The following is a 57671-nucleotide window of genomic DNA, read 5'->3' as shown; positions in this document are numbered from 1 at the left end:
GACGGCTATGCCTTGACCCGTTTCGGTTGGGTGCAGAGCTACGGTTCGCGTTGCGTAAAACCTGCAGTGATCTACGGCGACCTGAGTCGGCCCAAGGCCATGACTGTGGCCTGGATCGGTTATGCGCAGACCCTTACCCGCAAAGTGATGAAGGGTATGCTGACCGGCCCGGTGACCATGCTGATGTGGTCCTTCCCGCGCGACGACATTTCCCCTGAGCAGCAGGCGCGTCAGCTGGCCCTGGCCATTCGTGACGAGGTGGTTGACCTGGAAACAGCGGGTATCAGGATCATCCAGATCGACGAAGCCGCCTTCCGCGAAGGCCTGCCGCTGCGCCAGGCGCAGTGGCAGGGGTACCTGAACTGGGCCACTGAGGCGTTCCGTCTGTGCGCCTCGGGTGTGCGTGACGAAACGCAGATCCACACCCACATGTGCTACAGCGAGTTCAACGACGTGATCGAGTCCATCGCCGCCATGGATGCCGACGTGATCACCATTGAAACCTCGCGTTCGGACATGCAGCTGCTGGAGGCCTTCGAGCGCTTCGACTACCCCAACGACATCGGCCCCGGCGTGTATGACATCCACTCGCCACGGGTGCCGGACAGCAGGGAGATGGTCAACTTGTTGCGCAAGGCCGCGCAGCGTATTCCGCTCGAGCGGCTGTGGGTCAATCCGGACTGCGGCCTGAAAACCCGTGCCTGGCCGGAGACCGAAGCGGCGTTGATCAATATGGTGGCGGCGGCTCGTCAGCTGCGTAGCGAACTGGCCTGATCAGCCATTGTGTAGGTTGGTGCCGAGCGCAGCGAAGTCCAACTGGGAACTCCAGGTTCTGCTCGACACTTGCCCGTTTTTTGGGCTTCGTCGCAGGCTCCTCACCCAACCTACTCACTGCAATGGCGACCGCTCGTCTCCCTTCATCAAATTGTCACGCTTGTGTGGCAGTGCGCTCGTAAAAACATCATCACACTCGCGTCTTAATGGGGGGCTGCGTTCTGCTGTCCCATGGCTGGGTGATGCCATGCGTAGTTTGATTGTTCTCGTCGCACTGCTGTGCGGCCTGCCGGCTTTTGCCGCACAACCTTGCAGTGTTCAGGTGCCAACGCTGACCGCCGAGGTCGCAGACGTGCGCCTGGCTTACCAGAGTATCGGGCGTGACACGGACCCGGCGTTGCTGCTGGTGATGGGCCTGGGTGGGCAATTGATTCATTGGCCGGATGAGGTCGTCGAGCGTCTGTGTCAGCAGGGGTTTCGGGTGATTCGCTTCGATAACCGCGATGTCGGCTTGAGCAATTGGGTCGCTACGGCACCGGAAATCAACCTGACCTATGAAGCGCTGCGCTATCGCCTGGGGCTGTCGGTGGCAGCGCCTTATGGCCTGCGCGACATGGCCCGTGATGCTCTGGGGCTGCTGGATAGCCTGAAGATCGAACGCGCCCATGTGTTGGGCGCTAGCATGGGCGGGATGATCGCTCAGCACATGGCCGACCTTGCGCCTGAGCGGGTTCAGAGCCTGACGTTGGTGATGACCAGTTCCGGTGCCCAGGGCCTGCCGGCCCCGAGCAGCGAACTGCTGACCTTGCTGGCTCGGCGCGACGCCCCCAATCGCACGGTGGCGCTGGAACAGCAGGCTGACCTGCTGGCGGCGCTGGGTAGCCCGGCGGTCAGTGATGACCGCCAGTTATTGTTACAGCAGGCGCAGGTCGCCTATGACCGCGCTTTCAACCCAGAGGGGGTGCAACGCCAGTTGCTGGCCATCCTCGCCGAACCGAGCCGGGTCGAACTGCTCAACCGCTTGCAGGTGCCGACGCTGGTGGTGCACGGTACGGCTGATCCGCTGCTGCCGGTGATGCACGGTGTGCATGTGGCCGCGCATATCAAAGGCAGTGAGCTGCGCCTGATTCCGGGACTGGCCCATCGCTTTCAGGATGCCTTCAAGGAGCCATTGCTGGCAGCGGTGCTGCCGCACCTGCAGGCCCATCGTGTGGATGGGCAGTGGGCACGGTTATGACAGGCGAGCCATTCGCCGTTTGTGTCTTCCACTGACGAGTGGTTCCGCCCTTACGGCGGCTCACTTTTGGCAAACGCCCGGATGGCGGCCCCGCCAAAAGTAAGCAAAGGTTCTTTCCCCTTGCATCCGGCCCGACTTCGTCGGGTTCCCTCACTCCATCATTGCTCTAGGGGGCGGCGTACAAGGGCCGTCCCTGGCCTTTTATCGCGGTGGCGCCAGCCCTCTCGCCGCATCCATGCGGCTCGCACCCTTCCACAACGATTCTGCTTGGCCTTCTGATGGGGCCTTCGGCGTCGCCTGTAAGACCTGGCGCTTGTCTTAACGAGTACCGAGGAAGTCGCGCTTGCCGATATTGACGCCGTTGTGGCGCAGGATGGCGTAGGCGGTGGTGTAGTGGAAGTAGAAGTTCGGCATGACGTGATCGAGCAGGAAGGCCTGACCCTGGAAGTGGGTTTCTTTGTCGCGGCGCTTGAGGGTTACGGTGCGTGTTGCGCTGCCGTCGATCTGTGCGGCGCTCAGGCCTTGCAGAAAACTCAGGGTCTTGGCGATGCGCGTTTGCAGTTCGGCGAAGCTGGTTTCGTCGTCGGCATGGCTGGGTGCTTCCACTTCAGCCAGCAGCGCAGCGCCAGCCTTGGCGCCGTCGCAGGCGATTTGCACCTGGCGGCTGAGCGGGAACATATCGGGGGCCAGGCGGGCGTTGAGAAATACGCTCTGCTCGATGTTTTTCTCTGCGGCGTGGGCGGCGGCGAGGCCGAGGATGGTCGACAGGTTGTTCAGCTGGCGGGTAAAGACGGGGATGGATGCTTGGTACATGGACAGGGACATGGGTATCTCCAGAAGCGCCGAAGCGGGAGTGCCTCGGGCGCGATTGTATAGAAGGGCGGAGCACCGCCGCAGGCAGCGACGGTGACGTGGGCTAACAAGCTTAGAAGCTCTTGATGATCTTGCCGCCGAGCAACGGGCAGTCGATCGTGAGCAATTTTTAGCCGATGGTGATGGGCGGCAGCTGAGTCAATTCAACAGTCTGTGCCTTGCGCGGGGCGAGGATTTCCGCTTCGCCATCGACCACCAGCTCATCGTTCTGGTTGAACACGCGAGTGGCTACACGCACGCGGAATTTTGGCAGTTTCTCAAGGATTTCCAGGCGCACGGTGAGGGTGTCGCCGAGCTTCACCGGTGCGGTGAAACGCATGCTCTGGCCGATATAGATGGTGCCGGGGCCAGGCAGTTCGCAGGCTACGGCGGCGCTGATCAAGGCACCGCTGAACATACCGTGGGCGATACGCTCCTTGAACATGGTGGTGGCAGCGTAGTCCGCATCCAGATGCACCGGATTGTGATCGCCGGAGACCTCGGCAAACAGCTGGATATCGCGTTCGCTGACGGTCTTGCTGTAGCTGGCGGTCTGGCCGACTTCGAGGGCGTCGTAGGGCGTGTTGCTGCTCTGGGTCATGGGTGACTCTCTTGGCTCTGTTGGTGGTACTGGCGCGGTTGGCTGAGGGCCTGCTGCAACCAGTCGATGATCTGGGCGGTGACTTCGTCACGATTGCTCTCGTTGAGCAACTCGTGACGCGCGTCGGGATAGAGTTTGACTTGAACGTGCTGGTTGCCGGCGGCCCTCAGGGCGTTGCCCAGATCCTGCTGACGGCGGCCGTCGCTGACCGGGTCACAGGCCCCGCCTATCACCAGCAGCGGCAGGCTGTTGTCGATCTGCGCAAGATTTTCCAGTGGGGTGATCTGTTGCAGGCCGCCGAGCAGGTCGATCCACAGCTGATTGCTGCAGCGGAAGCCGCACAGTGGGTCATGGATGTACTTGTCGACTTCCAGAGGGTCACGGCTCAGCCAGTCGAAGGCGGTGCGGTTAGGTTTGAAGGCCTTGTTGAACGAACCGAATGAGGCGAATTCCAGCAGAGCACTGCGTCCCTCTGGCCCTTGTCGCCAGCGCTCGAAGCGTGCCAGCCACTGGCCCGCGCGGTACAGCGCCACGGGCTGGTAATTGGAACCGGACAGAATCGCACCCTGCAAACTGCAGCTGTGTTGCATCAGATAGGCCTGAGCGATGTAGCTGCCCATGCTGTGGCCGAGCAGGAAAATCGGCGTTTGTGGGTGGGTTTGCCGCATATGATGATTGAGGCGTGCGAGATCGTTGACGACCAGCTCCCAGCCTTTGCTGTCGGCATAGTGGCCGAGCAGGCCATGCTCGGCGGTTTTGCCATGCCCGCGCTGGTCATGTGCGTAAACCTCGAAGCCCTGCGCCACCAGCGCTTCGGCCAGGCGGGCATAGCGTCCGCTGTGTTCGGCCATGCCGTGGGCCACCATCAACAATGCTTTTGGCGGCTGTTCTGCGCACCAGCGATTGACGTAGAGAGGCGCTGCATCGGTACTGTTGAGCCAGAACGCGTGGTGGGGCATGGCGAATTCCTTGAGCCTGCAGAAGCTTCGCATTGTGCACCCCGTGCAGCGCGGCGCAAAGTCCATCCAGGTGTAACGGCTGTCCATGAACCTATGGCCGTTATCCGCTGGCGGCGTTTCTGTACCGGGTTGGCAGGATAGTTGTGCAGCGAGCGGCAAGATTCAGTGCGTCAATGACGCTGCTCGGCTATTTGCCTGTATGGCGTTAACTGTTAAGTTCCAGCCAACTCCGCAGCGCGGATCAGACCATCTCAGGGCAAGAGGACAAAAATAATGCAGCCTGATTTCTGGAGCGACAAGCGCCCGGCCGGCGTACCCAATGACATCGACCTGGGGGCTTACAAGTCGGTGATCGAGGTGTTTGAGCGCTCGTGCAAGAAATTCGCCGACCGGCCCGCCTTCAGCAACCTGGGCGTGACCCTGACTTATGCTGAGCTGGATCGGCTTTCGGCGGCCTTTGCCGCTTACCTGCAGAAACATACTGACTTGCAGCCAGGTGACCGCATCGCCGTGCAGATGCCCAACGTGCTGCAGTACCCGATTGCCGTGTTCGGCGCGATGCGCGCCGGGCTGATTGTGGTCAACACCAATCCGCTGTACACCGCCCGCGAGATGCGCCATCAGTTCAAGGATGCCGGTGTGCGTGCGCTGGTGTACCTGAACATGTTCGGCAAGCTGGTGCAGGATGTGCTGCCGGACACCGAGATCGATTACCTGATCGAAGCCAAGATGGGTGACCTGCTGCCGAGCCTCAAGGGTTGGCTGGTCAACACCGTGGTGAAGAAGGTCAAGAAGATGGTTCCGGATTACCACCTGCCGCAGGCGGTGGCGTTCAAGGATGCACTCAAGCAGGGCCAGGGCCATGCGCTCAAACCGGTCAAGGTCGGTCATGCCGATGTTGCCGTGCTGCAATACACCGGCGGCACCACCGGGGTGGCCAAGGGCGCGATGCTGACCCACGGCAACCTGGTGGCCAACATGCTGCAGGTCGATGCCTGCCTGTCGCAGTTGGGCAGCGATGGCACCCCGCTGATGAAGCAGGGCCAGGAAATCATGATCGCGCCGCTGCCGCTGTACCATATCTATGCCTTCACCGCGAACTGCATGTGCATGATGGTCAACGGCAACCATAACGTGCTGATCACCAACCCGCGCGACATTCCAGGCTTCGTTAAGGAGCTGGGCAAGTGGCAGTTCTCTGCACTGCTGGGTCTCAACACGCTGTTTGTCGCGTTGATGGATAACCCTGAATTCAAGAACCTGGATTTCTCCAAACTCAAGGTCACCAATTCCGGGGGCACCGCCCTGGTCAAGGCCACGGCCGAGCGCTGGCAGGCAATGACCGGTTGCACCGTGGTCGAAGGCTACGGTCTGACCGAAACCAGCCCGGTGGCCAGCACCAATCCTTATGGCGACAAAGCGCGCTTGGGCACGGTGGGCATTCCGGTGCCGGGCACGGCGTTCAAGGTGATTGATGATGACGGTATCGAGCAGCCGTTGGGCGAGCGTGGCGAGCTGTGCATCAAGGGCTCGCAGGTGATGAAGGGCTACTGGAATCGTGACGAAGCCACGGCCGAAGTGCTGGACGCCGAGGGCTGGTTCAAGACCGGTGATGTGGCGGTGATCGATCCGGATGGTTTCGTACGTATCGTCGACCGCAAGAAGGACATGATCATCGTCTCGGGCTTTAACGTGTACCCCAACGAGATCGAAGATGTGGTCATGGCCCACCCGAAAGTCGCCAGTTGCGCGGCCATCGGCGTGCCGGATGAGAAGTCTGGGGAAACGGTCAAGTTGTTCGTGGTGGCCCGCGACAGCAGCCTCAATGCTGAGGAGCTGAAGGCCTACTGCAAGGAAAACTTCACCGGCTACAAGGTGCCCAAGCAGATTGTCTTCCGTGACTCGCTGCCGATGACCCCGGTTGGCAAGATTCTCCGCCGTGAGTTGCGCGACATCGCTTGATCGCTTCAACGCAGTGACTGTTTCAGCGCATACCGCAGTGACAACGGCGGGTGCGCTGAAATCCCTTCTATCACTGCGCAACGGCTATAGTCCGCCGGTTTCAGCGAAATTATAGAAATGACTGATTGTTGATTGTTGGTCACTTTTGTGACTGCTGCGGCGCTTATTGGTGCTAGTCGCTGTTTGGCAAAGCTGCTACTCTCGGGCGGCTTTTTTGTGATCCGCCATCCATAGTGACCTGTCTTTCTGGGCTGTCGCTGTGCGACGTCAGAAGTTGCTTGCGGCAATTTTTGGCTGTTCAAGTCGCAAGAAATCACGCGAACCTACAATAAACAACCGTCTACGCGCGGTGAAGATCAAGCTGTTGCTGAGGAGTGGGCTTCCATGACCGAAAACTTTTGGAAGGATAAGTATCCCGTTGGGATTGCTGCCGAAATCAATCCTGACCAGTACCCGAACATTCAAGCGGTACTGAAAGAGTCCTGCCAACGCTTCGCCGACAAGCCTGCTTTCAGCAACATGGGTAAAACCATTACCTACGGTGAGCTGTACGAGTTGTCCGGCAACTTTGCCGCTTACTTGCAGCAGAACACCAATCTGCAGCCCGGCGACCGGATCGCCGTGCAACTGCCCAACGTGTTGCAGTACCCGGTTGTGGTTTTCGGTGCCCTGCGTGCCGGACTGGTGGTGGTCAACACCAACCCGCTGTACACCGCGCGGGAAATGGAACACCAATTCAACGATTCCGGTGCCAAGGCTCTGGTCAGTCTGGCCAACATGGCCCATCTGGCTGAGCAGGTACTGCCGAAAACCGGGATCAAGACGGTCATCATCACCGAAGTCGGTGACATGCTGCCGCCGCTCAAGCGCCTGCTGGTCAACAGCGTGGTCAAGCGTGTGAAAAAGATGGTGCCGGCTTATAACCTGCCGCAAGCCGTTAAATTCACTGCGGCCATGGCCAAAGGCCGTGGCCAGGCACCCAAGGATGCAGCGCCGAGCAATGGCGATATCGCCGTGCTGCAATACACCGGTGGCACCACCGGCGTGGCCAAGGGCGCGATGCTCACCCACCGCAACCTGATCGCCAACATGCTCCAGGTCAAGGCGCTGATGGGCTCGGAAATGAGCGAAGGCAGTGAAGTGTTGATCGCGCCATTGCCGCTGTATCACATCTACGCCTTCACCTTCCATTGCATGGCGATGATGCTGATTGGCGGGCACAACGTGCTGATCACCAACCCGCGTGATCTGCCAGCCATGACCAAGGACCTGGCCAAGTACAAATTCACCGGTTTTGTCGGTCTCAACACCCTGTTTGTTGCCCTGTGCAACAACGAGGACTTCCGCAAGCTGGACTTCTCGACCCTCAAGGCCACCTTCTCTGGTGGTATGGCGCTACAACTGGCGACTGCCGAGCGTTGGAAGCAGGTGACTGGTTGCTCGATCTGCGAAGGCTTCGGCATGACCGAAACCAGCCCAGTGGCCTCGGTTAACCCGTTCAGCAATATCCAGATCGGCACCATCGGTATTCCGGTTCCATCGACCGTGTGCAAGGTGATCGACGATGAAGGCGTCGAGCAGCCGCTGGGTTCGATTGGTGAGTTGTGCGTCAAAGGTCCGCAGGTGATGAAGGGCTACTGGCAGCGCCAGGAAGCCACCGACGAAATCCTCGACGCCGAAGGCTGGTTGAAGACCGGCGATATCGCGGTGATCCAGGAAGACGGTTACATGCGTATCGTCGACCGCAAGAAGGACATGATTCTGGTGTCAGGCTTCAACGTCTACCCGAACGAGCTGGAAGACGTGCTGGCCACCCTGCCAGGCGTACTGCAGTGCGCGGCCATCGGTGTGCCGGATGAGAAATCGGGTGAGGCGATCAAGATCTTTGTGGTGGTCAAACCGGGTGAAACCCTGACCAAAGAGCAGGTCATGGAGCACATGCGGGCCAACGTCACTGGCTACAAAGTGCCGAAAGCTGTGGAGTTCCGCGACGTGCTGCCGACCACCAACGTTGGCAAAATCCTGCGCCGCGAACTGCGTGACGAAGAGCTGAAGAAACTGGGCAAGAAGTAAACGCCCGGTTAAACAAAACCCCGCTTAGGCGGGGTTTTTTGTATTCGTCTGTAAAGCGGCTGTTGAAAACGTAGCGAGCGATGGCTAGGCAAGGCGGAAGTAGCCGAAAAGCGAAGCGTACGTCTGTACATGAACATTGGATTCGCTGCGCTCACCTCTTCGGGTCGTGCTAAAGCACGTTCAGCCTTTGGCTGTGAGGCTGCTTTACTCGCATCGCTCGTCCTTCGGATCAGCCTTCGGCTGGTACTCCGGTTGGTCGTTGCAACGCAGAATAGCCGAGCGCAGTAGTTTTCAGCGGTCGGTTAGCCGGTGCGCCAGGTGATCTCTTCCACCCCATCGGCGCTGATGCGCATCCAGCGGTCGGCCTGCTCGTCGCTTTCTTCTTCCTGCCAGCCGCCGGGTGCACAGCGCACTTCGACATTCAGCGCGGCGAAGGCGGCCTGAGCGCAAGCCAGGTCGTCGGCCCAGGGCGTGGCATCGCTTTCCAGGAACAGGCTGTGCCATTTGCCGACGGCCTTGGGCAGCCAGGTGACGGGAACTTCACCGGCCATGCACTTGAAGGTCTGGCCTTTCTGCTGCCAGGGTGTGCAGCTGCCCAGCGCTTGGCTCAGCCACTCGCCGATGGCGGTGTGGTCGGCGTCTTTCAGGTAAATCTCGATATCCGGTTGGCGCATGGTCATAGTCTCTCGATCCAGTCGTAGCGGATGGCGACAGTCACGTCGCAGGGTTCGGCGATCACCGCTGCGCGGCGTTCGGCACTGGCGCGCCAGCCGTGTGGGGTCATGGCCAGCAGGTCGGCGCGGGCTTCGCTGCTTTGCAGGTGCAGATTAAAGGTCAGGGTTTCGCTGTGGGCCAGGCGCATGCCGTCGGGGATCAGCTCCAGGTGCTTCTGATCATCGTAGTCACGCACTTCGTCATATAGCTTCTGGCGCAATTCCATCAGGTGTTCGCTGGTTGGGCCCATGCGCAGCAGGCCGCCACCGGGGGGCAGCAGGCGCTTGGCTTCCAGCCAATCGAGCGGGCTGAAGACGCTGGCCAGCAGTTGGCAGCTGGCGTCCGCCAACGGTACACGGGCCATGCTTGCCACCAGCCAGGTCAGCTGCGGCGCACGTTTGCAGGCGCGCTTGACCGCCTCGCGGGAGATGTCCAGGGCGTAGCCGTCGGCTTGCGGCAGGGCATCGGCGATCTGCGCGGTGTAGTAACCCTCGCCGCAACCGATATCCAGCCAGCGCGCCGGGTTATAACCGGCCGCCAGTTCGGCCAGGCGCTTGGCCAGCGGTGCGTAATGACCGCCGTCGAGAAAGCGCCGCCGCGCTTCGACCATGGCGAGGTTGTCGCCCGGGTCGCGGCTGTTCTTGTGTTGTACTGGCAACAGGTTCAGGTAACCCTGGCGTGCGCGGTCAAAGCGGTGGTTGGCCTGGCAGGCGACGCCGTTGTCGAGCGTCTGCAGGGGGGCCTGGCAGATGGGGCAGATCAGGCTCATGCGAGCAGATTGACCAGGGTCTGGTAGTAAATTTCGGTCAGCACATCCAGATCGCTGGCCAGTACGCGCTCGTCGACCTGGTGGATGGTGGCGTTGACCGGGCCGAGTTCGACCACCTGGGTGCCGAGGGTCGCGATAAAACGCCCGTCCGAGGTACCGCCGCTAGTAGATGGTTTGGTATCGCGGCCGGTGATGGCCTTGATGCTGGCCGCTACGGCGTCGAGCAGCGCACCCGGCTCAGTGAGGAAGGGCAGGCCGGAGAGGGCCCAGTCCAGTTCAAAATCCAGGCCGTGTTTGTTGAGAATGGCCTGAGTACGCTGCTGCAGGCCTTCAACCGTCGATTCAGTCGAGAAGCGGAAGTTGAAGATGGCCTTCAGCTCACCCGGAATCACGTTGGTCGCGCCGGTGCCTGCGTTGAGGTTGGAAATCTGGAAGCTGGTCGGCGGGAAGAAGGCGTTGCCGTCATCCCAATGCTCGGCGGCCAATTCGGCCAGGGCCGGCGCGGCCAGATGAATCGGGTTGCGCGCCAGGTGCGGGTAGGCCACGTGGCCCTGCTTGCCGCGTACGGTCAGGGTGCAGCCGAGCGAGCCGCGGCGGCCGTTTTTCACCACGTCGCCAACCAGGGAGGTGCTCGATGGTTCGCCGACGATGCACCAATCCAGGCGCTCGTTACGTTCGCGCAGGCGTTCAACCACCGCCTTGGTGCCGTGGTGCGCCGGGCCTTCTTCGTCGCTGGTGATCAGAAAGGCGATACGGCCTTTGTGATCCGGGTATTCGGCGACAAAGCGTTCAACGGCGATGATCATCGACGCCAGGCTGCCTTTCATGTCTGCCGCGCCACGGCCGCAGAGCATGCCGTTCTCATCGATCAGCGCATCGAACGGCTGGTGCTGCCACTTCTGCACTGGGCCGGTGGGGACCACATCGGTGTGTCCGGCAAAGCACAAGACCGGGCCGTTGTCGTTGCCGTGGCTGGCCCAGAAGTTGTCCACGTCCTCGATCCGCATCGGTTCGATGGTGAAACCGCAGGCGGCAAGGCGGCGCGTCATCTGTTCCTGGCAGCCCTCATCAAGCGGCGTGACGGACGGACGACGAATCAGCTCACAGGCAAGCTCCAGCGTCGGGGAAAGGGGCGTGGCGTGGGTGGTCATTGCGGCTCCGGGGCGGCTTCAGGCACAAAGGCCGCCATCTTAATGCAAAACGGCGGCCCGAGGCCGCCGTTTCGACAGGTTGACGCGCAGTGTTGATTGGCTCGCCATCCTGAGTGAACAGATCGTTCGTCAGGCGTCAGCGATTTGCACCACCTCGTCTTGCGCCGGCTTCGGCAGGGACGACAGCAGGGCCATGATCAGGGCTGCCAGGTACGGTAGCGACTGCACCACCAGCATGGCCACCCAGAACTTCACGTCGGCGCTGGGAAGGCCCTGGACGATGCCGATGCCGATGGCCGCGCCCCACAGCAGCAACATGATAAATACCTCTTCGCGGGCCTCAGCCAGGGCCACCATGATGCCGTGGTTGCTGGCCATTTTCGGTGTGCGGAAGAACGGGATGGTTTTGGTGAAGGTCCCGTAGAGCACGGCTTTGGCTATCGTGTGCGACAGCGCCAGGCCCGCCAGCGCCGCCTGGAAGGAACGCACCAGATCAACGCCCATGGCCTTGCGGTAGAGGAACAGAATCTTGCCCAGCTTGAAGAAGAACAGCGCCAACGGCGGGATGGCGAAGATCATCAGCGGCGGGTCAACCCGCTGCGGCACGATGATCATCGCCGCCGACCAGAGCAGGGCGCCGGCGGTGAAGAAGATATTCAGGCCATCGGCGATCCACGGTAGCCAACCCGCGACGAAGTGATAGCGCTGGCCACTCTTCAGCTCGGAACCTTTGCCGAGGAACAGGCTGCGTGCATGGCCTTTCATGATCTGGATCGCGCCATAGGCCCAGCGGAAGCGCTGTTTCTTGTAGTCGATAAAGGTATCGGGCATCAGGCCACGGCCAAAGCTTTCGTGGGCATAGGCGGCGCTGTAACCCTTCTCGAACACGCGCAGCCCCAGCTCGGCATCTTCACAAATGGTCCAGTCGGCCCATTTCAGCTCGTCCATCACGCTGCGGCGGATCATGGTCATAGTGCCGTGCTGGATGATCGCATCACGGTCGTTGCGGGTCACCATGCCGATATGGAAGAACCCTTTGTACTCGGCATAGCAGAGTTTCTTGAAGGCGCTTTCATTGCCGTCACGGTAGTCCTGCGGGGACTGCACCACGGCAATTTTCGGGTCGCTGAAATGCGGCACCATGTACTTCAGCCAGTTGCGGTCGACGCAGTAGTCGGAGTCGATCACCGCCACCACTTCGGCATCCGGACAGGTGTGCGGCAGGATGTAGTTCAGGGCGCCCCCCTTGAAGCCATGCAATGGCGCCACGTGGAAAAAGCGAAACCGCGGGCCGAGTTGCTCGCAATAGGCTTGCACCGGTTCCCAAACGGCCGGGTCTTTGGTGTTGTTGTCGATGATGATGACTTCGTAGTCCGGGTAATCCAGTGCGGCCAGGGCATCGAGGGTCTGTTTGACCATCTCAGGCGGCTCGTTGTAGCAAGGCACATGGATCGACACCTTGGGCCGATAGGCTGTATCGCTGTCCACGGGTTGAAAGCGGCGACGGCGCGTGCGCGTCCAGGCCGTTTCGGCCAGTTCATGCGCTTCGGTGAGCAGCACGATAAATACGCCGAAGGCGCCGAAGCCCAGCAGCAGGCCGACCAGGGTGCTGAACCAGGTGCTGTACTGCTGGCTGTAGTCGTAGCCGATCCACACCAGAGCAGAGCCGCCGGCGAAGGCGACAAAGGTCAGGAACGTGCGGCCACGCTGGCGCAATGCGCTGCCGTCAATCAGCATGATGGCCAGGCTCAGCAGGGCCAGGACGACGGAGGCAATGGCCAGCAAGCGCCACTGTGGGATGGCTACCACCGGGCCTTCGAAGGCAAATTTGGGTTGGCGGTCAAGGTTGTACACGCCCCAGTAGGCCCCTACAGAACCTTCTTCGCTGGCTTTCCAGGGTTGATCAAAAGCTTCGATGACGAAGTAGTTGTAACCCTTGGCGTTCAATGTGTTGACCAGGGTGCGCAGGTAAATTGCCTGGTCAGCCTGGGATGCATCAGCGCCGCCGCGCATGCGGCCGTTACTGGGCCAGCCGACTTCGGAGAGCAGCAGGGGCTTCTTCGGGAAGAGCTTTTTCAGATCTTTGGCGCGCTCAAGGACGAACTCGGTCGAGTCTTCCATGGGCACGAATTCCCAGTAGGGCAGCACGTGTGCGGCAATCAGGTCGACATGCTGAGCCAGTTCCGGATGATCCTGCCAGATGTGCCACTGTTCGGAGGTGGTCACTGGGACTTTTACGGCGCTGCGCACACGGTCAATGTAGGCAATCAGGTTCTTGGGCGTCACTTCGGTACGGAATAGCGCTTCGTTGCCGACGACGACACGCACGACGCTGCGCGACGTGTTGGCAATTTCGATGGCTTTGGCGATTTCCCGCTCGTTGCGTTCCAAGTCCGGGCTGATCCAGATACCCAGGGTTACCCGCAGGCCAAACTCTTCGGCCAGATAGGGAATCCTGCTCAGGGCGCCATCGACCGAATAGGTGCGAATGTTGTCCGTCTGGGTGGTCAGCAGTTCCAGGTCGGCGCGCATCTCTGCTTCGCTCGGATAGGTATCCTGCTGAGGGTTTTGCCCCGCACGGAAAGGGGAAAAGGAGAAGCCGGAAATCTGTTCCGGCCAGTCAGGGGCAGTTACCGGGCGGTTATAAAGTGCCCAGATACCGGTGAACAAGGCGGCAATCGCCAGGAACACGACCAGGTTCAATCCAAACTTACGCGAAGGCATAGTGAGCGGGTCCAGCGAAGAGGCAGTAGAAAAGCGACAGGCGTCGGGTGGCGCATGCTACGCCGCCGTCACAGGGCTGTATAGCCCGGCCGGCGGGCATAATGATGGGATTGCGACGCTGTGAAGAGGTTCATTGTCGGGCTGTTTGGCCACTGCTGTTCATCGGTTGCTGCAAGCTCATGCGACAGAGTGCTTGGGTGCCGCCTGCCGGCTCCCTATAATGCGCGCCGCCTGTGCTGTTGAGAGATACGAATGCCTGTGGATGAACAACGCTTTGCCGGAATAGCCCGCTTGTATGGCCACGAGGGTGCCGAGCGCCTGGCGGCTGCGCATGTGGCAGTAGTAGGCATTGGCGGTGTGGGTTCCTGGGCGGCCGAGGCTCTGGCTCGCTCCGGGGTGGGCGAGATTTCTCTGTTTGATCTCGATGATGTGTGCATCAGTAATAGCAATCGTCAGGCACACGCGCTGGACAGCACGGTTGGCCAGCCCAAGGTTGATGTGATGGCTGCGCGTATCCGGTCGATCAATCCGGCCTGCGTGGTGCACGCAGTGGCGGATTTTGTCACCCGTGAAACCATGGCCGAGTACATCACCGAGCAACTTGATGCGGTGATCGACTGCATTGACAGCGTCAACGCCAAGGCCGCACTGATTTCCTGGTGCAAGCGGCGCAAGATCCAGGTCATCACCACCGGTGGTGCCGGCGGTCAGATTGACCCGACACAAATTCAGGTCGGCGACCTGAACAAAACCTGGAATGACCCGCTGGCTTCCAAGGTGCGCTCGACCTTGCGTCGCGATTACGGGTTTTCCCGTACGCCGGGGCGCAATTACAGCGTACCGTGCGTGTTTTCCAGCGAACAGCTGCGCTATCCCAAGCCGGATGGCACGGTCTGTCAGTACAAGGCATTTGTTGGTGATGGCGTGCGCTTGGATTGTGCCGGTGGTTTTGGCGCTGTAATGATGGTCACAGCAACCTTCGGTATGGTGGCAGCGGCACGCATCGTTGATAAGCTGGTCGCCGGTACACGGCGACCCTCTGAGCGCAGCTCGGTGGTCGATGCTCGGGGTTAGGTATCAACGCTGACCGATTCCGGTCTATATACAGCAGGGATAAGCTGGTAATGCTCTATTGAGGTGTGTTGTGTTGTCCCTGTCGCGTCTTGTCCTGCTGGTTTTTCCGCGATGTCTGTTGGCCTGTGCGCTCTTGTTGTCAGCGTTAAGCGTGACTGCAGATCCTCTGGTACGTATTGGCACGGGTGATTGGGCGCCTTACGTCGATCAGCAGCGCAGTGATGGCGGGGCCTTGTCGCGCCTGATACGCGGTATTTTCGAAGCTGCCGGTTATCAGGTCGAATTGGTCTACTACCCCTGGGATCGTAATTTGCTGATGCTCGAGCAAGGCAATCTTGATGCGGTGATGCCCTATATCTGCAATAAGAATCGCCAGCGATTCAGTCAGTGCAGCGATGCTGTTGCCCATGGCGAGGTGGTGCTGTTCCAGCGAGCTGACCAGCAACTTAATTGGCAGCGTTTTGAGGACCTGGAAAAATTTCGCATAGCCACCACCCTGGGCTACTCCTATGGCTCGAAGTTTGATGCAGCGCTTGATGCCGGGCGCTTACAGGTGCAGCAGAGTGGCAAGGAAGACACGGGATTCCGGCTGCTCAGCCTGGGGCGAGTGGACTTTCATCCGCAGGATCGGGCCGTCGGCTATGCCATGCTGCAGCGCCTTTTCTCGGCCGAGGAACGGGCCTTGATCAAGCACAATCCCCGTATTTTGCATGCTGAGCCGCTGCACGTATTGTTCCGTAAGGACGATGCACGGGCACAACGTCTGCTTGAGGTGTTCAATGCAGGACTGCGCCGCTTGGTGGCCAATGGTGAATTGGCATCCTTACAACGCGCACTGAATGCAGGGAATGCTGATCAGTGGCAGTTCACCCTAGAGTCTTCAGTGCAATGAGCTGTTGCATGCGTGCGAGTACGGCTTGTAGGCCGTTACTGCGTGAGGGGGAAAGGTGGCGGGCCAGGCCGAGCTGAGTAAACCAGTCGGCTGGATCCAGTTGCCTCAGTTCGCTTGGCGGCAGACCGTTGACTCTGGCCAATAGCAGCGCGAGCAGGCCACGCAACAGGCGTGCATCGCTGCTGGCGCGAAATTGCCAATGGGCCCCCTGCGTGTCGACCAGCAACCACACCTGGCTTTCACAGCCGCTGACCCGATTGGCTTCGCAGCGTTCTGCTTCGGTCAGGGGCAGCAATCGTTCGCCCCATTGCATCAGCAGGCGCGCACGCTGTTCCCAGCCTGGACAATTGGTGAAGGCGTGTAGGGCGGCTTGAGCGTTCTCCGGTAAGGTCATTGCAACAGTTCCAGGGTCTGATCCAGTGCACTGAAAAAGCGCTGCAAGTCGCCCGCATCGTTATACAAACCCAGCGATACACGAATCGCCCCGCTCAAGCCGAGGCCCTGCAGCAGCGGCATGGCGCAGTGATGGCCGGCGCGCACGGCGATGCCCTGTTCGGTCAGCAGGTGGGCAAGGTCGGCCGGGTGTACGCCCTCGACCACAAAGCTGGCCAGGGCGACAGTCGGCGTGCCGAGCAGGCGCAGGCCTTGGCGCTGCTGCAGCCCCGTGATCAGCTCGCCATGCAGCGCCGCTTCGTGGGCGCTGACGGCGCTAGCGTCGAGGCTGCTCAGGTAATCCAGGCTGGCACCCAGGGCGATCACCGACGCAATCGGTGGCGTACCAGCCTCAAAGCCTAATGGCGCAGGGCGGAAACGGGCGTTGTGGTAGTCGGTGTCCTGCAGCATTTCGCCACCAAACTGCCAGTGCGACAGCTGTTCCAGCGCTTGCGGGCGGCCATAGAGCAGGCCGACACCGTCCGGGCCGTAAAGCTTGTGGCTGGAGCAGACATAGAAATCGCAGCCGAGTGCCTGAACATCCTGACGGCCATGCACCACGCCTTGGCTGCCATCGACCACGGTCAGCGCACCTTGCGCCTGCGCCAAGGTCATGAGCGGCCTTAGCGGTTGCCAGCTACCCAGCACGTTGGACAGTTGACTGATCGCCAGCAGGCGGGTGCGCGGCCCGATCAGTTGCGCGGCTTGGGCTAGATCAATCAAGCCATGCGGGTCCAGCGGCAGCACCACCAGTTTTAGCTGACGACGCTGCGCCAGTTGTTGCCACGGCAGCAGGTTGGCGTGGTGTTCCAGCGCGCTGATGACGATTTCGTCACCCGCAATGAAACGATGCTCCAGGCCATAGGCCAGAAGATTGAACGCTTCGGTGGCGCTGCGGGTGAAGAGGATCTGCTGTGCGTCGGCGGCGTTGAGCCAGCGCGCGACTTTCTCCCGCGTGGCTTCAAAGGCACGGGTGGCACGTTCGCCCGGCACATGCTGGGCGCGGTGCACGTTCGCGGCGCCGCCGGCGTAATAGCCGAGCAGGGCATCGAGCATGGTCTGGGGCTTTTGCGCGGTGGCGGCGCTGTCCAGATAGGTCTGGCCTTCGGCCGCAAGGGCCAGAATACCGGGGAAGTCAGCGCGCCATGGGGAATCAAGAGCCATAAGCTTCAAGCGGCAAGCTGCAAGTCTGGGCTGCGGCTATCGCTTGCAGCGTGTGGCTTGCAGCTTGCTGCGGCCTCTTAGTTGTGCGCGTGCAGGGCTTCGTTCAACTCAATGGCCGACTTGTGGGTTTTGCACTCCACCGCGCCGGTTTGCGAGTTGCGACGGAACAGCAGGTCTGGCTGACCCGCCAAGTCGCGGGCCTTGAGCACCTTGACCAGTTGATTGTCGGCATCGAGCAGCGCGACCTTGGTACCGGCGGTGATGTACAGGCCGGATTCCACGGTGTTGCGGTCGCCTAATGGAATGCCGATGCCAGCGTTAGCGCCGATCAGGCAGCCTTCGCCCACGGAAATGACGATATTGCCGCCGCCGGACAGGGTGCCCATGGTCGAACAGCCGCCGCCCAGGTCTGAACCTTTACCAACAAACACGCCTGCCGACACACGGCCTTCGATCATGCCGGGGCCGGCGGTACCGGCGTTGAAGTTAACGAACCCTTCGTGCATCACGGTGGTGCCTTCGCCCACGTAGGCACCCAGACGAATACGCGCGCTGTCAGCGATACGCACGCCGCTCGGCACCACGTAGTCGGTCATTTTCGGGAACTTGTCGACCGAGAACACTTCCAGCAGTTCGCCTTTGAGGCGCGCTTCCAGTTGGCGCTCAGCCAGCTCGGCCAAATCGACTGCACCCTGGCTGGTCCAGGCCACGTTCGGCAGCAGCGGGAAAATACCGGTGAGGTTGAGGCCATGCGGCTTCACCAAACGGTGCGACAGCAGGTGCAGTTTCAGGTACGCCTCAGGGGTGCTGGTCAGTGCGGCGTCTTCGGCCAGCAGGGTGACCACCAGCGGCTTTTGGCTTTCGGCCAGGCGGGTCAGCAGGGCGGCTTGAGCGCTGTCGGTGTGTTTGAGCACTTCGGCCAGATCACCGGCCTGATTGGTGGTGATGGCGATGGCCTGGTTGCCGCCCTGGTAGCCGAGTTTTTCCACCACTTTGGCGACCAGCTCGCTGGCCGGGTTGAGCAGTGGCTGTGCGTAAAAGACTTCCAGCCAGGTGCCCTGACGGTTTTGAGTGCCAACGCCAAAGGCCAGGCTGAATAATGCTGTGCTCATGCTGTTTTCCTTACCGCAAATTCGTGTGGGCCGGCTGGTTCAAGCCAGTTCGGCGGCATAACGGTCGGCTTTGAAGCCAACCAGGGTCTTGTTGCCGAGATCCAGCACCGGGCGTTTGATCATCGACGGTTGGGCGAGCATCAGTTCGATCGCCTTGTGCTGGTCGAGGTTGCTTTTCTGCGCCTCGTCCAGCTTGCGGAAGGTGGTGCCAGCGCGGTTCAGGACGGTTTCCCAACCATGCTCATTGCACCACTTTTCCAGGTTGCCACGGTCGATGCCGCAGGCTTTGTAATCATGAAAGGCGTAGCTTACCCCGTGCTCGTCGAGCCAGGTGCGGGCTTTTTTCATGGTGTCGCAGGCTTTGATGCCAAACAGGGTCTTGCTCATCAGCGGCTCTTTACAAAATCACGGATACGTTCAGCGGCCGCCACGCACTCGGCCAGAGGTGCGACCAGCGCCATGCGCACACGGCCAGCCCCCGGGTTGTGGCCGTCTACCGCGCGCGACAGGTACGAGCCGGGCACTACGGTGACATGCTCACGGGCAAACAGCTCGCGGGTAAATGTTTCATCGTCTATCGGGGTTTTCGCCCACAGGTAAAAACCACCGTCCGGGCGCTGTACATCCAGCACGCCTTGCAGAATCGCCAGCACCGCGTCGAACTTCTCGCGGTACAGGTCGCGGTTGGCTTTGACATGGGCTTCATCGTTCCAAGCGGCCACACTGGCCAGCTGGGTTTGTACCGGCATGGCGCAGCCGTGGTAGGTACGGTACAGCAGAAAAGATTTCAGAATGTCGGCGTCGCCGGCGACGAAGCCCGAACGCAGCCCCGGCAGGTTGGAGCGCTTGGACAGGCTGTGGAATACCACGCAGCGTTTGAAGTCGTGGCGGCCCAGTTCGCCGCAGGCGGTCAGCAGGCCGGCTGGTGGATTGGCTTCATCGAAATACAGTTCGCTGTAGCACTCGTCGGCGGCGATCACGAAGTCGAATTGATCGGCCAGGGCGATCAGCTTTTTCAGCGTTGCCAGCGGAATCAGTGCGCCGGTCGGGTTGCCGGGCGAGCAGAGAAAGAGGATTTGGCAGCGTTGCCAGACATCGTCGCTGACCGCATCGAAATCCGGGTTGAAGCCATGTTCTTCCAAGCACGGCAGGTAGTGCGGCTGTGCGCCCGCGAGAAAGGCCGCGCCTTCGTAGATCTGATAGAACGGGTTGGGGCTGACCACCAATCCGCCCGCATCACGTTTGACTACGGCCTGGGTAAAGGCGAACAGTGCCTCGCGGGTGCCGTTGACCGGCAGCACATGGCGCGCCGGGTCGAGCACGCCGGCCGGCAGGCCGAAGCGGCGACCACACCAGTTGGCGATGGCTTCGCGCAGCGCCGGGATACCCAGGGTGGTCGGGTAGACCGCCAGCTGGTCGAGGTTGGCGCTCAGTGCTTCGGCAACAAAATCCGGGGAGCGGTGTTTTGGCTCACCAATCGACAGGGCGATCGGGCTTTTACCGGCGGCCACCTGTACGCTGCCGAGCAGGGCGCGAAGCTTTTCGAACGGGTAGGGCTGCAGCTGGTTTAACGCGTCATTCATGGTGTCTTCCTGAGGTCTCCAGGCGCCTGGCGGCATCGCGGCCGGGCAGCTCAAAGCGTAAGGGCGAAGGGTTAGATGCTGATGCGAGTCGGTTCGACCTGCAGGCTGGTGGTGTCAGACAGTTGCGCCACCATGGTTTCCTGCAGCCGCATGCACAGTTCCGGGTCGGCCAGTGGCTGGTTGTGCGCGTCGGTGACGAAGAACACGTCTTCCACGCGCTCGCCTAATGTGGCGATCTTGGCATTCTGCAGCGACAGGTCGAAGTCGAGGAAAATCCGTCCGATGCGGGCCAGTAGGCCGGGGCGATCCGGTGCGGTGACCTCAAGGATGGTCACCGGGCGGTGCGCATCGTTATGGATAGTCACCTGCGGGGCGAAGGCAAAGTGCTTGAGCTGACGCGGCACGCGGCGTTGGATGATGCTCGGGTACTCGTCTGGGTTCTTCAGGGCATCAATCAACCCCTGGCGAATTTCCTTGATGCGCGCCGGGTTGTCGCCGATTGAGCCGCCTTCGCCTTCGAGCACAATGTAGGTGTCGAGGGTGAACTGGCTGGTGGAGGTGAGAATCCGTGCGTCGTGGATGTTCAGGTTGAGCTGAGCCATGGCGGCCACGGTCACGGCGAAGAAGTCATGCTGGTCGGGGGCATAGATGAAGATCTGTGTGCCGCCTTCGAACTCGCGCTGGGTGGTTTCCTTAATCAGCACCAGTGGGTCGCCATCGGCTGGGTGTTGCAGGATGGCCTCACTGTGCCAGACCACATCGGCTGCGGTATGGCGCAGGAAATAGTCATCGCCCAGTTGCGCCCAAAGCTGTTCGGCATCGTCGGCATCGGTGCCGCCACGTACCAGAATGTCCAGGGCCGCGCTCTGCGTCAGGCGGATCTGCTCTTCGCGATCCAGCGGGTTTTCCAGGCCACGGCGCAGCGCGCGCTTGGTTTCGGTGTAGAGCTGGCGCAGCAGGCTGGCACGCCAGGAATTCCACAGGCTGGGGTTGGTGGCGTTGATGTCGGCCACGGTCAGCACGTAGAGGTAATCCAACCGCGTCTGATCGCCTACCAGGCGGGCGAAATCGAAGATGACTTGCGGGTCGGAGAGGTCCTTGCGCTGCGCGGTGGTGGACATCACCAGATGGTGCTGCACCAGCCAGACGATCAGTTTGGAGTCCCAGTTGGGCAACTGATGGCGTACGCAGAACGCTTCCGCGTCCACTGCGCCCAGCTCCGAATGGTCACCGCCACGGCCTTTGCCGATGTCGTGGTAAAGCCCGGCCATATAGATCAGTTCGGGTTTAGGCAGTTTGTCGATCAGCTTGCTGGCCAAGGGGAATTTTTCCGCCAGCTCAGGCCACTTGAATTTGCGCAGGTGTTTAATCAGGTTGAGGGTGTGCGCATCGACGGTATAGATGTGGAACAGGTCATGCTGCATCTGCCCGACAATATGGCCGAACTCGGGCAGGTACAGGCCGAGGATGCCGTATCGGTTCATTCGGCGCAGGTTACGATGGATGCCCTGGGGGCTTTTGAACAGCTCGACAAACAGGCTGGTGTTGCGAATATCGCGGCGGAAATCATCGTCGATCAGGTGGCGGTGTTCGCGCAGCAGACGAATGCTGTTGGCGCACACGCCTTTGATATCCGGGTGCTGAGCCATCAGCACGAAGATTTCCATGATGGCGAACGGCGTGCGCTTGAACACGTTGGGGTGCGCAACTTCGATATAGCCATCACGCAGCAGGAAGCGGCTGTTGAGCGGCGTGGCCTGACCGACTTCACCGGCATGCAGAATCTGTTCTTCGAAGTGCTGCACTATCAGGTCGCTGAGTTCAGCGATTGCCATGACTACGCGGTAGTACTTCTGCATAAAGCGTTCAATGGCGCGCTTGCTGTCGCTGTCTTCGAAGCCCAGCAGGGTCGCCACCTTGCTCTGGTGGTCGAACAGCAGGCGGTCTTCGGCGCGGCCGGCGAGCATGTGCAGGGCGTAGCGCACCTTCCAGAGAAACTCCTGGCTGGAGGCGAGCAGGGCGTATTCGCTTTCCAATAGGAAGCCCTGGCCGACCATGGCGTGCAGGTTCAGCGTGCCGAAATGCCGGCGCGCGACCCAGAGGATGGTCTGAATGTCGCGCAGGCCGCCGGGGGAGCCTTTGACGTTGGGCTCCAGGTTGTATTCGGTGTCGTTGTATTTGCTGTGTCGGGCGCGTTTCTCGCTGTGTTTGGCTAGAAAGAAGTCCTTGCTCGGCCACATCTGTTCGGTGCTGGTGACGGCCTGCATGCGCATGCGCAGACGCTCGGGGCCAGCAATGGTGCGGCTTTCCATCAGGTTGGTGATCACCGTCAGGTCGGCGCGGGCTTCGCTGGCGCACTCATCGACGCTGCGCACGCTTTGCCCGACTTCCAGTCCGATGTCCCAGAGCAGGGTGAGAAACTGCTCGATCGGTTCACGGAAGGTTTCGTGGTCGGCGTTGTCCAGCAGGATCAGCAGGTCGATGTCCGAGTAGGGGTGCAGTTCGCCGCGACCATAACCGCCAACTGCCAGTAAGGCGATGTCGGCGTCTTCACTCCAGGGCAGACGATCCCATGCCTCGCGCAGGATCTGGTCGACAAACCAGGCGCGATCTTCCACCAGGCGGCGTACATCGCGACCGGTCCGGAAGCGTCCGTCGAGCACTTCGCGGGCATGGCGGATGGCCTTCTTAAAGGCGGCGATGGGGCTGGCCTTGAGAGCCAGCTCCGCCTGGAACTGGCCGCGGTCGAACAGCTCGGGATCTACCTGCGGCATGACTGCTTTCCTTCTATCTAGAACAAGCGCGGTGAGCGTGCCGTGAGGGTCAGGCCGATGTGCGCGGGATGGTGTCATCACTGCGCAGGGTGAATATCTCGTAGCCGTCGGCGGTCACTAGGATGGTGTGTTCCCATTGCGCGGAAAGCTTGCGGTCCTTGGTAATGGCGGTCCAGCCGTCCCCGAGGGTACGAGTTTCCGGGCGACCCTGGTTGATCATCGGCTCGATGGTGAAGGTCATGCCTTGTTTGAGCTCCATGCCGGTGCCGGCGCGGCCGTAATGCAGCACTTGCGGCTCTTCATGGAATACCGCGCCGATGCCATGGCCGCAGTATTCGCGGACCACGGAGAAACCGTTTTTCTCGGCATGCTTCTGGATCACTTCGCCGATATCGCCCAGGCGCGTGCCCGGCTTAACCAGTTCGATACCCTTATACATGCATTCTTGGGTGATCTTGGCCAGGCGCTCGGCCCACTCGGGTACCTTGCCAACCATGAACATCTTGCTGGTATCGCCGTGGTAGCCATCTTTGATCACGGTGATGTCGATGTTGATCACATCACCTTCTTTCAGTGGTTTGTCGTTCGGGATGCCGTGGCAGACCACGTGGTTGACCGAGGTACAGATCGACTTGGGAAAACCTTTGTAGTTGAGCGGCGCGGGGATGGCCTGCTGCACGTTGACGATATAGTCATGGCAGATGCGATCAAGCTCTTCGGTGGTTACTCCGGGCTTGACGTGTTCGCCGATCATTTCCAGAACTTCGGCAGCCAGGCGACCGGCTACGCGCATTTTCTCGATTTCGTCGGGCGTTTTGATGGTGACGGTCATAGTGCGGCTCTCGGGCGCGAACAGAAAGGGCGTTATCTTAACAGCTACCAGCCGCCTGCCATAAGCAGCACGTGACGCCGTTGTGCTGGTTTCGGTAGGGTTTGCGCTGTGTGCGTGTAGCCTGCGCCTATCTTTTATGGTATAAAACGCGCCGCTTTACGGGCAGCACGCCCGGAAGCTTAAACCCACACACGTATCGACACGGTTTCCTGGGTGCTTTGCGGCAGGTCCGCAGGGTTGGAAATCGGGATGCGTGGAGGCCTAACCCGACTTATCAAGGAACTATCATGTCCCAAGTCAATATGCGCGATATGCTGAAGGCCGGTGTGCACTTCGGCCACCAGACCCGTTACTGGAACCCGAAAATGGGCAAATACATTTTCGGTGCGCGCAACAAGATTCACATCATCAACCTCGAAAAAACCCTGCCAATGTTCAACGAAGCGCTGTCTTTCGTTGAGAAGCTGGCTGCTGGCAAGAACAAGATTCTGTTCGTTGGCACCAAGCGCTCCGCCGGCAAAATTGTTGCTGAAGAAGCGGCACGTTGCGGTTCGCCGTACGTCGATCATCGCTGGTTGGGCGGCATGCTGACCAACTACAAAACCATCCGCGCATCGATCAAGCGTCTGCGTGATCTGGAAGCTCAGTCTCAGGACGGTACTTTCACCAAGCTGACCAAGAAAGAAGCCCTGATGCGTACCCGTGATCTGGAAAAACTGGATCGCAGCCTGGGTGGTATCAAGGATATGGGCGGCCTGCCTGACGCACTGTTCGTGATTGACGTTGATCACGAGCGCATCGCGATCACCGAAGCCAACAAGCTGGGCATCCCGGTGATCGGCGTTGTCGATACCAACAGCAGCCCGGAAGGCGTTGACTACATCATCCCAGGCAACGATGACGCCATTCGCGCCATCCAGTTGTACATGGGTGCGATGGCTGACGCCGTTGTGCGCGGCCGCAGCAACGCTGCTGGCGGCACCGACGAGTTCGTCGAGCAAGCGCCGGCTGTAGAAGCTGCTGAAGGCTAAGTAAAACGCGTATAGCGTTTGCTTAGTTCGCAAAAAGGGGGCTTGGCCCCCTTTTTGCCACCTTGAAAACCATCGCCGACATACTGTTGCAAATGTTTCAGGTCATTGTCGGCAGTGCGTTAAGAATTGAGCGCCCGTTTTTGGCGGGTGGAATGGTTAACACCTATCCAGAGGATTTTGAAATGGCAGAAATTACTGCAGCGTTGGTTAAAGAACTGCGTGAGCGTACTGGCGAAGGCATGATGGATTGCAAGAAAGCCTTGGCCAAGGCTGGCGGCGACATCGAAAAAGCCATCGACGACATGCGTGCTTCCGGCGCGATCAAGGCTGCCAAAAAAGCCGGCAATGTGGCTGCTGAAGGCGCGATCAGCATCAAGGAAGACGGCAAGACCGCCGTTATCATTGAGGTCAACTCGCAGACCGACTTCCTGGCGCTGCAGGACGACTTCAAAGCCTTTGTGGCTGCCAGCGTTGAGAAAGCCTTCGCTGACAAACTGACCGAAGTTGAGCCGTTGATCGCTGCTCAGGAAGAAGCCCGTCTGGCCCTGGTTGCCAAGTGTGGCGAGAACGTCAACATCCGTCGTCTGGCGCGTATCGAAGGCGACGTTCTGGGTTCTTACCTGCACGGCAACAAAATCGGTGTTGTGGTTGTGCTCAAAGGCGGCAACGTCGAGCTGGCCAAAGACATCGCTATGCACGTAGCGGCCAGCAACCCAGAGTTCCTGCTGCCTTCGCAGGTTTCCGCTGAAGCCATCGAGCGCGAGAAAGCCGTGTTCCTGAGCCTCAACGAAGAGAAAATCAAAGGCAAGCCGGAAAACATTGTTGAAAACATGGTCAAGGGCCGTATTAACAAGTTCCTGGCTGAGGCCAGCCTCGTTGAGCAGGCGTTTGTTAAGAACCCTGAGTTGACTGTTGGCGCTCTGGCCAAGCAGGGCGGCGCTGAAATCGTTTCCTTCACTTACTTTAAAGTGGGCGAAGGCATCGAGAAGCCAGTCGACAACTTCGCTGAAGAAGTTGCTGCGCAAGTGGCTGCTGCCAGCAAGCAGTAAGACGGTTCTTTACTGCCGACAGGAGAGGCTGCCCGCTGACGCGCGCAGCCTCTTTGTCAAATAAGGACGGGGAGTTGCTGTTCGCTTCTATTATTGAAGCGCACCAATTGTCCGGGGCGCGGTCCAAGCGCTCGATAATTCGGGTCCAAGCCCGTAAAGAATTCAAACGCCGCAGGAGAGACTCGCAATGGCTCAGCAGATGGGTGGTCGTCAACCGCGCTACAAGCGCATTCTGCTCAAACTTAGCGGCGAGGCCCTGATGGGGTCGGAAGATTTTGGCATCGATCCCAAGGTGCTTGATCGCATGGCGCTGGAAGTCGGCCAGTTGGTCGGTATCGGTGTGCAGGTCGGTCTGGTGATCGGTGGTGGCAACCTGTTCCGTGGTGCGGCCCTGAGTGCTGCGGGCATGGATCGGGTGACCGGCGATCACATGGGTATGCTCGCCACCGTAATGAATGCCCTGGCCATGCGCGACGCCCTGGAGCGCTCGAACATTCCGGCCATCGTTATGTCGGCCATTTCCATGGTCGGGGTGACTGATCATTACGATCGCCGCAAGGCCATGCGTCATCTGAAAACCGGTGAGGTGGTGATTTTTGCTGCTGGCACTGGTAATCCGTTTTTTACCACTGACTCGGCTGCCTGCCTGCGCGCCATCGAGATCGATGCCGATGTGGTGCTCAAGGCGACCAAGGTCGATGGCGTGTACACTGCCGACCCATTCAAGGATCCGCATGCCGAGAAGTTCGATCGCCTGACCTATGACGAGGTGCTCGACCGCAAGCTGGGCGTGATGGATCTGACAGCGATCTGTCTGTGCCGCGACCATAATATGCCGCTGCGCGTTTTCAACATGAACAAGCCCGGTGCCCTGCTGAACGTTGTAGTCGGTGGCGCTGAAGGCACTCTGATCGAGGAAGACAAGCAATGATCAATGAGATCAAGAAAGACGCCCAGGTACGCATGCAGAAAAGCCTGGAGTCGTTGGTTCATGCCTTCAGCCGGATCCGTACCGGTCAGGCGCACCCGAGCATCCTCGGCGGCGTGATGGTGCCTTACTACGGCTCCGACACCCCCTTGAATCAAGTGGCTAACGTCACCGTCAAGGATGCCCGTACCCTGCAGGTTGTAGCGTTTGAGCGCAACATGCTGGCAGCGGTCGACAAGGCGATCCAGAGTTCCGGTCTGGGCTTCAACCCGACCAACCTGGGTGAGCTGTTGCTGATCTCCATGCCGGCGCTGACCGAAGAAACCCGTAAGGGCTTCACCAAGCAAGCGCGTGATGCAGCTGAGGATGGTCGTGTTGCGGTGCGCAATATCCGTCGCGATGCCTTGAGCCAGCTGAAAGATCTGGTCAAAGAGAAGGAAATCAGCGAAGACGAGGAGCGTCGTGCTGCTGATGACATCCAGAAGCTGACCGACAAGTTCGTGGCGGAAATCGAAGTGGCGGTGAAGCAGAAAGAAGCGGATCTGATGGCCGTTTAACGGTCAGATTATCGCCATGGACAAAACCAACGACGGTAATCGGATTGCCGTGCCACGGCATGTGGCAATCATCATGGACGGCAATAACCGCTGGGCGAAGAAGCGTCTGCTGCCTGGTGTTGCTGGCCACAAGGCTGGCGTCGATGCCGTTCGTGCGGTGATCGAGGTGTGTGCTGAGGCCGGGGTCGAGGTATTGACCCTGTTCGCCTTCTCCAGTGAAAACTGGCAGCGCCCGGCCGAAGAAGTCAGTGCGCTGATGGAGTTGTTTCTCAGTGCGCTGCGGCGCGAGGCGAAAAAGCTCGATGCCAATGACATCAGTTTGCGCATTATTGGCGACCGTTCACGTTTTCACCCCGAGCTGCAAGCGGCCATGCGCGATGCAGAAGCGCAAACTGCTGGCGACAGACGTTTTGTCCTGCAGGTGGCCGCCAACTATGGCGGTCAGTGGGATATCGCGCAGGCTGCGCAGCGGCTGGCGCGTGAAGTTCAAGGTGGTCATCTGCGCGCCGAAGATATCACCCCGGAATTGCTGCAAAGTTGCCTGGTGACCGGTGATCTGCCATTACCGGATTTGTGTATCCGCACCGGTGGTGAGCATCGCGTCAGCAATTTCCTGCTTTGGCAGCTGGCGTATACCGAGTTGTATTTCTCCGACCTCTACTGGCCGGACTTCAAACACGACGCCATGCGCAAAGCCTTGGCCGATTTCGCTAGCCGCCAGCGTCGCTTTGGGAAAACCAGCGAGCAGGTTGCAGCTGAGGCGCGTACCTGATGCTCAAGCAACGAATTATCACGGCTCTGGTGCTTCTGCCGTTTGCGCTGGGCGGCTTTTTCCTGCTGGATGGTGCCTGGTTTGCGCTGTTTATCGGTGCGGTGGTCAGTCTGGGGGGCTGGGAATGGGCGCGCCTGGCCGGTTTTGCCGCGCAGGTGCAGCGTGTGGCTTATGCCGTACTGGTTGCGGCCTTGCTGTTCGGCTTGTATCTGTTGCCGCAGCTAGCGCCCTGGTTGTTGTTGATCGGGGTGGTTTGGTGGGTGATTGCTACGTTTCTGGTGCTGGGTTATCCCGGCAGCAGCCAGTACTGGGTTGCCGCGCCGGTCAGGTTGCTGATCGGTCTGCTGATTCTGTTGCCCGCCTGGCAAGGGCTGGTGCTGCTCAAGCAGTGGCCAGAGGCCAATTGGCTGATCTTGGCGGTGATGGTGCTGGTCTGGGGGGCTGATATCGGTGCCTATTTTGCAGGTCGCCGTTTCGGCAAGCGCAAGCTGGCGCCGCAGGTTAGTCCCGGCAAGAGCTGGGAGGGTGTCTTCGGTGGCCTGCTGACTACGCTGCTGATCTGTATCGGTGTCGCCATTGGCCGCGAGTGGTCCTTTAGCAGTCTGCTGTTGGGGGCACTCGGTACAGCGGTCGTGGTGTTGATCTCGGTTGTGGGTGATCTGACTGAGAGCATGTTCAAGCGCCAATCGGGCATCAAGGACAGTAGTAATCTGCTGCCAGGGCATGGTGGCGTGTTAGACCGTATCGATAGTCTGACTGCTGCTATTCCGGTTTTTGCAGCTCTCTTGTGGTTGTCAGGGTGGGGCATACGGTGAGTGCGATGCAGCAGATAACCGTCCTGGGGGCTACCGGTTCGATCGGTCTGAGCACTCTCGATGTGATCGCTCGCCATCCAGAGCGCTATCAAGTATTCGCGTTGTCCGGCTTTAGCCGTCTGGCAGAGCTGGAAGCGTTGTGCATGATTTACCGTCCGCGCTTTGCTGTAGTGCCGCAGGCTCTGCAAGCTCGCCAGCTTCAGGAGTGTTTGCGCGCGGCCGGTTTGGCCACTCACGTGCTGCATGGTCCCGAGGGGCTCTGTAAAGTGGCAGCGCATCCTGAGGTGGATGCGGTGATGGCCGCCATTGTTGGTGCCGCCGGCCTGCCGCCGACCCTGGCTGCGGTCGAGGCCGGCAAGAAGGTGCTACTGGCCAACAAAGAAGCGCTGGTGATGTCGGGCGCACTGTTTATGCAAGCCGTCAGGCGGAGCGGTGCAGTTCTGCTGCCGATCGACAGTGAACACAATGCGATTTTCCAGTGTCTGCCGGGTGACTACGCTCGCGGCCTGCAGCAGGTGGGTGTGCGGCGTATTCTGCTGACCGCCTCGGGTGGGCCGTTTCGTGAGATGCCGCTGGAGCAGCTGCATGCTGTCACGCCTGAGCAGGCGTGCGCGCATCCCAACTGGTCGATGGGGCGCAAGATCTCGGTGGATTCGGCGAGCATGATGAACAAAGGCCTGGAGCTGATCGAGGCTTGCTGGTTGTTTGATGCCACTCCTGACCTGGTTGAGGTGGTGGTGCATCCGCAGAGCGTGATTCACTCGTTGGTCGACTATGTTGACGGTTCGGTGCTGGCTCAGCTGGGCAATCCGGACATGCGAACCCCCATCAGTCACGCTCTGGCTTGGCCGGAACGTATCGACTCCGGCGTCGCGCCGTTGGATCTGTTTGCTATTGCTCGGTTGGACTTCCAGGCTCCGGACGAGCAGCGCTTCCCTTGTCTGCGTCTGGCGCGTGAGGCTGCTCAGGTCGGTGGCACTGCGCCGGCTATGCTCAATGCGGTCAACGAAGTGGCCGTTGCGGCGTTTCTTGAGCGACGCATCCGCTTTCCTGAGATCGCGCGTATCATCGAAGATGTTCTGCACGCTGAGCCCGCCCTGGCGGTTGAGAGCCTGGATACGGTGCTGGTCGCTGATGGTCGGGCTCGTCATCTGGCCGAACAATGGCTGAGTCGGCGCTGATCGTCGACGCGGAGAAGTTTGATGAGTGCGCTTTATATGCTGGTCGGTACCCTGGTTGCACTGGGTGTGCTGGTAACCATCCACGAGTATGGACACTTCTGGGTAGCCCGCCGCTGTGGCGTCAAGGTGCTGCGGTTTTCTGTCGGTTTTGGCAGCCCGCTGCTGCGCTGGCATGACCGCCAAGGTACTGAATTTGTCGTGGCCGCCATCCCGCTGGGTGGCTACGTGAAAATGCTCGATGAGCGCGAAGGCGATGTGCCGCCGGCGTTGCTCGATCAGTCGTTCAATCGTAAGTCCGTGCAGCAGCGTATTGCCATTGTGGCAGCTGGTCCGGTGGCAAACTTCCTTCTTGCACTGCTGTTCTTCTGGCTTGTGGCGATGCTGGGTAGCCAGCAGGTGCGCCCCGTTATTGGTGCGGTCGAGGCGGGCAGTCTTGCTGAGGTTGCTGGTTTGCGGGCCGGGCAGGAGATTGTGGCGGTTAACGGCGAGCCTACTACGGGTTGGGCTGCGGTGAACCTGCAACTGGTCAGTCGCTTGGGTGAAAGTGGTCGCCTGGATCTCGCTGTGCGCGAGCCGGGTTCGTCAGCCGATACGCCGCGGCAGATCATGCTGGATAACTGGCTTCGCGGTGCCGACGAGCCAGACCCTATCGCTTCCCTGGGAATTCGTCCCTGGCGTCCGGTTTTACAGCCGGTGTTGGCGCAGCTGGACCCGGAAGGCCCGGCATTTGCGGCGGGTTTGCAGGTAAATGATCGTCTGCTGGCGCTTGATGGTCAGCCTTTGGCTGATTGGCAGCAGCTGGTGGATCAGGTTCGTGGCTTGCCGGGTAAAAAAATTAGCTTGCAGGTGGAGCGTCAAGGTCAGCAACTGGACGTGCCGCTGACCCTTGCGGCGCGCGGTGAAGGCGAAGCCCTTAGCGGTTATCTAGGTGCTGGTGTGGCAGGTGGCGAATGGCCGCCTGAGATGCTGCGCGAAGTCAGCTACGGTCCTCTGGAGGCCATCGCTGAAGGCGCTAAAAACACTTGGGCTATGAGCATTCTGACCCTCAACTCGCTGAAGAAAATGCTGTTTGGTGAGCTCTCGGTAAAAAACTTGAGCGGGCCGATAACCATTGCTAAAGTGGCGGGCGCTTCTGCTGAGTCGGGCTTGAGTGATTTTCTTAAGTTTCTCGCCTACTTAAGCATTAGTCTGGGGGTTCTTAATTTGTTGCCTATCCCCGTGCTGGATGGGGGGCATCTGCTTTTTTATCTGATCGAGTGGGTGCGTGGTCGTCCGCTGTCGGAACGGATACAGGGTTGGGGGATGCAGATCGGCATCAGCTTGGTTGTCGGGGTGATGTTACTGGCCCTGGTAAACGATTTGGGTCGCCTGTAGCCACTGTTGAATTACGCTCTCGGTACGAACAAGACGTGTCGCTCTAAGCGGCAGATTTTTTATTGTCAGTTGGAATAAGAAAGGACTTCATGAAACGTCTGCTGCTACCTGCGGTGCTTGCCGCACTGATGATCACCGAAGTTCACGCCGAGTCCTTCACCATTTCCGATATCCGGGTCACCGGTCTCCAGCGTGTTTCCGCTGGTAGCGTATTCGGTGCCTTGCCGCTCAATGTGGGGGCGCAAGCCGACGACCGTGCACTGGTTGAAGCAACCCGCGAGCTATTTAAAACTGGCTTCTTTCAGGATATTCAGCTCGGTCGCGATGGCGATGTTCTGGTTATTACCGTCGTTGAGCGTCCTTCAATTTCCAGTATCGAGATCGATGGCAACAAAGCCATTAGCAGTGAAGACCTGCTCAAAGGCCTGAATCAATCTGGCCTAGCAGAAGGTGAGATCTTTCAGCGTGCAACGCTTGAAGGCGTGCGTAACGAGTTGCAGCGTCAATACGTTGCGCAAGGCCGTTACTCTGCGGAAATTGAAGCCGAAGTCATTCCTCAACCGCGTAACCGCGTAGCCCTGAAGATCAATATCAACGAAGGTTCGGTTGCTGCGATTCAGCACATCAACGTAGTAGGTAATACCGTCTTCTCCGATGAAGACCTGATTGCCCTGTTCGAGCTGAAGACCACTAACTGGCTGTCGTTCTTCAAGAACGATGATAAGTATGCTCGCGAAAAACTGTCTGGTGACTTGGAGCGCTTGCGTTCTTATTACCTGGATCGCGGCTATATCAATATGGATATCAGCTCGACTCAGGTATCCATTACCCCGGACAAGAAACATGTCTATGTCACCGTCAACGTCGACGAAGGTGAGAAGTACACCGTACGTGAGGTGAAACTCAGCGGTGAGCTGAAAGTACCTGAAGAAGAAGTCCGCGCTTTGCTGCTGGTTCAAGAAGGTCAGGTGTTCTCGCGCAAAGTGATGACCACTACCTCTGAGCTGATTACCCGCCGTCTGGGTAACGAAGGTTATACCTTCGCCAACGTCAATGGTGTGCCAGAAGCGCACGATGACGGCACGGTGTCCATTACCTTTGTGGTTGACCCAGGTAAGCGTGCTTACGTCAATCGCATCAATTTCCGTGGTAACACCAAGTCGGAAGATGAAGTGCTACGCCGTGAAATGCGTCAGATGGAGGGAGGCTGGGCTTCTACTTACCTGATTGACCAGTCCAAAACCCGCCTGGAGCGTTTGGGTTACTTTAAGGAAGTCAACGTTGAAACCCCGCAAGTGCCAGGTACTGATGATCAGGTTGACGTCAATTACACAGTTGAAGAACAGGCTTCGGGGTCGATTACTGCCAGTGTTGGTTTCGCCCAGAATGCCGGTCTGATACTCGGCGGCTCAATTACTCAGAACAACTTCCTGGGCACCGGTAACAAAGTCAGCCTTGGTTTGACCCGCAGCGAGTACCAGAGCAATTACAACTTTGGTTTCGTTGATCCTTATTGGACGCCGGACGGTGTCAGCTTGGGTTATAACGCTTTCTTCCGCGAGACCGATTACGAAGAGCTGAACACCGATGTTTCTAGTTATGCGGTGGACAGTTATGGGGCGGGCGTCAGTATCGGGTACCCTATTAGTGATACCTCGCGGTTGACCTATGGGCTCACGGTTCAGAGCGACAGTATCAGCACGGGTCGTTATACCGTTGATGAGATTTTCAACTTTATTCAGGCTGAAGGTGACAGTTACCTTAACCTCAAAGCTTCAGTTGGTTGGTCGGAATCGACTCTAAACCGTGGTGTACTTGCAAATCGGGGTCACTCGCAGAGTTTGGTCTTCGAGACGACTGTCCCAGGTAGCGATCTGTCATTTTTCAAAATCGACTACCGTGGTCAGGTTTTCAAGCCGTTAAATGATACCTATACCCTGCGTTTCCACAGTCAGTTGGGTTTCGGTGAGAGTTATGGCTCTACATCTGATCTGCCTTTCTACGAGCATTACTACGCCGGTGGTTTCAACTCTGTACGTGGTTTCAAAGATAGCAGTCTCGGCCCTCGCAGTACGCCGAGTAAGGGCAAGAACCCAGGTACCGCATTTGATCCGGATCAAGACCCGTTACCGTTTGGTGGCAACGTACTGATCCAGGGTGGTGCTGAATTGTTGTTCCCCATGCCGTTTGTCAAAGATCAACGCTCTTTGCGTACCGCTTTGTTCTGGGATGTGGGTAATGTTTTTGATACCAATTGCGGCAAGACTCAAACCGACTGCAACAATATCGACCCGGGGCAGCTGGCCAGTTCCGTGGGTGTTGGCTTGACCTGGATTACTGCATTGGGGCCGTTGAGCTTCAGTCTGGCCATGCCAATCGTCAAACCGGATGATGCTGATACACAGATCTTCCAGTTCTCTCTCGGTCAGACGTTCTAAGCGTCAGATTATTGAATAACAACAGTTTGCAGGAGTTGCACTGTGCGTAAGTTGACACAACTGGTTTTGCTTAGCGTTGCCATGCTTGCTACCCCGGCGTTTGCCGAGATGAAAGTTGCCGTCTTGAACTATCAGATGGCGTTGTTGGAGTCTGATGCTGCCAAACGTTATGCCGTGGATGCCGAAAAGAAATTTGGTCCGCAACTGAACAAGTTGAAGACTCTCGAAAGCGATGCCAAGCGCATTCAGGATCGCCTGGTTAAAGAAGGCGAGAAAATGCAGACTGCTGAGCGCGAGCGTCTGGAACTTGAATTTAAACAGAAAGCCCGTGACTTCCAGTTCCAGTCCAAAGAGCTGAACGAGTCCAAGGCTGTGGCAGATCGTGAAATGCTGAAGAAGCTCAAGCCCAACCTGGACAAGGCCGTGGAAGAAGTGATCAAGACTGGCAACTTCGACCTGGTGCTGGAGCGCGGTGCGGTGATTGATGTCAAACCTCAGTTTGACATCACCCGCCAGGTTATCGAGCGCATGAACCAGCTGCGCTGATCATGAGTGCAGCGGTTTATACCCTTGGCCAGTTGGCCGAGCGTCTGGGCGCCACCTTGCGTGGTGCCACGGACAAGCCGATCAGCGGCTTGGCTACCTTGCAGGAAGCCGGTGCTGATCAGCTGAGTTTTCTCGCCAATGCGCAATACCGCAAGTTTCTCTCGGGCTGCCAGGCTGGTGCGGTGCTGTTGACCGCAGCTGATGCCGAAGGCTATGCCGGCAATGCTTTGGTCGTTGCTAATCCTTACCTGGCGTATGCCGAACTCTCCCATCTATTTGACCGCAAGCCCCAGGCACTGCCTGGCGTGCACCCAACGGCTGTGGTGGCTGCGGATGCTCACGTTGATGCGAGTGCCAGTATCGGCGCCTATGCGGTGATCGAAAGTGGCGCGCATATCGCTGCCGGTGTAAGTATCGGCGCGCAGTGTGTTGTCGGTGCGCGTTCGGTGATCGGTGAGGGCGGTTGGTTGGCTCCGCGAGTGACGCTGTATCACGACGTGCAGATTGGTAAACGTGTGGTTATTCAGTCGGGTGCGGTGATCGGTGGCGAGGGCTTTGGCTTTGCCAACGAGAAGGGCGTGTGGCAAAAGATCGCGCAAATCGGTGGGGTGACCATCGGTGATGACGTCGAGATTGGTGCCAATACCACTGTCGACCGAGGGGCGCTGTCGGACACGCTGATTGGCAACGGCGTCAAGCTGGATAATCAAATCATGATCGCGCACAACGTGCAGATCGGCGACAACACCGCCATGGCCGGTTGTGCGGGGATTTCCGGCAGCACCAAAATTGGCAAGAACTGCATGATAGCCGGCGGTGTGGGCATGGTCGGGCACATCGAAGTGTGCGACAACGTGTTCGTTACCGGTATGACCATGGTGACCCGCTCGATTACTGAGCCCGGTTCCTATTCGTCAGGTACCGCCATGCAGCCTGCGGCTGAATGGCGCAAGAGTGCGGCACGCATTCGTCAGCTGGATGACATGGCGCGTCGCCTGCAACAGTTGGAAAAGCAGCTGGCCTCCGTGACCCCAGCCGCCGACACTTCATCTGATGCCTGAGCCGGTGTTGCCGGCTTCTCTTTTTTCTCTTACAGGCTTCTCTGCACATGATGGACATTAACCAGATTCGCGAATACTTGCCGCACCGCTATCCGTTCCTGCTGGTGGATCGGGTGGCTGAGCTGGACCTCGATGGAAAAAGCATTCGTGCCTACAAGAATGTCAGCATCAATGAGCCATTCTTCAACGGCCACTTCCCTGAGCACCCGATCATGCCGGGCGTGCTAATCATCGAAGCCATGGCTCAGGCCGCTGGCATCCTCGGCTTCAAGATGATGGGGCTGAAACCGACTGATGGCACCCTGTATTACTTTGTCGGCTCCGACAAGCTACGCTTTCGTCAGCCGGTGGTGCCGGGCGATCAGTTGATCCTCGAGGCCAAGTACCTGAGCAGTAAGCGCAGTATCTGGAAGTTTGAGTGCAAGGCCAGTGTCGACGGCAAGGAAGTCTGCTCGGCCGAAATCATCTGTGCGGAACGCAAGCTATGAGTTTGATTGACCCTCGCGCCATTATTGACCCTAGCGCCAAGCTGGCTGACGACGTAGTCGTTGGTCCTTGGTCGATAATCGGGGCTGATGTGGAAATTGGCGAGGGTACAGTGATTGGCCCTCATGTGATCCTCAAGGGGCCGACGCGGATCGGTAAGCATAACTGTATCTATCAGTTCTCCTCCGTGGGTGAAGACACCCCTGACCTCAAGTACCAGGGTGAGGCGACTCGTCTGGTCATTGGCGATCACAACGTGATTCGTGAGGGCGTGACCATCCATCGCGGTACGGTGCAGGATCGCAGCGAAACCACTATCGGCGATCACAATCTGATCATGGCCTACGCTCACGTGGGCCATGACAGTGTGATCGGCAACCATTGTATTCTGGTCAACAACACCGCTTTGGCTGGGCACGTGTGGGTGGATGACTGGGCGATTCTCTCTGGCTACACCTTGGTGCACCAGTTCTGCCGAATTGGCGCGCACAGCTTTTCCGGAATGGGCACGGCGATTGGCAAGGATGTACCGGCCTTTGTCACCGTGTTTGGCAACCCCGCCGAAGCGCGCAGCATGAACTTTGAAGGCATGCGCCGTCGTGGTTTCAGTGCCGAGGCGATTGCTGCGTTGCGCCGTGCCTACAAGATCGTCTATCGCCAGGGGCTTACCGTTGAGCAGGCCCTGGCTGAGCTGGCGGAATCCGCTGCAGCGTTCCCCGAAGTCGCGATCTTTCGCGATTCCATCCAGGCTTCCAGCCGCGGCATTACCCGTTAATTTATGACAGACCTGATGCGTGTCGCGCTGGTCGCCGGCGAGGCGTCTGGCGATATTCTTGGTGCGGGCCTGATGCAGGCCCTGAAAGCCCAAAACCCGCAGATCGAGTTCATTGGCGTGGGTGGTCCGCTGATGCAGGCTCAGGGGCTGAACGCTTACTTTCCGATGGAGCGCCTGGCCGTCATGGGGCTGGTCGAGGTACTCGGTCGTCTGCCCGAGTTACTGTCGCGGCGTAAACGCCTGATCCGTACTCTGGTTGATGCCAAACCGGACGTGTTTATCGGCATTGATGCGCCAGATTTCAACCTGACGGTTGAGCTCAAGCTGCGTCAGGCCGGCATCAAAACTGTGCACTACGTCAGTCCGTCCGTGTGGGCCTGGCGGCAGAAGCGCGTGCTGAAAATTCGTGAAGCCTGCGATCTGATGTTGACCCTGTTCCCCTTCGAGGCGCAGTTCTATCAGGATCATCAGGTTCCCGTGCGCTTTGTCGGCCATCCACTGGCCGACACCATCCCGCAGCAGGCGGATCGTCGTGCCGCCCGTGATGCACTGAATTTGCTGCAGGATCAGCCGGTGGTTGCCCTGCTGCCAGGCAGTCGCGGTGGTGAAGTGGCGCGTTTGGGCAGTCTGTTTCTTGATGCCGCTTTGCGCTTGCGGGCCTTGCGTCCTGGTATTCAGTTTGTTCTGCCGTGTTCCAGCCCCGAACGCCGCACCCAGCTTGAACAGATGCTGGTGGGCCGCGATCTGCCGTTGACCTTGCTCGATGGCCGTTCCCATGAGGCCTTGGCCGCCTGCGATGCGGTGCTGATCGCCTCCGGCACGGCAACTCTGGAAGCCTTGCTATACAAGCGACCGATGGTGGTGGCGTACAAGGTTGCGCCGTTGACCTATCGCATTCTCAAACGCCTGGTTACCAGTGCCTATATTTCCCTGCCAAACCTGCTGGCCGAGCGCCTGTTGGTGCCAGAAATGATCCAGGATGCCGCTACGCCAGAGGCTTTGGCTCAATTACTGGCGCCGCTGCTGGATGGCGGCGAGGTGCAGACCGAAGGCTTTGACGTGATTCACCGTGCACTGCGGCGAGACGCATCGGTACAGGCTGCCAAGGCTGTGCTGCAGCTCGCAGGGCGTGGCTGATGCAACTGGGGTTGGATTTCACCCTGGTGCAGGAGTTGGTGGCTGGCGTCGATGAGGTCGGTCGCGGCCCGCTCTGTGGTGCGGTGGTTACGGCAGCGGTGATTCTTGATCCGGCGCGGCCGATTCTGGGTTTGAACGATTCGAAAAAACTCAGCGAAGCCCGTCGCGACAAACTCTTCGATGAAATCTGCGAGAAGGCCCTGGCCTGGTGCATTGCCCGCGCCGAGGTGGAAGAGATTGACCGCCTGAATATTCTGCACGCCACTATGCTGGCCATGCAGCGCGCGGTCGAGGGCTTGAGCGTGACGCCCAAGCTGGCGCTGATTGATGGCAACCGCTGCCCCAAACTGCAGGTGCCCAGTGCCGCAGTGGTCAAGGGCGACAGTCAGGTGCCGGCGATTGCTGCGGCGTCGATCCTGGCCAAGGTCAGCCGTGATCGCGAGATGCAAGTGTTAGATCAGCAATACCCGGGCTACGGCATTGCCGGGCACAAGGGCTACCCCACGCCTGTGCATCTGGAGGCCTTGCGGCGTCTGGGGCCGACTCCAATTCACCGACGTTCCTTCGCGCCGGTGCGGGCCTTGTTGGACGACTGACGCCGTCATTACACTCGACCCTCGCTATGCTGTGCGCTTGTCGCTCGCGGCTGCGGTTGTACAATCCCTGCCTTGTCGTTTTTGCGTTTTGTATAGGACTGCCATGACCGCTTCGTTTGTCCATCTGCGTTTGCACACCGAGTTTTCCCTGGTCGATGGGCTGGTGCGGGTCAAGCCTCTGATCAAGTCAGTGGCGGCAGCCGGGATGCCGGCAGTGGCGGTCACCGATATGAGCAATATGTGCTCGCTGGTGAAGTTTTATAAGGCGGCCATGGGCGGTGGCATAAAGCCGATCTGTGGTGCCGATATCTGGTTGGCCAGCGCCGAGGAGGATGGCCCACTCAGTCGCCTGACCCTGCTGGCGATGAATGCCAAGGGCTACCGCAATCTCACCGAGCTGGTCTCGCGCGGCTGGAGCGAAGGGCAGAGCAATGACCTGGTGATTATCCAGCGCGACTGGGTCAAGCAGGCGGCCGAGGGACTGATTGCCTTGTCTGGCGCGAAGGAAGGCGAGGTTGGCCATGCCTTGCTTGATGGCGAGCAGGCCACGGCCGAAGCGCTGTTGCAGGAGTGGATGGCCGTCTTCCCCGAGCGCTTCTACCTGGAGGTGCAGCGCACCAACCGGGTCAACGATGAAGAACACCTGCATGCGGCTGTAGCGCTGGCCGACAAGCTCGGCGCGCCATTGGTGGCGACCAACGATGTACGCTTCCTCAAACAGGATGACTTTGCCGCGCACGAAACCCGCGTGTGCATTGGCGAGGGCCGTAGCCTGGATGACCCGCGCCGTCCGCGCACCTATTCCGATCAACAGTACCTGAAAAGCCCGCAGGAAATGGCCGAGCTGTTCAGTGACCTGCCCGAGGCGTTGGAAAACACGGTCGAGATCGCCAAGCGCTGCAACATCGAAGTGCAACTGGGCAAGTACTTCCTGCCTGACTTCCCGGTGCCGGCTGGCATGACCATGGACGAGTACTTTCGTCAGGTCTCGTTCGAGGGCCTGGAAGAACGCCTGGCGGTGCTCTGGCCGAAAGAGACCACGCCCAATTACGAAGAGAAGCGTCAGGTCTATATCGATCGGCTGAATTTCGAGCTGGATATCATCATCCAGATGGGTTTCCCAGGTTACTTCCTGATCGTAATGGACTTTATCAAGTGGGCGAAGAACAACGGCGTGCCAGTCGGCCCAGGCCGTGGGTCGGGTGCTGGTTCGCTGGTGGCCTATGTGCAGAAGATCACCGACCTCGACCCGTTGGCCTATGACCTGCTGTTCGAGCGTTTCCTCAACCCGGAACGGGTCTCCATGCCCGACTTCGACGTCGACTTCTGCATGGATGGCCGCGACCGGGTAATCGATTATGTGGCCGAGAAATACGGCCGCAACGCGGTGAGCCAGATCATCACCTTCGGTACGATGGCGGCCAAGGCGGTGGTGCGTGATGTCGCGCGGGCGCAGGGCAAGTCCTATGGCTTGGCCGATCGGCTGTCGAAGATGATTCCCTTCGAAGTCGGCATGACGTTGGAAAAGGCCTATGAGATGGAGGAGCCGCTGCGCGAGTTCCTCAAAGTCGATGAAGACGCCCGGGAAATCTGGGAGATGTCGCTCAAGCTCGAAGGCATCTGTCGCGGCACCGGCAAGCACGCCGGGGGTGTGGTGATCGCGCCTACCAAACTCACCGACTTCTCGCCGATTGCCTGTGACGATGAAGGCGGCGGTCTGGTGACCCAGTTTGATAAGGACGATGTCGAGCAGGCCGGCCTGGTTAAGTTCGACTTCCTCGGCCTGCGCACCCTGACGATCATCAAGTGGGCGATGGAAACCATCAACCGCGAGCAGGCAAAGAAGGGCCTGCCGGATCTGAACATCGACTTTATCCCACTGGACGACAAACCAACGTTCAGCATGCTGCAGAAAGCCGAGACTACGGCGGTGTTCCAGCTTGAATCGCGCGGCATGAAAGAGCTGATCAAAAAGCTCAAGCCCGACTGCCTGGAAGACATGATCGCTCTGGTGGCGCTGTTCCGCCCCGGTCCACTGCAATCGGGCATGGTGGACGACTTCATCAACCGTAAGCACGGTCGTGAGCCGATTTCCTACCCGCATCAGGACTATCAGTACGCAGGCCTTGAGCCGGTGTTGAAACCGACCTACGGCATCATCCTGTACCAGGAACAGGTGATGCAGATTGCTCAGGTGATGGCCGGCTACACCTTGGGTGGTGCGGACATGCTGCGCCGCGCCATGGGTAAGAAAAAACCCGAAGAGATGGCCAAGCAGCGCGGTGGCTTTATCGAAGGCTGCGCCGGCAACGGGATCGATGCGAACCTGGCGGGCAACATCTTTGATCTGGTGGAGAAGTTCGCCGGTTACGGCTTCAACAAATCTCACTCGGCGGCTTATGGCCTGGTGTCTTATCAAACCGCCTGGCTCAAGGCGCACCATCCGGCGCCGTTCATGGCCGCGGTGCTCTCGGCGGATATGCACAACACCGACAAGGTGGTCACCCTGATCGAGGAGTGCCGCAGCATGAAGCTGCGCCTCGATGCGCCGGACGTGAATATTTCCGAGTTCAAGTTCACGGTGAACAACGAGGGCTGGATTGTTTACGGCCTGGGTGCAATCAAGGGGGTGGGCGAGGGGCCGGTGGAGGCCATTGTTGAGGCGCGCGAGTCCGGCCCGTTCAAGGACCTATTCGATTTCTGCGCCCGGGTGGATCTCAAGCGCATCAACAAGCGCACCCTAGAAGCGCTGATTCGCAGCGGCGCGCTGGATCGCCTCGGTCCGCATTTCCATGAAGAGCTGAAAGCCTACAAGGCCAATATCGACCGCAATCGTGCGGTGCTGATGGCCGCGATGGAAGAAGCTGTGCAGGCCGCCGAGCAAACCGCCCGCAGCGCCGAAAGCGGTCACATGGACCTGTTTGGCGGTGTATTTGCCGATGCCGAGGCGGATGTCTACCTCAATCACCTGCGCGCCCGCGAGCTAAGTCTCAAGGAGCGTCTTAAAGGTGAAAAAGACACCTTGGGGCTGTACCTGACCGGCCATCCGATTGATGAATATGAAGGTGAAGTGCGCCGCTTTGCCCGTCAGCGCATTGTTGACCTTAAAGCCGCGCGCGGTGACCAGACCATCGCCGGACTGGTGGTTAACCTGCGCGTGATGAAGAACAAGAAGGGCGACAAGATGGGCTTTATCACCCTCGATGACCGTTCCGGGCGCATCGAAGCCTCGCTGTTTGCCGAAGCCTTCAACAGTGCTCAGGCCCTGCTGCAGACTGACGCCCTGGTGGTGGTTGAGGGGGAGGTGAGCAACGACGACTTCTCCGGCGGTCTGCGCTTGCGTGCCAAACGCGTCATGAGCCTTGAAGAGGCGCGTACCGGTCTGGCTGACAGCCTGCGTCTGCAGGTTGGCAGCAGTGTGCTGCAGGGGGATCGCCTGCGCTGGTTGGCTGAGCTATGCGGCCGTCATCGCGGCGCGTGCCCGATCACCGTTGACTACAGTGGCAGCGAAGCCAAGGCGCAGCTGCAGTTCGGCGATAACTGGCGCATTGAACCGGCTGACAGTCTGATTCAGGCATTGCGTGACCAGTTCGGCCGCGACAACGTCTTTTTGCACTACCGCTGATTTGCGGGGCTGCGGCCTCGCCGGTTTTGGTCGTGATACGCCGCAGTGAGCACGGAAAACTTTCCTGCCACTTCGGGTGTCGACCTGAGTGCGCCCGCTGCTATATGGTAGGGCGCGATAACGGATACAGCTCCCGGCCACTTGGCCGTCGACGCAAGACGGATGACTATGAACCCGAATTTTCTCGATTTCGAACAGCCGATCGCCGACCTGCAAGCCAAGATCGAAGAGCTTCGCCTGGTCGGTAACGACAACTCGTTGAACATCACTGATGAAATCGCCCGCCTGCAGGACAAGAGCAGCGCGCTGACCGAAAGCATTTTCGGCAACCTCAGCAGCTGGCAGATCGCTCAGCTGGCGCGTCACCCGCGCCGTCCCTACACCCTGGATTACCTCCAACACATCTTTACCGAATTCGACGAGTTGCATGGTGATCGTCACTTCTCTGACGACGCTGCCTTGGTGGGGGGGGTTGCGCGTCTGGACGGTGAGCCGGTGATGGTCATCGGGCATCAGAAAGGCCGTGAGATTCGTGAAAAGGTACGGCGCAACTTCGGCATGCCGCGTCCTGAGGGCTATCGCAAGGCCTGCCGTCTGATGGAGATGGCCGAACGCTTCAACATGCCGATTCTGACCTTTATCGATACCCCAGGGGCCTATCCGGGTATCGACGCCGAAGAACGCAACCAGAGCGAAGCCATCGCCTGGAACCTGCGTGTCATGGCGCGTCTGAAGACCCCGATCATCGCCACCGTAATTGGTGAAGGTGGTTCCGGCGGTGCCTTGGCCATCGGTGTGTGCGACCAGCTGAACATGCTGCAGTACTCGACCTATTCGGTCATTTCACCGGAAGGCTGCGCGTCGATTCTGTGGAAGACCGCCGAGAAGGCTCCCGATGCAGCTGAAGCCATGGGTATCACGGCTGAGCGTCTGAAGGGGCTGGGCATTGTCGATCAGGTCATCAGTGAACCGCTGGGCGGCGCACACAGTGATCCGGCTGCTGCGGCTGAGTCGATTCGTAAGGCGTTGCTGGCTCAGCTGAAAACCCTCAAGGGGCTCGATACCGATGCGCTGCTCAAGCGTCGTTATGAGCGTCTGATGAGCTACGGCATCGCCTAAGTGAGTCTAAGCGCCAGGCTGCTGCACTCTCTGGCGCCCTGGCGCGGCGCACCGGCGTGGCGGATTGCCTTGTCCGGTGGCCTGGACTCCACAGTACTGCTGCACCTCTTGGCCAGCCTCGCGCAACGTGAGGCGTTGCCGCCGCTTTCCGCCATTCATATTCATCACGGCTTACAGGCTGTGGCTGATGCCTGGCCTGCGCATTGTCGTGAGCTATGTGCTGCGTTGTCAGTGCCGCTGCAGGTTGTGCCGGTGCAGGTGCAGCCGGGCGCCAGTCTTGAGCGTGCGGCGCGCGATGCCCGTTATGCGGCTTTTGTGGCGTGCCTGGCTGTCGGCGAGGTCGTGCTGACCGCGCAGCATCGTGATGATCAGGCTGAAACCCTGCTGTTTCGCCTGTTGCGTGGCGCGGGTGTGCAGGGGTTGGCGGGTATGCCTGCCAGTCGCGCGCTGGGTGCAGGGTATTTGCTGCGGCCCTTGCTGGACTGTTCTCGTGCCGAGTTGCTGGCTTATGCACAGGCTCACGGGCTGGTCTGGGTCGATGACCCATCCAATACCGATGAACGGTTCTCGCGCAACTACTTGCGGCGCCAGGTATTGCCACGGCTTTCCCAGCGTTGGCCGCAGGCGCATAACGCACTGGCGCGCAGTGCTGCGCACCTGAGAGAGGCGCAACAACTGCTGGATGAGCTGGCTGAGCAGGATGTGCATGCAGCTATGGTGCCTGGCGAATTTGCCTGGCTGCCATTGCCATGCCTCCATTTGCCGACATTGCGTGAGCTGAGCGACGCGCGTCAACGCAATGCCCTGCGTTACTGGCTTCGCCCCCTGACCGCGATGCCGGATACAGAGCATTGGGCCGGTTGGCAAGCCCTGCGCGATGCGGCGCTGGATGCCACGCCGGTTTGGCAATTGGCCTCTGGTGAAGTGCGTCGTAGCCATGCGTGTCTGTGGTGGCTGGCGGGTGATTGGCTGCGTTCCCCGCCGTCCCCCGACATTGCCGTAGCCGATAATCGACGTCTGGTGTTGCCTGGTAATGGGGTCGCGCATATTCAAGGCTGCTTGCCGGCCGGTAACTGGCAGCTGGGTTATCGTCGGGCGGGTGAGCAGATCATGCTGTCGGGGCGCGGGCATCGTGACCTGAAGCGTCTGTTCAATGAGCGGCGTGTCCCGGCTTTTGTCCGCGACCGCCTGCCGCTGCTGCGCCTGGATAACCAGGTTGTAGCAATCGCTAACCTGCCAGGTCTGCAGGGGGGCACCGATGACGGCTGGCAATTGCATTGGCAGCCGCCGACTGATGATCAAGGTTTGAGCTGATAAGCCCTTTCCGGTAGACTACGCTCCCGTCTTACTACAGCTTTTGTCGGCTCCTCTGGGAATCGGCAGGGCGAGCTAATTGCGGCATATCGTGATTGGCAGCTTCGGTATTCCTTCGCTTTCCCCGGCGGCACTGACCGCTTAAACGCAGACTTCTAGGGTTTTTCATGACGCGCTACATATTCGTCACGGGTGGTGTTGTTTCTTCATTGGGGAAAGGCATCGCCTCGGCTTCATTGGCGGCTATCCTGGAGGCGCGGGGCCTGAAGGTCACCATGCTCAAGCTGGATCCCTATATCAACGTCGATCCGGGCACCATGAGCCCGTTCCAGCACGGTGAGGTGTTCGTCACCCACGATGGCGCTGAGACTGACCTCGACCTGGGCCACTATGAGCGGTTTATCCGCACCACCATGACCCAGAACAACAACTTCACCACCGGTCGCGTCTACGAGGACGTGCTGCGCCGCGAGCGCCGTGGTGATTACCTGGGCGCGACCATTCAGGTCATTCCGCACATCACCGACGAAATCAAGCGCCGCATCATCAAGGGTGCGGGCGACGCTGATGTGGCCATGGTTGAGATCGGCGGTACGGTCGGCGACATCGAGTCGCAACCGTTCCTCGAAGCCATTCGCCAGTTGCGTGTGGAAGTGGGCGCCAAGCGCGCCATGCTGATGCACCTGACCCTGGTTCCGTATATCGCCACGGCTGGCGAAACCAAAACCAAGCCGACCCAGCATTCGGTGAAAGAGCTGCGCTCCATCGGCCTGCAACCTGACGTGCTGATCTGCCGCTCTGATCACCCCGTGGATGTGTCCTCGCGCCGCAAGATTGCCCTGTTCACCAACGTTGAAGAGCGTGCGGTGATCAGCCTGGAAGACGTCGACACCATCTACAAGATTCCAGGTGTGCTGCATGCCCAGGGGCTGGATGACTTCGTCGTTGAGCGCTTCGGTCTGGAGTGTGGCGGTGCCGATCTGTCCGAGTGGGACCGCGTAGTAGACGCCAAGCTCAACCCGGAAAAAGAAGTCAACATCGCCATGGTCGGCAAGTACATGGAACTGCTGGATGCCTACAAGTCGCTGATTGAAGCGATGAGCCATGCCGGCATCCAGAACCGCACCAAGGTCAACCTGCGCTATATCGACTCTGAAGACATCGAGAACAAAGGCACTGCGCTGCTTGAAGGCGTGGATGCCATTCTGGTGCCGGGCGGTTTCGGTCTGCGCGGCGTGGAAGGCAAGATCAAGACCGTGCAATACGCCCGTGAAAACAAGATTCCTTACTTGGGTATCTGCCTCGGCATGCAGGTGGCGGTCATCGAGTTTGCCCGTAATGTGTTGGGTTGGAGTGATGCCAATTCGACTGAGTTCGATACCTCCAGTCAGCACCCGGTTGTCGGCCTGATCACCGAGTGGCAGGACGCTACCGGCGAAGTCGAGACGCGTAGCGACTCCTCTGACCTGGGTGGCACCATGCGTCTAGGCGCACAAGATTGCCAGCTTCAGGCCGGCTCGCAAGTGCATGCCTGCTACGGCAAGGATGTGATCGTCGAGCGCCATCGTCATCGTTATGAAGTGAACAACAACCTGCTGCCACAGTTGATCGATGCCGGCCTCAAGGTTACCGGTCGCTCGGGTGACGGTGCGCTGGTTGAAGTGGTTGAGGCGCCGGATCATCCATGGTTTGTGGCCTGCCAGTTCCACCCGGAGTTCACCTCGACGCCGCGTGATGGCCACCCGCTGTTCAGCGGTTTCGTCAATGCCGCCCTGGCTCAGCAAGCTAAAAAGGCCTAAGGCATGACACAGCGGATCGTAAGTCAGAAAACCATCAAGGTCGGCAACATCGAGATCGCCAACGACAAGCCCTTTGTGCTGTTCGGTGGAATCAACGTCATTGAGTCACGTGATCTGGCGATGCGCGCATGCGAGGAGTATGTACGGGTTACTGAAAAACTTGGTATCCCCTACGTATTCAAGGCCAGTTTCGACAAGGCCAACCGTTCGTCCATCACCTCCTTCCGTGGTCCAGGTCTGGAAGAAGGCATGAAGGTCTTCGAGGAAGTGAAGAAGACCTTCGGTGTGCCGGTAATCACCGACGTGCATGAACCGTATCAGGCGCAGCCGGTGGCTGATGTTTGCGACATCATCCAGCTGCCGGCGTTTCTGTCGCGGCAGACTGATCTGGTTGTGGCCATGGCCAAGACCGGTGCAGTGATCAATATCAAAAAGGCCCAGTTCCTCGCGCCTCAGGAGATGAAGCACATCCTGACCAAGTGTGAAGAGGCCGGTAATGATCAGCTGATTCTTTGTGAGCGTGGTTCCAGCTTCGGTTACAACAACCTGGTGGTGGACATGCTTGGCTTCGGCATCATGAAGCAGATGAACTACCCGGTGTTCTTCGATGTGACCCACGCCCTGCAAATGCCAGGTGGTCGCGCCGACTCCGCTGGTGGTCGCCGTGCTCAGGTGACTGATCTGGCCAAAGCCGGCATGAGTCAGGGGCTGGCTGGGTTGTTCCTGGAAGCGCATCCGGACCCGGACAATGCCAAGTGCGACGGCCCTTGCGCCTTGCGCCTGGACAAGCTGGAGCCGTTCCTCACCCAGCTCAAGCAGCTGGATGATTTGATCAAGAGTTTTGCGCCGATTGAGACTGCCTGAAACGGCAAATCTCCGGTAAAGTGCCTTTTGTATACAATATGGCTGATTAGTCAGTACAGGTTATCCACCGAAATGCTCTTCAGTGGATGATGAATGTGCAGCTGGTACGACCCTTTTCGTCAATTTTTTGGAGTGCTACACGCAATGGCAAAGATCGTCGACATCAAAGGCCGTGAGGTTCTCGATTCCCGTGGTAACCCGACTGTGGAAGCCGATGTAATTCTCGACGGCGGCATCATCGGCAGCGCCTGTGCGCCATCCGGTGCCTCCACCGGTTCGCGTGAAGCGCTGGAACTGCGTGATGGCGACAAGAGCCGTTACCTGGGCAAGGGCGTGCTGAAGGCTGTGGCCAATATCAATGGTCCGATCCGCGACCTGCTGCTGGGTAAAGATGCTGCCGATCAGCAAGCCTTGGATCAGGCGATGATTGCCCTAGACGGCACTGAAAACAAAGCCACCCTGGGTGCCAACGCCATCCTCGCCGTATCCCTGGCTGCGGCCAAGGCTGCTGCGCAGGCTAAAGGCGTACCGCTGTACGCGCACATTGCCGACCTGAATGGCACACCGGGCGTCTACTCGATGCCGGTGCCGATGATGAACATCATCAACGGTGGCGAGCACGCCGATAACAATGTCGACATTCAGGAATTCATGGTTCAGCCGGTTGGCGCCAAGACCTTCGCTGATGCGCTGCGCATGGGCACCGAGATTTTTCACCACCTCAAGGCTGTGCTGAAGGCTCGTGGCTTGAGCACCTCCGTGGGTGACGAAGGCGGTTTTGCGCCGAACCTGGCGTCCAACGAAGACGCACTGGCGGCTATCGCCGAAGCCGTGGCCAATGCCGGTTACACCCTGGGTGACGACGTGACCCTGGCGCTGGACTGCGCTTCCAGCGAGTTCTTCAAGGACGGTCAGTACGACCTGGCCGGCGAAGGCAAGGTGTTCAGCGCTGAAGGTTTCGCCGACTACCTGGCGGGTCTGACTCAGCGTTACCCGATCATCTCCATCGAAGACGGTATGGATGAGTCCGATTGGGCAGGCTGGAAAGTGCTGACCGACAAGATCGGTGAGAAGGTGCAGCTGGTGGGTGACGACCTGTTTGTGACCAACACCAAGATCCTCAAACGCGGTATCGACGAGTCGATCGGCAACTCGATCCTGATCAAGTTCAACCAGATCGGCACCCTGACGGAAACCCTGCAGGCCATCCAGATGGCCAAGGCTGCCGGTTACACCGCGGTGATTTCGCACCGTTCGGGTGAAACCGAAGACAGCACCATTGCTGACCTGGCGGTCGGTACTGCTGCTGGCCAGATCAAGACCGGCTCGCTGTGCCGCTCGGATCGCGTCTCCAAGTACAACCAACTGCTGCGTATTGAAGAGCAGCTGGCTGGTAAAGCACCGTACAAAGGCCGCGCCGAGTTCCGTGGTTGAACCCAGGCATGGTAAAAGAGGGGCGGCGCGAGTCGCCCCTTTTTCATCCGGAATCTTTTGCTGCTATGCGTAGTCGTTCTTACTGGGTGTTTATCGTCCTGCTGGCCTTGTTGGCTGGCTTGCAATATCGCCTGTGGGTGGGCGATGGCAGCCTGGCGCAAGTTACCCAGTTGAAGCAGCAGATTGCCGATCAGCAGGGTGAAAATCAGCAGTTGCAAGAGCGCAATCGGATCCTCGAAGCGGAAGTGCTGGAGCTGAAAAGCGGGATGGAAACCGTCGAAGAGCGTGCTCGCCACGAACTGGGCATGCTTAAAGAGGGCGAAACCCTCTATCAGTTGGCTGAATGAATACGTCTGAATTACCCCCTTTCTGGGCGTTGATCCCGGCTGCTGGTATTGGCAGCCGAATGCGCGCCGACCGGCCCAAGCAGTACCTGCAACTGGCCGGCAAAAGCATTATCGAGCACACCCTGGCATGCTTTCTTGGGCATCCGCAGCTGCGTGCGGTGGTAGTCAGCCTGGCGGCAGATGATCCCTACTGGCCGACCCTGAGGTGTGCCCATGATCCACGTATCCAGCGTGCCGATGGCGGTGCCGAACGGGCTGATTCGGTGCTCAGCGGTCTGATGCGCCTCAGTGAGCTGGGTGCTCAGGGGCAGGATTGGGTGCTGGTGCACGATGCAGCGCGGCCTAATCTGGCGCGCAGCGATCTCGACCTGCTGCTCGCCGAACTAGCTGACGATCCGGTAGGCGGCCTGCTCGCCGTGCCTGCCCGCGATACGCTCAAGCGCGCCGGCACCGATGGGCGGGTGCAGGCTACGGTGGATCGTTCGACCATCTGGCAGGCTTTTACTCCACAGATGTTCCGGCTTGGCGAGTTGCAGCATGCGCTGGCCGATGCGCTGATTGCTGGAGTGGCGATTACCGACGAGGCCTCGGCCATCGAGTGGGCTGGACAGGCACCGCGTCTGATCGAAGGCCGTTCGGACAACCTCAAGGTCACTCGTCCTGAAGATCTGCGCAGCTTGGCCAGCCTTTGGCACCTGAAGAGCTAGCGATACTCGCTGCGTTGCGCCAACCCCTGTTTAAGAAACTCCACCAGCTGACGCACCTTGGGTGACAGGTGGCGTTGCTGTGGATAGAGGGCCCATACCGCAGTGTCCGGCGGTTGCTGGTTATCAAGCAACGAGACCAGCGCGCCGCTGCGCAAATGTTCCAGCACGTAATAATCCGGTAGCTGACACAGTCCAAGGCCGCGTAATGCGGCTTCCAGTACTGCCTGGCCGCTGTTGCAGCGCCAATTGCCCTGCACCCGCAGGCAGGAATCTCGGCCGCTGGCCTGAAAGCTCCAGAGGTCCGAACTGCCGATCAGGCAGTTGTGTCGCGCCAGCTCCGACAGCGAATGCGGGCGCCCGTAGCGTTGCAGGTACGCCGGGGCGGCGCACAGGTACATCTGCCGCGGTGCCAGGCGCGTGGCCACCAGGCGCGAGTCCTGCAGGCGACCCAGGCGGATGGCCAGGTCGAGGCCTTCGTGCAGCAGGTCAAGGGTGCGGTTGCTCAGTTCGATGTCCACCCGCAGTTGTGGGTGCTGCACCATAAAATCGGTGACCAGCGGCACGATAAAGCGCTCGCCATAGGCCACCGCACAGGTCATACGCAGCAGGCCTTTGGGCTCGCTGCCCAGATCGCCTACGGCGCGCAGGGCTTCTTCGTGGGCATCCTGCAGGCGCTGGCAGTGCTGTAAAAACGTCTGCCCGGCCTCGGTGAGCGCCACGCGGCGGGTGCTGCGGTAGAACAGGCGGGTTTGCAGGCGCTCTTCCAGTCGCGCGATCTGCCGGCTGACCTGGGAGGACGACAGACTCAGGCGTTCGGCGGCAGCGGTGAACTGGCCGCATTCGGCCACCGCGACAAATTCATCGAGGCCTTCCCAGCGGTTCATGCGGATGTCCTGTTGTGAGTTGATTATCCCTGTATAGCAAGAATGTTTTGTTTTTTGTTGGATTATCTATCTGCATCACTGATCTACACTCTGCGCCACTGTTGAGTCCGCTGGAGAGCGATCATGATCAAGTCCCGTGCTGCCGTAGCCTTTGCCCCCAACCAGCCGCTGCAAATTGTCGAGGTCGACGTCGCGCCGCCCAAGGCCGGTGAAGTACTGGTGCGCATTGTTGCCACCGGCGTGTGTCACACCGATGCCTACACGCTTTCGGGTGAGGATTCTGAGGGGGTGTTCCCGGCGATTTTGGGGCATGAGGGCGGCGGCATCGTTGAAGCCATCGGTGAGGGCGTGACCTCGGTACAGGTCGGCGATCATGTGATCCCGCTGTACACCGCCGAATGCCGCGCCTGCAAATTCTGTAAATCCGGTAAAACCAACCTGTGCAGCTCGGTGCGCGCCACCCAGGGCAAGGGCCTGATGCCGGACGGCACCAGCCGCTTCAGCTACAACGGCGAGCCTATCTATCACTACATGGGCTGCTCGACCTTTTCCGAATACACCGTGCTGCCGGAAGTCTCCCTGGCGGTGATTCCCAAGGAGGCGCCGCTGGAGAAGGTCTGCCTGCTCGGTTGTGGCGTGACCACCGGTATTGGTGCCGTACTCAACACCGCCAAGGTGGAAGAGGGCGCTACCGTGGCGATCTTCGGTCTGGGTGGCATCGGTTTGGCGGCGATTATCGGCGCGAAGATGGCCAAGGCCTCGCGCATCATTGCCATCGATATCAACCCGGCCAAGTTCGAGGTGGCCCGCGAGCTGGGTGCGACCGATTTCGTTAACCCCAAGGATTTCGCCAAGCCGATTCAGGAGGTCATCGTCGAGATGACCGACGGTGGCGTGGACTACTCCTTCGAGTGCGTTGGTAACGTGCAGCTGATGCGTGCGGCGCTGGAGTGCGCGCACAAGGGCTGGGGCGAGTCGGTGATTATCGGCGTGGCCGGTGCCGGTCAGGAAATCAGCACACGTCCGTTCCAGTTGGTGACCGGCCGCGTCTGGCGCGGTTCGGCCTTCGGCGGCGTCAAGGGCCGTACCGAACTGCCGAGCTATGTGGAAAAGGCGCAGAAGGGCGAAATCCCGCTGGATACCTTTATTACCCACAACATGCCGCTGGAAGACATCAACAAGGCCTTTGACCTGATGCATGAAGGCAAGAGCATTCGCACCGTTATCCACTTCTGATCACGCGGGGCGGCTGTCATGGCCGCCCACTGGAGGCCCCATGACCTTGGAAAATATTTCCTGCCAGAAGAGCGCCGGCGGTTGGCACAAGCGCTATCGCCATCGTTCGGCGGTGCTGGGCTGCGACATGGTGTTTGCTGTGTACCTGCCACCGCAGGCCGAGCAGGGCGGCAAACTGCCGGTGCTGTATTGGCTGAGCGGCCTGACCTGCACCGACGAAAACTTTATGCAGAAGGCTGGCGCACACAAGCTGGCGGCCGAGCTGGGGATGATCATTGTTGCGCCGGATACCAGCCCGCGCGGCGCTGATGTGCCGGATGATCCGGACAAAGCCTGGGACTTTGGCCTGGGCGCAGGCTTTTATCTGAACGCCACCCAAGAGCCCTGGGCGCGGCATTACCGCATGTATGACTATGTGGTGCAGGAACTGCCGGCGCTGATCGAGGCGAATTTCCCGGTATCCGACAAGCGCGGTATCAGCGGCCACTCCATGGGTGGGCACGGTGCGCTGGTCTGTGCGCTGCGTAATCCGGGGCGCTATCAGTCGCTGTCGGCCTTTGCGCCGATCAGCAACCCGAGCAACTGCCCCTGGGGTGAGAAGGCATTTTCGCGTTACCTGGGTGATGAGCGCTCGCGTTGGCGCGAATGGGACGCCTGCGCCTTGCTCAGCGATGCCACGGAAAAGCTGCCGATGCTGATCGATCAGGGTGATCGTGATGATTTCCTGGAAAATCAGCTCAAACCGGATGCTCTCAAGGCAGCGGCACAGGCTGCCGGCCATCCGCTGACCCTGCGCCTGCAGCCGGGCTACGACCACAGCTACTACTTTATCGCCAGCTTTATCGATGATCACCTGCGTCATCATGCCAAGGCGCTATTGAGCTGAACCGGTGCTGATCGAAAGCCCGCTAGCCGGGTTGATCCTCTGGCTTTCGGTTAGAATCACGCCCTGACTTTTTCAGGGCGTTGTTTTTTATGCGTATTGGCCACGGCTACGATGTGCACCGCTTCGGTGAGGGCGACTTCATCACCCTGGGCGGCGTGCAGATTCCCCATAAATTCGGCCTGCTGGCCCATTCCGATGGCGACGTGCTGCTGCATGCCCTGAGCGATGCCCTGCTCGGTGCGGCGGCGCTGGGTGATATCGGCAAACACTTTCCCGACACCGACCCGACTTTTAAGGGCGCGGACAGTCGCGTGCTGCTGCGCCATGTGCTCGGTCTGGTACATGCCAAGGGCTGGCACGTCGGTAATGTCGACGCCACCATCGTCGCCCAGGCACCAAAGATGGCGCCGCATATCGAGAGCATGCGTGCGCGGATTGCCGAGGACCTGCAGGTGAGCCTGGATCAGGTCAACGTTAAGGCCACAACAACCGAGAAGCTTGGCTTTACCGGCCGCGAAGAAGGCATCGCTGTGCATGCCGTCGCGCTGTTGGTCGCCCGATGAACGACCTCGAGCTGCTGGGCCCGCGTGCCCATGGCGAGCCCTGCGGTACGGCGGTGCTCAAGGCCGTGGCGGAAGACTTTCAGGTCGATGAAGTGCTGGATATTCCCCTGGCTGGCGAGGGTGAACACCTCTGGCTGTGGGTGGAAAAACGCGAACTGAACACTGAGGAAGCCGCCAAGCGCATCGCCCGCGCCGCTGGCGTGCCGCTGAAGCTGATCAGCTATGCCGGCCTCAAAGACCGTCAGGCCCTGACCCGTCAGTGGTTCAGCCTGCACCTGCCGGGCAAGCTTGATCCCGACCTGAGTGCCGCCGAAGATGCCAGCCTGAGCGTCCTCAAGCAGGTGCGGCATACCCGTAAGCTGCAGCGCGGCGCCCATGCGGCCAATGGCTTTACCCTGCGCCTGACCCAACTGGTCGCGGATCGCGCGGCGCTGGATCAACGCCTGACGCAAATCGCCGCCCAGGGCATTCCCAACTATTACGGCTTGCAGCGCTTCGGCCATGAGGGCGGCAATGTCGCCCATGCCCGGCATTTTGCGGCGAACAAGAGCCTGCCGGAGAAGCGCAATGTGCGCTCGCGTGTGCTCTCGGCGGCGCGCAGTTACCTGTTCAACCAGGTGCTGGCCGCGCGCGTGGCTGCCGGCACTTGGAATCAGGCGCTTCTGGGCGATTTGCTGGCCTTTACCGACAGCCGCAGCTTCTTTGCTGCTGGCGAGGCGGAGTGCAGCGATCCGCGCCTGGCGATTCTCGATCTGCATCCAACGGGCCCGTTGTGGGGCGCAGGCGTCTCTAGCGCCGGCGGCGTGGCGCAGGCGCTGGAGCAGGATCTGGCTGGACGCGAAAGCGTTCTGGTCGACTGGTTGGCAGAAGCAGACATGACGCACGAACGGCGTATCCTGCGCCTCCCCATTGGCGGCCTGTCGTGGCATTATCCCGAGCCTGACATTCTGCAACTGGAATTCGTCCTGCCGGCTGGATGCTTTGCCACTGTATTGGTGCGCGAGCTCGTCGATCTGTTGCCGGCAGGGCAGACGGACAACCCATGCGTATTCTGATTTCCAACGATGACGGCGTTGCTGCGCCAGGCCTGGCTGCGCTGCATGCGGCGCTGGCCGACTATGCCGAGTGCACGGTGATTGCCCCCGATCAGGACAAGAGCGGTGCGAGCAGCTCGCTGACCCTCGACCGCCCCCTGCACCCGACCACGCTGCCAAACGGCTATATCAGCCTGAACGGTACGCCCACCGATTGCGTGCACTTGGGCCTCAATGGCCTGCTGCCGCAGGTGGCGGATCTGGTGGTGTCCGGTATCAATCTGGGGGCCAACCTGGGTGATGACGTGCTGTATTCCGGCACCGTGGCGGCGGCCTTGGAAGGGCGTTTTCTGGCCCGTCCGGCGTTTGCCTTTTCCCTGCTGTCACGCCTGCCGGATAACCTGCCAACCGCCGCCTATTTCGCCCGCAAGCTGGTCGAGGCGCATGAGCAGCTGGATCTGCCGCCACGCACCGTGCTCAATGTGAACATCCCCAACCTGCCGCTGGAGCACATCCGTGGCATCCAGCTGACGCGCTTGGGCCATCGCGCCCGCGCCGCCGCCCCGGTCAAGGTAGTCAATCCGCGCGGCAAGGAAGGCTACTGGATTTCGGTCGCCGGTGATGCTGAGGATGGCGGTCCCGGCACGGATTTCCATGCGGTAATGCAGGGCTATGTTTCGGTCACGCCGCTGCAGCTGGACCGTACCTTTGCTGATGGCTTCAACAGCCTGCAGCCCTGGCTGGAGGGGTTGCTGTGATCCGCCGTGAACAGGACGAGCTGCAGCATCGCGGTATTGGCATGACCTCGCAGCGTACCCGCGAGCGGCTGATTCAGCGGCTGTATGAGGAAGGGTTATCCAACGCCCATGTGCTGGAAACCATTCGCCGCACGCCACGTCATCTGTTTGTCGATGAGGCGCTCGCCCATCGTGCCTATGAAGACACTGCGTTGCCAATCGGCAACAACCAGACCATCTCGCAGCCCTATATGGTCGCGCGCATGAGCGAGCTGCTGCTGGCGGCAGGTCCGCTGGACAAGGTGCTGGAAATTGGTACCGGCTCCGGCTATCAAACCGCGATTCTGGCGCAGTTGGTCGAGCGGGTATTCAGCGTCGAGCGTATCCAGAGCCTGCAAGACAAGGCCAAAGAACGTCTGGCTCAGCTCAATCTGCGCAATGTGGTGTTTCGCTGGGGTGACGGGTGGGAAGGCTGGAATGCCCTGGGGCCGTATAACGGCATCATCGTCACGGCAGCGGCGGCGAATGTGCCGCAGGCCCTGCTGGATCAACTGGCACCCGGCGGACGCCTGGTAATCCCGGTTGGTGCGGGAGATGTGCAGGAGCTGCTGCTGATTGTTCGCGAGGATGACGGTTTCTCCCGGCATGTGCTGGATGCGGTGCGTTTTGTGCCGCTGCTGAATGGGCCGCTGGCCTGATGCCACTTGTTTACGGATGAACCAATGAAGACGTATTTCCTGCTTTATGCCAAAGGCATTGCCATGGGCGCTGCCGACGTCGTGCCGGGGGTGTCGGGTGGCACCATCGCCTTTGTCAGCGGTATCTATGACGAACTGCTGCGCTCGATTGCCAGCGTGCCGGCAGCGCTGGGGCTGTTGTTGCGTGGTCGTATTGTCGAGGCCTGGAAAGCCGCCAATGCAACCTTTCTGCTGGTTTTGCTGCTGGGCATCATGACCAGTGTGTTGAGCCTGGCGCGGTTGATCACCTATTTATTGGCCGAGCAGCCGATTCCGGTCTGGTCGTTCTTTTTTGGTCTGATTCTGGTATCCACACACTTGGTGGTCAGGGAAATCCAGTGCTGGAACTGGACACGGGTGGTCAGCCTGCTGCTGGGTGCGGCGTTCGCCTACTGGATTACCGTAGCCGCGCCATTGCAGTGGGGGCATGACCCGTTAAGCCTGTTCCTGGCGGGCGCCATCGCCATCTGCGCGATGATTCTGCCGGGCATTTCTGGCAGTTTTCTACTGGTGCTGATGGGTTTGTACAGCTTTGTGCTGGGCGCGGTGAAGGGCCTGGATATCACCGTTTTGTTGATCTTCGCCAGCGGTTGCCTGGTGGGTATTGTCAGTTTTGCCGGTTTCCTGCGCTGGCTACTGGCCCGCTGGCGTGACCTGACTCTGGCGTTTCTGACCGGGCTGATGGTCGGCTCGCTGAACAAGATCTGGCCCTGGAAGGAAACCCTGAGTTGGCGTACTGACAGCCATGGTGCACAGATGCCTGTGTTGCAAAACAACCTCTGGCCGGCGCGTTTCGCCGAAGTCAGCGGGCAGGACCCACAAGTGCTGTTAGCCATTGTGCTGGCCGTTGCCGGTATTGTCCTGGTGCTGGGCCTGGAGTGGTTGGCAGGACGTAGCCTGCAAAGCGCTGGTGATAACCCATAATTGCGGCACAATGCATGCCAGCAAGATGTAGTCAGTTTCGGGAGATGCAGGTGAGTTTCACAGCCATTCAATTGCCGAATCGTGCCAGCGGTGCCCGTAGCCTGTTGAGTGGCCTTGTCCTCAGTGCGCTGCTCAGCGCCTGCGCGAGCCCACCACCGGGTGGGGTAAAAGTGGTTGATCGCAGCCATGGCGGTGGAGCCAGTCAGGCGCCACAACGACAGCCAGTTAGCAGTGGGCAATATAAAGTACAGCGTGGAGATACTCTTTATTCCATTGCATTCCGCTTTGGTTGGGACTGGAAAGCGTTGGCTGCCCGCAACGGTATTACCCCCCTTATTTGATACGGGTTGGACAGGTCATTCGTTTCGATGGCGCTCAGCCACCCAGCCAACCTCCAGTTGTCGTGACCGCTCCGTCGGTGGTTGCGCCGCCATCCGGTAATCGTCCTACCGCCCCAGTTCAGAATCGACCTGCACCGACCCCACCGCCAGCTTCTGCCAAGACGACTCCGAGCGTAACGGCATTACCGCCTAGCCAACGTTCTGCTTCCGGCTGGTTATGGCCCACCAATGGCCCGGTTATTGGGCGTTTTTCCTCAAACGGCAGTTTGAATAAAGGCATTGATATCGCCGGGGAATTGGGCCAGCCTGTTTTAGCTGCGTCTGATGGTTCAGTGGTCTACGCCGGGAGTGGTTTACGGGGCTACGGCGAGTTGGTAATCATCAAACATAGCGATACCTACGTAAGCGCCTACGGCCACAACCGCAGGCTGTTGGTGCAGGAGGGGCAGAAGGTCAAAGCCGGGCAGAAAATTGCCGAAATGGGTTCCACAGGAACTGACCAGGTAAAACTTCATTTTGAAGTACGCCGTCAAGGTAAACCTGTCGACCCGCTGCAATACCTGCCGCGACGTTGATCTAGCGCTAGCCTGTCTCCACCGCGTGGGAGGGACAGGCTTTGGTGTAACCAGGGACTTGGTCGCGCTGAAGCTTGCTGTCGAACTCAGCAAGGAATAACAAAAATGGCTCTCCATGAA

Annotated in this window: 52 protein-coding genes and 1 pseudogene (2 of these 53 running past the window's edge); 38 read left to right on the top strand and 15 right to left on the bottom strand. The window is 59.6% G+C overall.

Translation table 11 applies throughout. The features are described from left to right. Both metE and OU997_RS01910 read left to right on the top strand, forming a co-directional pair. Positions 1–774, top strand: the 3' end of a protein-coding gene (gene metE / locus OU997_RS01915; protein ID WP_108487607.1) for a 5-methyltetrahydropteroyltriglutamate--homocysteine S-methyltransferase. 1545 nt of this gene lie to the left of the window's left edge; 774 of the gene's 2319 nt are visible here — the last part of the coding sequence; the start codon falls outside the window, past its left edge; the stop codon is at positions 772–774. A gap of 247 nt (positions 775–1021) precedes the next feature. Continuing rightward, positions 1022–2011, top strand: coding sequence for an alpha/beta fold hydrolase (locus tag OU997_RS01910; RefSeq protein ID WP_108487609.1), 990 nt, complete (start codon positions 1022–1024; stop codon positions 2009–2011). A gap of 318 nt (positions 2012–2329) precedes the next feature. On the opposite strand, the gene OU997_RS01905 is transcribed toward OU997_RS01910, so the two are convergent. From OU997_RS01905 to OU997_RS01895, 3 genes are all read right to left on the bottom strand, one after another. Then, positions 2330–2836: a DUF1993 domain-containing protein gene (locus OU997_RS01905; RefSeq protein WP_108487611.1), complete on the bottom strand. Its 507-nt coding sequence runs from the start codon at positions 2834–2836 to the stop codon at positions 2330–2332. A gap of 157 nt (positions 2837–2993) precedes the next feature. After that, a complete protein-coding gene (locus tag OU997_RS01900) occupies positions 2994–3464 on the bottom strand; it encodes a MaoC family dehydratase (RefSeq protein ID WP_233684075.1) in 471 nt (156 codons plus the stop codon). Continuing rightward, entirely contained in the window at positions 3461–4423 is a 963-nt protein-coding gene (locus tag OU997_RS01895) for an alpha/beta hydrolase (protein WP_108487615.1), read from the bottom strand. Before OU997_RS01895 ends, OU997_RS01900 begins: the two co-directional genes overlap by 4 nt. A gap of 273 nt (positions 4424–4696) precedes the next feature. Between OU997_RS01895 and fadD2 the strand changes: the two genes are divergently transcribed. Together fadD2 and fadD1 are read left to right on the top strand one after the other, a co-directional pair. Next, the gene (fadD2, locus tag OU997_RS01890) at positions 4697–6385 is read left to right on the top strand and encodes a long-chain-fatty-acid--CoA ligase FadD2 (protein WP_267808686.1); all 1689 of its coding nucleotides are present in this window, start codon (positions 4697–4699) and stop codon (positions 6383–6385) included. Between the two features lie 384 nt (positions 6386–6769). After that, positions 6770–8458 carry a long-chain-fatty-acid--CoA ligase FadD1 gene (gene fadD1 / locus OU997_RS01885; RefSeq protein ID WP_267808684.1) on the top strand — a complete coding sequence of 563 codons (1689 nt, stop codon included), beginning with the start codon at positions 6770–6772 and terminating at the stop codon, positions 8456–8458. A 302-nt stretch (positions 8459–8760) separates the two neighbouring features. Here the strand turns inward: fadD1 and OU997_RS01880 are convergent, their stop codons facing one another. The 4 genes from OU997_RS01880 to OU997_RS01865 form a co-directional block, all read right to left on the bottom strand. Beyond that, on the bottom strand, positions 8761–9132 hold the full coding sequence (locus OU997_RS01880; RefSeq protein WP_108487712.1) for a hypothetical protein: 372 nt from the start codon (positions 9130–9132) through the stop codon (positions 8761–8763). A gap of 2 nt (positions 9133–9134) precedes the next feature. After that, on the bottom strand, positions 9135–9941 hold the full coding sequence (locus OU997_RS01875; protein WP_108487621.1) for a putative RNA methyltransferase: 807 nt from the start codon (positions 9939–9941) through the stop codon (positions 9135–9137). Then, on the bottom strand, positions 9938–11092 hold the full coding sequence (gene dapE, locus OU997_RS01870; protein ID WP_108487623.1) for a succinyl-diaminopimelate desuccinylase: 1155 nt from the start codon (positions 11090–11092) through the stop codon (positions 9938–9940). Before dapE ends, OU997_RS01875 begins: the two co-directional genes overlap by 4 nt. Before the next feature lie 129 nt (positions 11093–11221). Further along, positions 11222–13816: a glycosyltransferase gene (locus OU997_RS01865; protein WP_267808683.1), complete on the bottom strand. Its 2595-nt coding sequence runs from the start codon at positions 13814–13816 to the stop codon at positions 11222–11224. 252 nt (positions 13817–14068) lie between these two features. Here OU997_RS01865 and tcdA point away from each other — a divergent pair, with 252 nt between their 5' ends. Both tcdA and OU997_RS01855 read left to right on the top strand, forming a co-directional pair. Then, positions 14069–14890, top strand: coding sequence for a tRNA cyclic N6-threonylcarbamoyladenosine(37) synthase TcdA (gene tcdA, locus OU997_RS01860; protein WP_108487627.1), 822 nt, complete (start codon positions 14069–14071; stop codon positions 14888–14890). Positions 14891–15041: 151 nt separating this feature from the next. After that, on the top strand, positions 15042–15782 hold the full coding sequence (locus OU997_RS01855; RefSeq protein WP_267808682.1) for a substrate-binding periplasmic protein: 741 nt from the start codon (positions 15042–15044) through the stop codon (positions 15780–15782). On the opposite strand, the gene OU997_RS01850 is transcribed toward OU997_RS01855, so the two are convergent. The 7 genes from OU997_RS01850 to map form a co-directional block, all read right to left on the bottom strand. Continuing rightward, positions 15757–16176, bottom strand: coding sequence for a SufE family protein (locus OU997_RS01850; RefSeq protein WP_267808681.1), 420 nt, complete (start codon positions 16174–16176; stop codon positions 15757–15759). The two genes, OU997_RS01855 and OU997_RS01850, sit on opposite strands and share 26 nt — an antisense overlap. Further along, positions 16173–17378 carry an aminotransferase class V-fold PLP-dependent enzyme gene (locus OU997_RS01845; RefSeq protein ID WP_267808680.1) on the bottom strand — a complete coding sequence of 402 codons (1206 nt, stop codon included), beginning with the start codon at positions 17376–17378 and terminating at the stop codon, positions 16173–16175. The genes OU997_RS01850 and OU997_RS01845 overlap by 4 nt, the downstream gene beginning before the upstream one ends. Positions 17379–17455: 77 nt before the next feature. Then, positions 17456–18490 (bottom strand): 2,3,4,5-tetrahydropyridine-2,6-dicarboxylate N-succinyltransferase, encoded by a 1035-nt coding sequence (gene dapD, locus OU997_RS01840; protein WP_108487633.1) that lies wholly within the window; start codon positions 18488–18490, stop codon positions 17456–17458. A gap of 39 nt (positions 18491–18529) precedes the next feature. Then, positions 18530–18877, bottom strand: coding sequence for an ArsC family reductase (locus OU997_RS01835; protein ID WP_108487635.1), 348 nt, complete (start codon positions 18875–18877; stop codon positions 18530–18532). After that, the gene (dapC, locus tag OU997_RS01830) at positions 18877–20073 is read right to left on the bottom strand and encodes a succinyldiaminopimelate transaminase (protein ID WP_267808679.1); all 1197 of its coding nucleotides are present in this window, start codon (positions 20071–20073) and stop codon (positions 18877–18879) included. The genes OU997_RS01835 and dapC overlap by 1 nt, the downstream gene beginning before the upstream one ends. Before the next feature lie 71 nt (positions 20074–20144). After that, positions 20145–22847, bottom strand: a complete 2703-nt coding sequence (locus OU997_RS01825; RefSeq protein WP_108487639.1) for a [protein-PII] uridylyltransferase — start codon at positions 22845–22847, stop codon at positions 20145–20147. A gap of 49 nt (positions 22848–22896) precedes the next feature. Beyond that, a complete protein-coding gene (gene map, locus OU997_RS01820; RefSeq protein WP_108487641.1) occupies positions 22897–23679 on the bottom strand; it encodes a type I methionyl aminopeptidase in 783 nt (260 codons plus the stop codon). A gap of 287 nt (positions 23680–23966) precedes the next feature. Between map and rpsB the strand changes: the two genes are divergently transcribed. The 23 genes from rpsB to ispD all read left to right on the top strand — a co-directional run bounded on the left by rpsB (position 23967) and on the right by ispD (position 49634). Beyond that, positions 23967–24710, top strand: a complete 744-nt coding sequence (gene rpsB, locus OU997_RS01815) for a 30S ribosomal protein S2 (protein ID WP_108487643.1) — start codon at positions 23967–23969, stop codon at positions 24708–24710. Positions 24711–24892: 182 nt separating this feature from the next. Further along, positions 24893–25759 carry a translation elongation factor Ts gene (gene tsf / locus OU997_RS01810; RefSeq protein WP_267808678.1) on the top strand — a complete coding sequence of 289 codons (867 nt, stop codon included), beginning with the start codon at positions 24893–24895 and terminating at the stop codon, positions 25757–25759. Positions 25760–25946: 187 nt separating this feature from the next. Next, positions 25947–26690: a UMP kinase gene (gene pyrH / locus OU997_RS01805; protein ID WP_108487645.1), complete on the top strand. Its 744-nt coding sequence runs from the start codon at positions 25947–25949 to the stop codon at positions 26688–26690. After that, positions 26687–27244 carry a ribosome recycling factor gene (gene frr, locus OU997_RS01800; RefSeq protein ID WP_108487647.1) on the top strand — a complete coding sequence of 186 codons (558 nt, stop codon included), beginning with the start codon at positions 26687–26689 and terminating at the stop codon, positions 27242–27244. The genes pyrH and frr overlap by 4 nt, the downstream gene beginning before the upstream one ends. A gap of 16 nt (positions 27245–27260) precedes the next feature. Continuing rightward, positions 27261–28016, top strand: coding sequence for a polyprenyl diphosphate synthase (uppS, locus tag OU997_RS01795; RefSeq protein ID WP_108487649.1), 756 nt, complete (start codon positions 27261–27263; stop codon positions 28014–28016). Continuing rightward, on the top strand, positions 28016–28831 hold the full coding sequence (locus tag OU997_RS01790) for a phosphatidate cytidylyltransferase (protein WP_108487651.1): 816 nt from the start codon (positions 28016–28018) through the stop codon (positions 28829–28831). Before uppS ends, OU997_RS01790 begins: the two co-directional genes overlap by 1 nt. Continuing rightward, positions 28828–30012, top strand: a complete 1185-nt coding sequence (gene ispC / locus OU997_RS01785; protein WP_108487653.1) for a 1-deoxy-D-xylulose-5-phosphate reductoisomerase — start codon at positions 28828–28830, stop codon at positions 30010–30012. The genes OU997_RS01790 and ispC overlap by 4 nt, the downstream gene beginning before the upstream one ends. A gap of 21 nt (positions 30013–30033) precedes the next feature. Beyond that, the gene (rseP, locus tag OU997_RS01780; protein WP_267808677.1) at positions 30034–31386 is read left to right on the top strand and encodes a sigma E protease regulator RseP; all 1353 of its coding nucleotides are present in this window, start codon (positions 30034–30036) and stop codon (positions 31384–31386) included. An 89-nt stretch (positions 31387–31475) separates the two neighbouring features. Continuing rightward, a complete protein-coding gene (bamA, locus tag OU997_RS01775) occupies positions 31476–33824 on the top strand; it encodes an outer membrane protein assembly factor BamA (protein ID WP_267808676.1) in 2349 nt (782 codons plus the stop codon). Between the two features lie 42 nt (positions 33825–33866). Next, positions 33867–34370 (top strand): OmpH family outer membrane protein, encoded by a 504-nt coding sequence (locus OU997_RS01770; protein WP_108487659.1) that lies wholly within the window; start codon positions 33867–33869, stop codon positions 34368–34370. Further along, on the top strand, positions 34370–35431 hold the full coding sequence (gene lpxD / locus OU997_RS01765; RefSeq protein ID WP_267809848.1) for a UDP-3-O-(3-hydroxymyristoyl)glucosamine N-acyltransferase: 1062 nt from the start codon (positions 34370–34372) through the stop codon (positions 35429–35431). Before OU997_RS01770 ends, lpxD begins: the two co-directional genes overlap by 1 nt. A gap of 47 nt (positions 35432–35478) precedes the next feature. Continuing rightward, positions 35479–35919 carry a 3-hydroxyacyl-ACP dehydratase FabZ gene (fabZ, locus tag OU997_RS01760; protein ID WP_108487663.1) on the top strand — a complete coding sequence of 147 codons (441 nt, stop codon included), beginning with the start codon at positions 35479–35481 and terminating at the stop codon, positions 35917–35919. Beyond that, entirely contained in the window at positions 35916–36692 is a 777-nt protein-coding gene (lpxA, locus tag OU997_RS01755; protein WP_267808675.1) for an acyl-ACP--UDP-N-acetylglucosamine O-acyltransferase, read from the top strand. The genes fabZ and lpxA overlap by 4 nt, the downstream gene beginning before the upstream one ends. A 3-nt stretch (positions 36693–36695) precedes the next feature. After that, on the top strand, positions 36696–37829 hold the full coding sequence (gene lpxB / locus OU997_RS01750) for a lipid-A-disaccharide synthase (RefSeq protein WP_108487667.1): 1134 nt from the start codon (positions 36696–36698) through the stop codon (positions 37827–37829). After that, positions 37829–38425, top strand: a complete 597-nt coding sequence (gene rnhB / locus OU997_RS01745; RefSeq protein ID WP_267808674.1) for a ribonuclease HII — start codon at positions 37829–37831, stop codon at positions 38423–38425. The genes lpxB and rnhB overlap by 1 nt, the downstream gene beginning before the upstream one ends. A gap of 103 nt (positions 38426–38528) precedes the next feature. Then, entirely contained in the window at positions 38529–42050 is a 3522-nt protein-coding gene (dnaE, locus tag OU997_RS01740) for a DNA polymerase III subunit alpha (protein WP_108487671.1), read from the top strand. A gap of 168 nt (positions 42051–42218) precedes the next feature. Further along, positions 42219–43169 (top strand): acetyl-CoA carboxylase carboxyltransferase subunit alpha, encoded by a 951-nt coding sequence (locus OU997_RS01735; RefSeq protein WP_267808672.1) that lies wholly within the window; start codon positions 42219–42221, stop codon positions 43167–43169. Next, complete coding sequence (gene tilS, locus OU997_RS01730; protein ID WP_267808671.1) at positions 43170–44483, top strand: tRNA lysidine(34) synthetase TilS; 1314 nt, start codon at positions 43170–43172, stop codon at positions 44481–44483. Positions 44484–44650: 167 nt separating this feature from the next. Next, the gene (locus OU997_RS01725) at positions 44651–46282 is read left to right on the top strand and encodes a CTP synthase (protein WP_108487677.1); all 1632 of its coding nucleotides are present in this window, start codon (positions 44651–44653) and stop codon (positions 46280–46282) included. Between the two features lie 3 nt (positions 46283–46285). Further along, a complete protein-coding gene (gene kdsA / locus OU997_RS01720) occupies positions 46286–47146 on the top strand; it encodes a 3-deoxy-8-phosphooctulonate synthase (RefSeq protein ID WP_267808670.1) in 861 nt (286 codons plus the stop codon). A gap of 144 nt (positions 47147–47290) precedes the next feature. Then, complete coding sequence (gene eno, locus OU997_RS01715) at positions 47291–48580, top strand: phosphopyruvate hydratase (protein ID WP_108487681.1); 1290 nt, start codon at positions 47291–47293, stop codon at positions 48578–48580. A 65-nt stretch (positions 48581–48645) separates the two neighbouring features. Further along, positions 48646–48927 (top strand): cell division protein FtsB, encoded by a 282-nt coding sequence (gene ftsB, locus OU997_RS01710; protein ID WP_108487683.1) that lies wholly within the window; start codon positions 48646–48648, stop codon positions 48925–48927. Next, complete coding sequence (ispD, locus tag OU997_RS01705) at positions 48924–49634, top strand: 2-C-methyl-D-erythritol 4-phosphate cytidylyltransferase (RefSeq protein WP_267808669.1); 711 nt, start codon at positions 48924–48926, stop codon at positions 49632–49634. The genes ftsB and ispD overlap by 4 nt, the downstream gene beginning before the upstream one ends. Here the strand turns inward: ispD and OU997_RS01700 are convergent. Continuing rightward, complete coding sequence (locus OU997_RS01700) at positions 49631–50518, bottom strand: LysR substrate-binding domain-containing protein (protein ID WP_267808668.1); 888 nt, start codon at positions 50516–50518, stop codon at positions 49631–49633. The two genes, ispD and OU997_RS01700, sit on opposite strands and share 4 nt — an antisense overlap. A gap of 123 nt (positions 50519–50641) precedes the next feature. On the opposite strand from OU997_RS01700, the gene OU997_RS01695 reads away from it, so the two are divergent. The 9 genes and pseudogenes from OU997_RS01695 to rpoS form a co-directional block, all read left to right on the top strand. Then, on the top strand, positions 50642–51754 hold the full coding sequence (locus tag OU997_RS01695; RefSeq protein ID WP_108487689.1) for an S-(hydroxymethyl)glutathione dehydrogenase/class III alcohol dehydrogenase: 1113 nt from the start codon (positions 50642–50644) through the stop codon (positions 51752–51754). A 40-nt stretch (positions 51755–51794) separates the two neighbouring features. Next, positions 51795–52640 (top strand): S-formylglutathione hydrolase, encoded by an 846-nt coding sequence (fghA, locus tag OU997_RS01690; RefSeq protein ID WP_108487691.1) that lies wholly within the window; start codon positions 51795–51797, stop codon positions 52638–52640. Between the two features lie 89 nt (positions 52641–52729). After that, the gene (gene ispF, locus OU997_RS01685) at positions 52730–53203 is read left to right on the top strand and encodes a 2-C-methyl-D-erythritol 2,4-cyclodiphosphate synthase (protein ID WP_267808667.1); all 474 of its coding nucleotides are present in this window, start codon (positions 52730–52732) and stop codon (positions 53201–53203) included. Further along, positions 53200–54258 (top strand): tRNA pseudouridine(13) synthase TruD, encoded by a 1059-nt coding sequence (gene truD / locus OU997_RS01680; protein ID WP_108487695.1) that lies wholly within the window; start codon positions 53200–53202, stop codon positions 54256–54258. The genes ispF and truD overlap by 4 nt, the downstream gene beginning before the upstream one ends. Beyond that, positions 54246–54995, top strand: a complete 750-nt coding sequence (gene surE / locus OU997_RS01675) for a 5'/3'-nucleotidase SurE (RefSeq protein WP_090383334.1) — start codon at positions 54246–54248, stop codon at positions 54993–54995. The genes truD and surE overlap by 13 nt, the downstream gene beginning before the upstream one ends. A 41-nt stretch (positions 54996–55036) precedes the next feature. After that, positions 55037–55672, top strand: coding sequence for a protein-L-isoaspartate(D-aspartate) O-methyltransferase (locus tag OU997_RS01670; RefSeq protein ID WP_177480005.1), 636 nt, complete (start codon positions 55037–55039; stop codon positions 55670–55672). A 24-nt stretch (positions 55673–55696) separates the two neighbouring features. Next, entirely contained in the window at positions 55697–56635 is a 939-nt protein-coding gene (locus OU997_RS01665) for a DUF368 domain-containing protein (RefSeq protein ID WP_267808666.1), read from the top strand. A gap of 44 nt (positions 56636–56679) precedes the next feature. Continuing rightward, positions 56680–57551, top strand: a pseudogene (locus tag OU997_RS01660) (peptidoglycan DD-metalloendopeptidase family protein). A gap of 105 nt (positions 57552–57656) precedes the next feature. Next, positions 57657–57671 carry the 5' portion of an RNA polymerase sigma factor RpoS gene (gene rpoS / locus OU997_RS01655; RefSeq protein ID WP_108487700.1) on the top strand. It continues 996 nt past the right edge of the window, so only the first 15 of its 1011 coding nucleotides appear in the window; its start codon is at positions 57657–57659; the stop codon falls past the right edge of the window.

This window comes from Pseudomonas sp. SL4(2022), assembly GCF_026625725.1.
GTDB lineage: Bacteria > Pseudomonadota > Gammaproteobacteria > Pseudomonadales > Pseudomonadaceae > Aquipseudomonas.
This window is presented reverse-complemented; position numbering and strand designations above follow the sequence as displayed.

Coding starts and splice junctions, on each gene's coding strand:
- ftsB (WP_108487683.1), top strand. CDS start 48,646: ATGCGTAGTCGTTCTTACTGGGTGTTTATCGTCCTGCTGGCCTTGTTG.
- fadD2 (WP_267808686.1), top strand. CDS start 4,697: ATGCAGCCTGATTTCTGGAGCGACAAGCGCCCGGCCGGCGTACCCAAT.
- map (WP_108487641.1), bottom strand. CDS start 23,679: ATGACCGTCACCATCAAAACGCCCGACGAAATCGAGAAAATGCGCGTA.
- rnhB (WP_267808674.1), top strand. CDS start 37,829: ATGCAACTGGGGTTGGATTTCACCCTGGTGCAGGAGTTGGTGGCTGGC.
- OU997_RS01835 (WP_108487635.1), bottom strand. CDS start 18,877: ATGAGCAAGACCCTGTTTGGCATCAAAGCCTGCGACACCATGAAAAAA.
- ispF (WP_267808667.1), top strand. CDS start 52,730: ATGCGTATTGGCCACGGCTACGATGTGCACCGCTTCGGTGAGGGCGAC.
- surE (WP_090383334.1), top strand. CDS start 54,246: ATGCGTATTCTGATTTCCAACGATGACGGCGTTGCTGCGCCAGGCCTG.
- dnaE (WP_108487671.1), top strand. CDS start 38,529: ATGACCGCTTCGTTTGTCCATCTGCGTTTGCACACCGAGTTTTCCCTG.
- OU997_RS01670 (WP_177480005.1), top strand. CDS start 55,037: ATGACCTCGCAGCGTACCCGCGAGCGGCTGATTCAGCGGCTGTATGAG.
- OU997_RS01695 (WP_108487689.1), top strand. CDS start 50,642: ATGATCAAGTCCCGTGCTGCCGTAGCCTTTGCCCCCAACCAGCCGCTG.
- lpxA (WP_267808675.1), top strand. CDS start 35,916: ATGAGTTTGATTGACCCTCGCGCCATTATTGACCCTAGCGCCAAGCTG.
- ispD (WP_267808669.1), top strand. CDS start 48,924: ATGAATACGTCTGAATTACCCCCTTTCTGGGCGTTGATCCCGGCTGCT.
- OU997_RS01735 (WP_267808672.1), top strand. CDS start 42,219: ATGAACCCGAATTTTCTCGATTTCGAACAGCCGATCGCCGACCTGCAA.
- OU997_RS01825 (WP_108487639.1), bottom strand. CDS start 22,847: ATGCCGCAGGTAGATCCCGAGCTGTTCGACCGCGGCCAGTTCCAGGCG.
- pyrH (WP_108487645.1), top strand. CDS start 25,947: ATGGCTCAGCAGATGGGTGGTCGTCAACCGCGCTACAAGCGCATTCTG.
- dapE (WP_108487623.1), bottom strand. CDS start 11,092: ATGACCACCCACGCCACGCCCCTTTCCCCGACGCTGGAGCTTGCCTGT.
- lpxB (WP_108487667.1), top strand. CDS start 36,696: ATGACAGACCTGATGCGTGTCGCGCTGGTCGCCGGCGAGGCGTCTGGC.
- OU997_RS01700 (WP_267808668.1), bottom strand. CDS start 50,518: ATGAACCGCTGGGAAGGCCTCGATGAATTTGTCGCGGTGGCCGAATGC.
- bamA (WP_267808676.1), top strand. CDS start 31,476: ATGAAACGTCTGCTGCTACCTGCGGTGCTTGCCGCACTGATGATCACC.
- eno (WP_108487681.1), top strand. CDS start 47,291: ATGGCAAAGATCGTCGACATCAAAGGCCGTGAGGTTCTCGATTCCCGT.
- frr (WP_108487647.1), top strand. CDS start 26,687: ATGATCAATGAGATCAAGAAAGACGCCCAGGTACGCATGCAGAAAAGC.
- OU997_RS01845 (WP_267808680.1), bottom strand. CDS start 17,378: ATGGCTCTTGATTCCCCATGGCGCGCTGACTTCCCCGGTATTCTGGCC.
- truD (WP_108487695.1), top strand. CDS start 53,200: ATGAACGACCTCGAGCTGCTGGGCCCGCGTGCCCATGGCGAGCCCTGC.
- uppS (WP_108487649.1), top strand. CDS start 27,261: ATGGACAAAACCAACGACGGTAATCGGATTGCCGTGCCACGGCATGTG.
- OU997_RS01865 (WP_267808683.1), bottom strand. CDS start 13,816: ATGCCTTCGCGTAAGTTTGGATTGAACCTGGTCGTGTTCCTGGCGATT.
- dapD (WP_108487633.1), bottom strand. CDS start 18,490: ATGAGCACAGCATTATTCAGCCTGGCCTTTGGCGTTGGCACTCAAAAC.
- rseP (WP_267808677.1), top strand. CDS start 30,034: ATGAGTGCGCTTTATATGCTGGTCGGTACCCTGGTTGCACTGGGTGTG.
- OU997_RS01880 (WP_108487712.1), bottom strand. CDS start 9,132: ATGCGCCAACCGGATATCGAGATTTACCTGAAAGACGCCGACCACACC.
- OU997_RS01790 (WP_108487651.1), top strand. CDS start 28,016: ATGCTCAAGCAACGAATTATCACGGCTCTGGTGCTTCTGCCGTTTGCG.
- dapC (WP_267808679.1), bottom strand. CDS start 20,073: ATGAATGACGCGTTAAACCAGCTGCAGCCCTACCCGTTCGAAAAGCTT.
- kdsA (WP_267808670.1), top strand. CDS start 46,286: ATGACACAGCGGATCGTAAGTCAGAAAACCATCAAGGTCGGCAACATC.
- OU997_RS01850 (WP_267808681.1), bottom strand. CDS start 16,176: ATGACCTTACCGGAGAACGCTCAAGCCGCCCTACACGCCTTCACCAAT.
- OU997_RS01725 (WP_108487677.1), top strand. CDS start 44,651: ATGACGCGCTACATATTCGTCACGGGTGGTGTTGTTTCTTCATTGGGG.
- tcdA (WP_108487627.1), top strand. CDS start 14,069: ATGCCTGTGGATGAACAACGCTTTGCCGGAATAGCCCGCTTGTATGGC.
- rpsB (WP_108487643.1), top strand. CDS start 23,967: ATGTCCCAAGTCAATATGCGCGATATGCTGAAGGCCGGTGTGCACTTC.
- fghA (WP_108487691.1), top strand. CDS start 51,795: ATGACCTTGGAAAATATTTCCTGCCAGAAGAGCGCCGGCGGTTGGCAC.
- fadD1 (WP_267808684.1), top strand. CDS start 6,770: ATGACCGAAAACTTTTGGAAGGATAAGTATCCCGTTGGGATTGCTGCC.
- OU997_RS01905 (WP_108487611.1), bottom strand. CDS start 2,836: ATGTCCCTGTCCATGTACCAAGCATCCATCCCCGTCTTTACCCGCCAG.
- OU997_RS01665 (WP_267808666.1), top strand. CDS start 55,697: ATGAAGACGTATTTCCTGCTTTATGCCAAAGGCATTGCCATGGGCGCT.
- fabZ (WP_108487663.1), top strand. CDS start 35,479: ATGATGGACATTAACCAGATTCGCGAATACTTGCCGCACCGCTATCCG.
- OU997_RS01900 (WP_233684075.1), bottom strand. CDS start 3,464: ATGACCCAGAGCAGCAACACGCCCTACGACGCCCTCGAAGTCGGCCAG.
- OU997_RS01895 (WP_108487615.1), bottom strand. CDS start 4,423: ATGCCCCACCACGCGTTCTGGCTCAACAGTACCGATGCAGCGCCTCTC.
- tsf (WP_267808678.1), top strand. CDS start 24,893: ATGGCAGAAATTACTGCAGCGTTGGTTAAAGAACTGCGTGAGCGTACT.
- OU997_RS01910 (WP_108487609.1), top strand. CDS start 1,022: ATGCGTAGTTTGATTGTTCTCGTCGCACTGCTGTGCGGCCTGCCGGCT.
- OU997_RS01875 (WP_108487621.1), bottom strand. CDS start 9,941: ATGAGCCTGATCTGCCCCATCTGCCAGGCCCCCCTGCAGACGCTCGAC.